This is a genomic window from Serratia sp. B501 (assembly GCF_051172315.1).
Classification (GTDB): Bacteria; Pseudomonadota; Gammaproteobacteria; order Enterobacterales; family Enterobacteriaceae; genus Serratia; species Serratia ureilytica.
In genome coordinates this window covers 1-55,413 of record NZ_JBPIZB010000011.1, presented here as the reverse complement: position 1 = coordinate 55,413, position 55,413 = coordinate 1, and the positions used below count along the sequence as shown (strand labels likewise).

Sequence of the window (55,413 nt, the reverse complement as noted above, 5' to 3'; positions counted from 1 at the left end):
GAAGGCGCTCACCCGCTGATGATCCACCCACGGCACCGAGGCCAGCTGGATCAGCACCTGTTGGTGCAGGTAGCTGGAGTCCTGCGTCAGCTTCCACTTGCAGGAGGAGCCGATCGACGGCATGTCGAGCGTCAGCATGGCGATGCCGTGCGGCGCCAGGTAGTCGCGGAACAGACGGTGATAGTCGGTCTGCAGCGTATCGAGGCTGCCGCACATCAGCACCGTCGGGAACGGCGCTTCGCCCTTCTCGGGCATGTGCAGGAAACCGGTGACGCAGCCGCCGCCTTCGATGCGGAACTCCAGCTCTTTCAGCTGATACGGCAACAGCAGCGCCGCCTCTTCGTAAGCGCGGTTGGCGAGCATCTCCGCCTGTTCAGCCAGCTCGTCGCCCTTCAGGTGCGGGTAACCGGCGATGCTGTACAGGCTCGCGGCCTTCAGCCAGTACTCGCCGCCGACCAGCGGATCCTGCTGCTCCGTCGCCCGCTGCTGCCACTGCATGCCCTGATGGATCCACTCGTAGATCCAGTTGCCGTTGCGGTAGCCCACCACGGTATCCAGCCGCTGCGGGTTGCTGCGCTCGGCGTCCGAGGCGGCGATACGCGCCAACACTTCGTGGATTTCGATCGGGCTGACGCCGCGCCAGGCCCACAGCAGCGGATTCAGCATGCGGTACCAGCTGCCGGTGGTGTCGCCTTCCAATGCGGAATGCATGGCGGCGCTCACTTTGTTGCGCGCGCGCAGCACCAGCGTCGAGGTTTCAGGATGTTTGAATTTGGGCTTGAAAAGAATTTCAGAAAGGTTGGCCTGTGCCATGGTAACAACAGCCTCCGTAAATCTGGCGATAGGCCGCAACAGGCCTACTTAACTGGAGGTAGTGTACCTAACTCTGGCGGGATAAACCAAGATAACGCAAACGCCCGGCATAACCGGGCGTTGGGCTGGAACTGGCTGGACTTAGCGACCGCCGATAGGGGGAACGAAGCTGACGCCCATGTCCCACGGCTGTTCGATCCAGGTGTCCTGCGGGATGTCGACCTCGTAGTCGTCCACCAGCGGACGGCCCGCCGGCTTGGCGAAGATGGTGACGAAATGCGCTTTCGGGTACATGTCGCGGATCGCTTTCGCGGTGCCGCCGGTATCCACCAGATCGTCCACCACGATGAAGCCTTCACCGTCGCCTTCGGCGCGCTTGAGCACTTTCATTTCGCGCTGGTTGTCATGGTCATAGCTGGAAATGCAGACGGTATCCACATAGCGGATGCCCAGTTCACGCGCCAGCAGGCCCGCCGGCACCAGGCCGCCGCGGCTGACGGCAATGATGCCCGTCCATTTGTCGGCAGGCAGCAGGCGGTGCGCCAGCTTGCGTGCGTGTATTTGCAGCATATCCCAGGTAACAACGTATTTTTCGCTCATAGAATCGTGTCCCAGCCGGCTGGTGAAGCGGCTTACTTTATAGTTCAGGGGAAAAAAGGTTGCGCGAGATTATAGAGACTGGCCGCGTTGAATTCCAGCTGTACCGAGGAAAACCTCGCGATTTCCGCCGGGCGGCTTTTCGGTGATTGATGCTGAAAAAACGAGCGTTCCCGCAGCGAAGCCGTGTGATCAAGCGCTTAAACCGCACAATACGGGGCGCGCACCGCCGGAAATAAAGTGATATTCTCTGACGATCGTGCCACGACGCACAGATACCCGCTCACCTTAACCGCGCGGCACGCCCGTCCTGTCGGAGCTTGCCGTCACAGGAGACTTATAGTGTCTGAATTGTCTCAGCTTTCGCCACAGCCGCTGTGGGATATTTTCGCCAAGATCTGTTCTATCCCGCACCCTTCTTATCATGAAGAAGCGCTGGCGCAGCACATCCTCACCTGGGCCAAAGAAAAGAACCTGCACGCCGAGCGCGATCGGGTCGGCAATATCCTGCTGCGCAAACCGGCCACCAAAGGCATGGAAAATCGCAAGCCGGTGGCGCTGCAGGCGCACCTGGACATGGTGCCGCAAAAGAATAACGACACCGTGCACGACTTCGCCAAGGATCCGATCCAGCCTTATATCGCCGGTGAGTGGGTGAAAGCGCGCGGCACCACGCTGGGCGCCGACAACGGCATCGGCATGGCCTCCGCCCTGGCGGTGCTGGCCGACGACAGCGTTGAGCACGGCCCGCTGGAAGTTCTGCTGACCATGACCGAAGAAGCGGGGATGGACGGCGCCTTCGGGCTGCAGCCGAACTGGCTGCAGGCGGACATCCTGATCAATACCGATTCCGAAGAAGAAGGCGAAATCTACATGGGTTGCGCCGGCGGTATCGACTTCATCACGACCCTGCCGCTGCAGCGCGAAGCGGTGCCGGCCGGTTACCAAACCCTGAAGCTGACCCTCAAGGGCCTGAAAGGCGGCCATTCCGGCGCCGAGATCCACGTCGGGCTGGGCAACGCCAACAAACTGCTGGCGCGCTTCCTGTTCGCCCATGCGGAGGCGCTGAACCTGCGCGTGCTGGACCTGAACGGCGGCACCCTGCGCAACGCCATCCCGCGTGAAGCCTCCGCGGTGGTAGCGGTGCCGGCAGAAAAAGCCGACGCGCTGAAAGCGCTGAGCCAAGCGTTCCTGGCCGTGCTGCAGAACGAACTCTCCGCCAAAGAGAAGAACATCACCGTGCTGTTGGAGCCGACCACCAGCGCTTCGCAGGCGCTGAGCGCCGACAGCCAGCAACGCTTCCTGGCGCTACTGAACGGCACGCCGAACGGCGTGATCCGCATGAGCGACGCGGTGAAAGGCGTGGTGGAAACCTCGCTGAACGTCGGCGTAGTCACCACCAGCGAAAACGAAGCGGAAATCATCTGCCTGATCCGCTCCCTGATCGACAGCGGCAAAGATTACGTTGTCGAGATGCTGACCGCGCTGGGCCAGCTGGCCGGCGCCAACGTGGCGCCGAAGGGGGGCTACCCGGGCTGGCAGCCGGACGCCGACTCGCCGGTGATGCACCTGGTGCGCGAGCTGTATCAGGAGCTGTTCAACAAGACGCCGAACATCATGGTGATCCACGCCGGTCTGGAATGCGGTCTGTTCAAAAAGCCGTATCCAAACATGGACATGGTATCGATCGGGCCAACCATCACCGGCCCGCACTCGCCGGATGAGCAAGTGCATATCGAAAGCGTCGGTCTGTACTGGAAGCTGCTGACCTCGCTGCTGAAAGCGATCCCTGAGCGCGCGTAATCTGCGCGCTTAACGCAAAAAGCCGGCGACTCGCCGGCTTTTTTATTCCCAAGGCAGCGCCAGCTGCCGCTCCAACTGCGGATCGAGCAGCGTCACATGCAGCCCCACCAGCCGCACGCCGCGCCCTTCGCGCCGCTCGCGCCACGCCTGCCGCGCCACCTCCAGCAAATCCTGCCGGTTCAGCACCGGGAAGACGTGCTCCTGGGTGGTTTGCTGAAAATCCTGAAACTTCAGCTTCACGCCCTGCCGGGCGATGTGCAGATCCGGCTTTACCTTGCGCAACCGCATCTCCAACTCGGGATAGAGTTTGTCGATAATCAGCGTTTCGCAGTCTTCCCAGTCGTGAATGTCTTCCGCCAGCGTGCGCTCCACCCCCACCGATTTGCGCAGCCGCTCCGCCGAGATTTCGCGCCGATCGATGCCCTGACACCGCTCCCACAGCACCCGGCCGAACTTGCCGAAACGCTTGAGCAACTGCGCCAAATCATATTGCTGCACGTCGGCGCAGGTGATAAGCCCCACTTCCTCCAGCCTTTTGGCGGTCACCTTGCCGACGCCGGGGATCTTGCTGAGCGGCAGCTGCTGCAAAAACGCCGGCACCTGCGCCGGCGTGATCACGTATTGCCCGTTCGGCTTGTTCATCTCGGAGGCGATTTTGGCGAGAAACTTGATCGGCGCGACGCCGGCCGACGCGGTGAGGTTCAGCTCGTCGGCGATCGCCTGACGGATCTCCTGAGCGATCAGCGTCGCCGAACCGTTGCATTGCGGGCTGTCGGTCACGTCGAGATAGGCTTCATCGAGCGACAACGGCTCGATCAATGGGGTATAGCGGGCGAAGATTTCGCGGATGTGCAGCGAAGCCTCTTTATAGGCCGCCATGCGCCCCGGCAGCAGGGTGAGATGCGGGCACAGCTTGAGCGCCATCGCCGTGGACATGGCGCTGTGTACGCCGTAGCGCCGCGCCGGGTAATTGGCGGTGCTGATCACCCCGCGCCGATCGGCGCTGCCGCCAATCGCCAGCGGGATATCGCGCAGGCTGGGATCGTCGCGCATTTCCACCGCCGCGAAGAAGCAGTCCATATCGACATGAATGATTTTACGCATCGCACCCTCCAGTAATACTGTATAAGTATACAGTCAGATACCGAAAGCTCAAGGCCGCGGAGCTCGAGGAAAGCGGCGTTTCCGCCAGATATTTCCGCGTTGTTAAAAAAGCTTAATTTTTCAATAGTATGATTTCCGCCATCCCGTGCGGCTCTCCACAACGATAACGACAAGGTACCCTACATGATCAGATTTTCTCATTGGCTGCTGGCTTCCGCGGTGTCGCTGAGCGCGCTGGCGGCCAGCGCCGCCGCCGGTCATGCGCCGGCGATCGTCGCCCACCGCGGCGGCACCGCCGATGCGCCGGAAAACACCCGCATCGCTATCGAAACGGCGTTGAAAAACGGCGCCGACGCCATTTGGATCACCCTGCAAGAATCCAAAGACGGCGTCATCGTGCTGTATCGCCCCTCGGATCTGAAAGCGTTGACCAACCGGCAGGGCCCGGTCTCTGCCTATACCGCCGCGCAGCTGGCCGAGACCGACGCCGGCTGGGCCTTCGCCAAGGGTGACGCCCACCCGTTCCGCGGCCGGGGCATCGGCATTCCGCGCCTCGACGACGTGCTGAAGGCGTTTCCGCACGTCACCTTTTATCTGGACATCAAATCCCCGGACGCCGATCCGGCGCAGTTTGGCCAGGCGCTGCTGGCGACGTTGCAAAGCACCAACAGCCTGAACCGCACCCGCGTCTACTCTACCGACGCCAAATATCTGCAGGCGCTGCCGCCGGCCATCCCGCGCTTTGAAAGCCGCGACGAGACCCGCACGCTGCTGGCCAACGTCACCATGGCGCACCAGTGCGACGTCAAACCGGACAACCGGCAGCCGCGCTGGTACGGGCTGGAGCTGAAACGCGAGGTGGAGGTGGTAGAGAAATATACCCTCGGCGAAGGGCGTTCGAAGGCATTTCTGACCTGGGATAAAGAGTCGATGGACTGTTTCCGCTCGCAGGGCCCGGCGCACATCATCCTGTTCGGGGTCAACTCGCCGCAGGAATATCAGCAGGCGCTGGCGCTGGGCGCCGACGGCGTGATGGTCAACTCACCGGCCGAGGCGAAAAGCTTCCGCAAGGCGAAATAAAAACCCGGCCAAGGCCGGGTTTTCGCTACAGCTACAGAATGCGGTGCTTTTCCAACTGCTCGCGCCGCTGCGCCGCTTTGGCTTCGCGCTTTTTGCGCGCATCGCACGGCTCCGGGCAGTCGCAGACTTTCTCCATGCCCAGTGCGGTGATGCCGCCGCAGCTGCCCTGCAGGCTTTTGCGTTTGAACACATAGCCCAGCGACATGCCGCCGACGATCAGCAGAAACAACACGAAGGTAGCGGCGAATACCGTCAACATAGCAACCTCACGAACGCTTTTTCAGATAGGGCTTGAACGCGTCTGAATAACGCTCCTCAAAGCCGTCGGCGGTTTTCACGATCATGAACACCGGGATGCCGAGCAGGTTGGCCAGCGCCATGCCGCGCTCCGGCCCCATCACGTTCAGGCCGGTGGACAGGCCGTCGGCGGTCATGCAGGTCGTGCTCAGCACGGTGATCGACACCAGCCGATGATGGATTGGGCGCCCGGTGACCGGATCGATGGTGTGCGAATAGCGCACCCCGTCTTGCTCGAAGTAGTTGCGATAGTCACCCGAGGTGGCGATCGACATCTCTCCGGGTTGGATCACCAGCTGCGCCTGCTGCTGCGTACCGGCGGTCGGGCGCTCGATGGCGATGCGCCACGGCTTTTGTTCGCCGTTATGCCCGCGCGTGCGCACCTCGCCGCCGATATCCACCATGTAGTTCTTCACATGCCGGGACTGCAGATATTCCGCCACCACGTCCACGCCATACCCTTTGGCGATCGACGACAGATCGACGTACAGCTCAGGGATGCTTTTCACCAGCGCGCTGCCCTGCACCGACAGTTTGTCGGCGCCGGTCCAGGCGCGGCGATGCTCCAGCTCCGCCTCGCTCGGCACTTTGTCCGGCCGCCCTTCCGGGCCGAAGCCCCACAGGTTGACCAGCGGCCCGACGGTCACGTCCAGCGCGCCATCGGTGACGCGGTTGATGCGCAGCGCTTCGCGCACCACTTCGGCGGTGGCCGGCGAAACCGGGAACGGCCGGTCAATGTCGCGGCTGGCGTTGAAGCGGCTCAGCTCGGAATCCGGCCGGTAGGTGGACATCTGATCGTTCACCTGCTCCAACCGTTTGTCGATCTCCGCCTGCATCTCGCGCGCTGACGGCGTATCTTCGCCGGTCACGTAACGGATCGAATACGAGGTGCCCATGGTTTTACCCGTCAGGTCCACCTGTTCCGGCCCGCAGCCGGTCAGCAGCAGGGTGGCGCTCAGCGCCACGCCCGTCAGCCAGTTCTTCATCGCCAATGCGCGCATTTAGCCACCAAAGTCATCCAGCATGATGTTTTCGTCTTCGACGCCCAGATCTTTGAGCATCTTGATCACCGCGGCGTTCATCATCGGCGGCCCGCACATGTAAAACTCGCAGTCCTCCGGCGCCGGGTGGTTCTTCAGGTAGTTCTCCAGCAGAACATTATGGATAAAGCCGGTGTAGCCGGTCCAGTTATCTTCCGGCTGCGGATCCGACAGCGCCACGTGCCAAGTGAAGTTTTCGTTCTCCGCCTGCAGCTGGTTGAAGTCGTCTTCATAGAACATCTCGCGCAGCGAACGCGCGCCGTACCAGAAGGTGATCTTGCGTTTCGAGTTCAAACGCTTGAGCTGATCGAAGATGTGTGAACGCATCGGCGCCATGCCCGCGCCGCCGCCGATAAAGATCATTTCGGCGTCGGTGTCCTTGGCGAAGAACTCGCCGAACGGCCCGGAGATGGTCACCTTGTCGCCCGGCTTCAGCGACCAGATATAGGAAGACATGATGCCCGGCGGCACGTCCGGATTGTTCGGCGGCGGCGTGGCGATACGCACGTTGAGCATGATGATGCCCTTCTCTTCCGGGTAGTTGGCCATCGAGTAGGCGCGCACCGTGGTGTCGTTCACCGTCGAACGGTAGCGGAACAGGTTGAACTTGTCCCAGTCGCCGCGATACTCCTGCGGCACGTCGAAGTCGGCGTAACTGATGTCGTGCGCCGGCGCTTCGATCTGGATGAAACCGCCCGCGCGGAACGGCACGTCTTCGCCATCGGGGATCTTCAGCTTCAGCTCTTTGATAAAGGTGGCTTTGTTATCGTTGGAGATAACCTCGCACTCCCATTTCTTCACGCCGAAGATCTCTTCCGGCAGCTCGATCTTCAGGTTCTGCTTCACGTTCACCTGGCACGCCAGGCGGCACCCTTCTTTCGCTTCGCGCTTGTTGATGTGCGAAAGCTCGGTCGGCAGGATATCGCCGCCGCCCTCTTTGATCACCACCCGGCACTGGCCGCAGGAACCGCCGCCGCCGCAGGCCGAGGAGACGAAGATCCCCTGGCTGGAGAGCACGTTGAGCAGCTTGTCACCCGCCGGCGCATGGAAGCTCTTATCCAGATCGCCGTTGATTTCCACCGCGATGTCGCCGGTGTTCACCAGCTTCGATTTGGCGAACAGGATCAGCAACACCAGCACCATCACGATGGCGGTGAACATCGCTACGCCTAAAATAATTTCCATAAATTCTTCCCGCCTTTACAACTGAACACCGGAGAAGGACATGAAGCCCAGCGCCATCAGTCCGGTGGTGATAAAGGTAATGCCCAGACCGCGCAGCCCTGCCGGCACGTTGGCATACTTGAGTTTTTCGCGGATCCCCGCCATGGCGACGATCGCCAGCATCCAGCCGGTGCCGGAACCAAAGCCGTACACCACCGATTCGGCGAAGTTGTAGTCGCGCTGCACCATGAAGGACACGCCGCCGAAGATGGCGCAGTTCACGGTAATGAGCGGCAGGAAGATGCCGAGCGCGTTATACAGCGACGGGAAGAAGCGATCGAGGATCATCTCCAAAATCTGCACCAGCGCCGCAATCACGCCGATGAAGGTGATGAAGTTGAGGAAGCTCAGATCGACGCCCTCCACCAGCGCGCCGTCGCGCAGGATCAGGTTGTAGACCAGGTTATTCACCGGCACCGAAATGCCGAGCACGATGGTCACCGCGATGCCCAGGCCAAAGGCGGTCGACACCTTCTTCGACACCGCCAGGAAAGTACACATCCCGAGGAAGAACGCCAGCGCCATGTTCTCGACGAACACCGCGCGCACAAACAGGCTGATATAGTGTTCCATCGGCCTTTACTCCTTTTCGATCTGCGCCGGCTTCAGGGTGCGCAGCACCCAGATCAGCAGGCCGATGATGAAGAACGCGCTCGGCGCCAGCAGGAACAGGCCGTTCGGCTGATACCAGCCGCCGTTCTGCACCGTTTCCAGCACCGGAACGCCGAACAGCTTGCCGGAGCCGATCAGCTCGCGCAGGAAACCGACCAGCACCAGGATCACCCCGTAACCCAGCCCGTTGCCGATGCCGTCCATAAAGCTCTCGATCGGCGGCGACTTCATGGCGTAGGCCTCAGCCCGCCCCATCACGATGCAGTTGGTGATGATAAGGCCGACGAACACCGACAGCTGCTTGGAGATCTCGAACGCATAGGCGCGCAATAGCTGATCGACCACGATCACCAGCGAGGCGATGATCGCCATCTGCACGATGATGCGCACGCTGTTGGGAATATGATGACGGATCAGCGAGATGAAGAAGCTGGAGAACGCGGTCACCAGCGTCACCGCAATGGTCATCACCACCGCCGTTTCCAGCTTGGTGGTCACCGCCAGCGCCGAACAGACGCCCAGCACCTGCAGGGCGATCGGGTTATTGTCGAACAGCGGCCCCAGCAGGACCCGCTTTATCTCTTTGGAATCAGCCATTTTTCAACGCTCCTTCACGAACTTTTTTCAGGAACGGGCCGAAGCCGTGCTCGCCCAACCAGAAATCAAACGTATGCTGCACGCCGTTGGAGGTCAGCGTGGCGCCGGACAGGCCATCCACCCCGTGTACGTCCCCCTGACGCGCGCCGCCTTTCACCACGCGGATCGCCGGCTGGCCGTTGTCGTCGAACAGCTGCTTGCCGACCCACTGCTGGCGCCAGGACGGGTTCTCGACCTCACCGCCCAGCCCCGGCGTTTCCCCCTGGTCGTAGTAGGTGATGCCCTTGACCGTGTTGCCGTCGTTATCCAATGCCACGAAGGCGTACATCATCGACCACAGACCGGTGCCGTATACCGGCAACACAATCTTGTTCACCTGGCCGCTTTCATCGCGCACCAGGTAGATTTCCGCCTGGTTGCTGCGGCGCTTGATGCCGGCCGGATCGTCGCCCGCGGGCAACGCCACGCTTTTGGCGTCGTCGCGCAGCGCGGCGCCCAGATCGAACGCCGCCGCCTTGCCGGCGACAAATTCGCCGCTGTTCAGATCCACCAGGCGCGGTTCGATGCGCTCGCTGTACAGGCGCTTGACCTGCTCGCTCTCCATTTTCTTCGGCTGCAACAGGCCGGCTACGTCGAGAATATTGCGCTGCTTGTCGAGCAGCTTTTGCTCCTGCTGTTTGGACTTCAGGCCGACGGCGGAGCCCGCCACCACCACTGAACACACCAGACACAGCAGCAGCACTACCAGCAGCGTTTTACCGATGCCGTCGTTTTTCGCTTCATTCGCCACGGGCTTTTCTCCGCTTGATGTTGGCCTGCACCACCAGGTAATCGAACAGCGGCGCGAACAGGTTGGCGAACAGGATCGCCAGCATCATGCCTTCCGGATAGGCGGGGTTGACCACCCGGATCAGCACGCACATCACGCCGATCAGAATGCCGTACCACCATTTCCCCTTATTGGTGAAGGAGGCGGAAACCGGGTCGGTCGCCATAAAGATCATGCCGAAGGCGAAGCCGCCCAGCACCAGATGCCAGTACCACGGCATAGCAAACATCGGGTTGGTGTCCGAACCGATGGCGTTGAACAACAGGGCGGAAGCCACCATGCCGAGCATCACGCCGGCGACGATGCGCCAGGAGGCCACGCGGCCGAACAGGATAATCGCCCCGCCGATCAGGATCATCAGCGTGGAGACTTCACCGATGGAGCCGGGAATGTTGCCGAGGAAGGCGTCCAGCCAACTGATGGACTGGCCGGTGGCCACGTTGCTCAGGCTGTGCGCCCCGCCTGCGCTCCACTGCGCCAGCGGCGTCGCACCGGAGAAACCGTCCGCGGAGGTCCACACCAAGTCGCCGGAGATCTGCGCCGGATAGGCGAAGAACAGGAAGGCGCGGCCGGCCAGCGCCGGGTTGAGGAAGTTGCGCCCGGTGCCGCCGAAGATCTCTTTGGCCACCACCACGCCGAAGGTGATGCCCAGCGCGGCCTGCCACAGCGGCAGGGTCGGCGGCACGATCAGCGCGAACAGAATAGAAGTGACGAAGAAGCCTTCGTTGACCTCATGCTTGCGGATAATGGCGAACAGCACTTCCCAGAAGCCGCCGACGACGAACACCACGGCGTAGATCGGCAGGAAGTAACAGGCGCCCAGCACCATCTTGCTGACCCAGCCGGCGTCGGCCGCCAGCGAGGCGCCGAGCCACTGCGCCAGGCGATAATGCCAGTCGCCCGCCAGCACCTGTTGCAGCGCGTCGCCGCTGTACAGATGGTGCAGCGCCGGGATCGCCTGCTGGCCGACGTTGTACATGCCCCAGAACATCGCCGGGAACACCGCCAGCCACACCAGGATCATCATACGTTTCAAATCGATAGCGTCGCGCACGTGCGAAGCGCCGCGCGTCACCGTGCCGGGGGTATAAAACACCGTGGTGGTCGCTTCATACAGCGGGTACCACTTTTCCAGTTTGCCGCCCGGCGTGAAGTGATGCTCTATCTTCTCAAAATAATTCTTCAGGCCCATTGGTTATCCTTCCTGCTCAATCTTGGTCAGCACCTCGCGCAGCACCGGCGCGTACTCATACTTGCCGGGGCAAACGAAGGTGCACAACGCCAGATCTTCCTCGTCCAGCTCCAGGCAGCCCAGCGCCTGCGCACTGTCGCTGTCGCCCGCCAGCAAATCGCGCAGCAGCAGCGTCGGCAAAATATCCAGCGGCATCACCCGTTCGTAGTTGCCGATCGGCACCATGGCGCGTTCGCCGCCGTTAGTGGTGGTCGAGAAGGCGAACAGTTTGTTTTTCAGGAAGTGGCCCAGCGTGGTGCGGGTAATGGAGAACTTGTTCGGCGACGGCACGATCCAGCCGAACAGCTCTTTGTCGCGCCCTTCTTCCAGCACCGACACCTGCGAGTGGAAACGGCCCAGCCAGGCGTTCGGCCCGGCGGCCTGCATACCGTTCAGCACCGAACCGGAGATCACCCGGTTCTCGCCCTCTTTCAGGCGGCCGGCGGTCAACTCATCGAGGCTGGCTCCCAGGCGGGTGCGCAGCAGCGTCGGCTGCGCCACCTGCGGCCCGGCCAGCGCCACGACCCGGCGGGTATCGAGCTTACCGGTGGTGAACAGGGTGCCGATGGCGATCGCGTCCTGGTAACCGATGTGCCAAACGGTTTTCTTCAGGCTGACCGGTTCAAGGAAGTGAATGTGGGTGCCCGCCAGCCCGGCGGGATGCGGGCCGGCAAATTCGCTGTAGGCGATCTGCGGGCCGCTCTGCTGGCCAACCGAGGCGCCGGCGGCGTGGCATACGTGTACCTTACCCGCCGTCAGACGCGCCAAGACCACCAGCCCGGCGTTGAACGCCGCCTGCTGTTCGGCGATGATCACCTGCGGATCGGCGGCCAACGGTTGGGTATCCATCGCGGTGACGAAAATGGCGCGCGGTTCGCTGCCGGGGCTTGGCGTTTTGCTGAACGGGCGGGTGCGCAGCGCGGTCCACAGGCCGCTGGCGATCAGTTCGCTTTCGACCTGTTCGCGCGGCAGTTGGCTGAGTTCACCCAACGGATAATGCGCAAACTCGAGCTGATCGTCGCCGCCGTTTTCCAGCGCAATCACCACCGATTGCAAGACGCGCCGCTCGCCGCGGTTAATCGCGACGATGCGGCCGCTGGCGGGAGCCGTGAAGAAAACCCCGGGGTTTTTCTTATCTTCGAACAACGCCTGGCCTTTCTTAACGGTATCGCCTTCCTGCACCAGCATGGAGGGACGCATTCCGACATACTCTTCCCCAAGCAGGGCGACATGCTGAATGTTCGGGCCATCTTGGATCGCCTGAACCGGGGCTCCGGCTATCGGCAGATCTAACCCTTTTCTGATCTTAATCATAGGATTTATACGATGTAGTTTGGTTTACACGTCTGACCGGCCCCAGAGGCGGGTGCTGACGATGCCAGGATTGCCGGGCAGTGCGCACAACGGCACGCCCAACATGAACTTTCTCGCAGTGAAAAACTGGGGTAACGCGCATTCCCTTGAATCCCCCTTCCGTTGTTTGCGCGACAGTCGATGTGTTAACGGCATGTAGCCAAATAACCATCAAAACGGCCGGGTTATATGCCATAACTCTTGCCGCTTCAATCGCCACAGCGCGTTAAATTGAAGAGAGAATATTAACATTGTTCGCAACATTGTTCTGCGTTCCGTCGTGACTTGTGTCAAGCAAACGCAATTAAATTTCGCCTGTTTTTCACTACTTATCGTTAAAATCTGCCGGTCATTTCACTTTTATCGAGCCTTGTCGTTTTTTTATACATATCACGTATTGCTAAAAATAAACGCGCTGGTAATCTGGCGGTGTTTTGCAGCAGTAAAAACAATAATCAGTGGCACGCTGGCCAATCTCATTGCGCCGGCAGATAAATATAAGCAGGAATAATAATGAGCAAAATCGCGCTGTTGTTTGCGATGCTTGTTTCTATGCCGATGATCACGGCCTGCAGCGCCAGCGAGCAGGTACCCGAAGCGCCGGTAGTTAAACAGCAATTATTGGGGTCGCCGGTCTATATTCAGATCTTCAAAGAGGAACGCAAGCTGGAATTGTATGCCAAAATGGGCAATGAATTCCGCTTGGTCAATACGTTCCCGATCTGTAATTTCTCCGGCGGGCTGGGTCCTAAACGTCGTGAAGGCGACTTTAAAAGTCCGGAAGGCTTTTATAGCGTTGACGCGCGCCATCTGAAACCCGACAGCAAGTATTATCGGGCGATCAATATCGGTTTCCCTAATGATTACGATAAGTCGCAGGGCTATTCCGGCGCTTATCTGATGATCCACGGCGAATGTAAATCGATCGGCTGTTACGCGATGACCAACACCTATATGGATGAGATCTATCGCTACGTCGAAGCCGCCTTCGCCTATGGCCAAAGCCGCGTCGACATCAGCATCTACCCGTTCCGCATGACCGAACAGAACCTGAAGCGCCATGCATCATCCAGCTATATCGCCTTCTGGCGCCAGCTGAAGCCGGGCTACGATTACTTCGCGAAGAACCACCAGCCGCCGATGATGACCGTGGACAACGGCCAGTATGTGCTGGGTCAACCGTTGATGAGCAGCGGCCAGATGACGCAGTACGCGTCAGCCAGCCCGACGCCCAACACCAATCCCTTCGCTCAGAACAAGCCGCTCACCGAAGTGAAATAACGCGAACTCGCCTGGCTCAATCTTGTGCCAGGTTTCGTTGGCGGTCAGCGGTTGGGTGGCGATCACCGTGACCACATCGTTCGGTGTGGTCTGCTGCTGAAAATCGATCTCCACGTCCTGATCCAGTAGCGTCGCCTTGCCGAACGGCGCGCGGCGCGTGATCCAATACAGGTTGGTGGAGCAATAGGCCATCACGAAGCGCCCGTCCGACAACAGCATGTTGAACACCCCTTTCTTGCGCAGCTGGCTCGCCAACAGGCCGATATAGCGGAACACCGCCGGCCACTGGCTCGGGGTGCGCGGGTATTTCAACGCCAGCTGATGCAGCAGCCAGCAAAACGCGTATTCGCTGTCGGTCTGGCCGACCGGGCGAAACGTACCGGTATCCAGCTGGCGATAGCCTTTCAATTGGCCGTTGTGCGCGTAGGTCCAGTTGCGGCCCCACAGTTCGCGGGTGAACGGATGGGTGTTTTCCAGCGCCACTTCGCCGCGGTTGGCCTGGCGAATATGGGACACCACCGCGCAAGACTTGATCGGATAGTCCTGCACCAGGCGGGCGATCGGCGAGTTGAAGCTCGGCTGCGGATCCTTGAATGTGCGGCAGCCGTTCCCTTCATAGAAGGTAATGCCCCAGCCATCCTTATGCGGCCCGGTGCGGCCGCCGCGCTGTACCAGGCCGGTAAAGCTGAAGCAGATATCGGTCGGTACGTTTGCGCTCATCCCGAGCAGTTCACACATCGCCAGCACTCCTTAACCACACTGACATACGCTGTGCGGGCGCGGCATGCATGCGGCGCCCGCTGTCTTATTCCTGGGGGAGCCGCAGCCCCCCGAAGGCTATCAAGCCTTAACCATCTCTTTTTCGATCAGCTGAATCAAGATGTGAATCGCTTTGATGTGGATTTCCTGAATGCGATCGGCGTAGCCGAAGTGCGGCACACGGATTTCCACATCGGCGGAACCCGCCATTTTGCCGCCGTCCTTGCCGGTCAGGGTGATCACTTTCATCCCCTTGGCGCGCGCCGCGTCGATGGCCTTGATGATGTTGCCGGAGTTGCCGGAGGTGGAAATGCCCAGCAGCACGTCGCCTTCGCGGCCCACCGCTTCCACATAGCGGGAGAACACATACTCATAGCCGAAGTCGTTGCTGACGCAGGACAGATGGCTCACGTCCGAGATGGCAATCGCCGGGTAGCCCGGGCGGTTTTCACGGTAGCGGCCGGTCAGCTCTTCGGCGAAGTGCATCGCGTCGCAATGGGAACCGCCGTTGCCGCAGGAGATCACTTTACCGCCGGCTTTGAAGGAGTCCGCCAGCAGCACCGCCGCGCGTTGGATGGCGTCGATGTTGGCGTCGTCATTGATAAATTTCGCCAGGGTATCAGCCGCTTCGTTCAGTTCACTGCGAATAAGGTCGTGGTACATGAGGAACCTCTTGTTATCGTCAAATCTTCCGCTCCGCAGTGTACCGGATCGCGGAAACAGCGAGAAGCATTCTCAGCCAAACAGCGCGCCGGTTAAGGAAGCGGAGAGGTTTTTGATGATTGGTGCTGTCAGTTTGTGACCTGAGTTGTAATTAAACTGTAAACGCATTGATAAAAATTCTGCCTTGTACTAAAACCTATTACATACACACAACAGGTCAGACCTCTTACTACTTCGGAGCTTCTTATGATGGTTCTTAGTATTGTCGTTTTACTGGCTCTCCTCGGCGTGGTGTTCTACCACCGAGTGAACCTTATCCTCAGCAGCCTGATCCTGGTGGCGTACACCGCCGCCATGGGCACGATCGGCCTGTGGAGCTTCTGGCTGTTGCTGCCGCTGGCGATCGTGCTGCTGCCGCTGAACCTTTCCTCTGTGCGTCGCTCTCTGCTCTCCGCGCCGGCGCTGCGCGCCTTCCGCAAGGTGATGCCGCCGATGTCCACCACCGAGAAGGAAGCGATCGACGCGGGCACCACCTGGTGGGAAGGCGATCTGTTCCGCGGCGCGCCGGACTGGAACAAGCTGCACAGCTACCCGAAACCGCGCCTGACGGAAGAAGAGCAAGCGTTTATCGACGGCCCGGTGGAAGAAGCCTGCCGCATGGCCAACGACTTCCAGATCACCCACGAACTGGCCGATCTGCCGCCTGAACTCTGGGCGTACCTGAAAGAACACCGTTTCTTCGCGATGATCATCAAGAAAGAGTACGGCGGTCTGGAATTCTCACCTTACGCTCAGGCGATGGTGCTGCAAAAACTGGCCGGCGTTTCCGGCATCCTGGCGATCACCGTCGGCGTGCCGAACTCCCTCGGCCCGGGCGAACTGCTGCAGCATTACGGTACCGAAGAACAGAAAAACCACTACCTGCCGGGCCTGGCACGCGGCGACGAGATCCCTTGCTTCGCGCTGACCAGCCCGGAAGCGGGTTCAGATGCCGGCGCGATCCCGGACGTGGGCACCGTGTGCATGGGCGAATGGCAAGGCAAGCAGGTGCTGGGCATGCGCCTGACCTGGAACAAGCGCTACATCACGCTGGCGCCGGTCGCCACCGTACTGGGTTTGGCATTCAAACTGCATGACCCGAACCGCCTGCTGAGCGACAACGAATCCCCGGGCATCACCTGTGCGCTGATCCCGACCAGCACGCCGGGCGTGGAAATCGGCAACCGCCACTTCCCGCTGAACGTGCCGTTCCAGAACGGCCCGACCCGCGGCACCGACGTGTTCGTGCCGATCGATTACATCATCGGCGGCCCGAAAATGGCCGGCCAGGGCTGGCGCATGCTGGTTGAATGCCTGTCGGTCGGTCGCGGCATCACCCTGCCGTCCAACTCCACCGGCAGCCTGAAATCCATCGCCCTGGCGACCGGCGCCTACGCGCACATTCGCCGTCAGTTCAAGATCTCCATCGGTAAAATGGAAGGGATCGAAGAGCCGTTGGCGCGCATCGCCGGCAACACCTATGTGATGGACGCCGCCGCTTCGCTGATCACCTATGCGCTGGTGCAGGGCGAGAAACCGGCCGTGCTGTCGGCCATCGTCAAATACCACTGTACGCACCGCGGCCAGCAGTCGATCGTTGACGCCATGGACATCGCCGGCGGTAAAGGCATTATGCTGGGCGAATCCAACTTCCTGGCTCGCGCTTATCAGGGCGCACCGATCGCCATCACGGTGGAAGGCGCGAACATCCTGACCCGCACCATGATGATCTTCGGTCAGGGCGCGATCCGCTGCCATCCTTATGTGCTGGATGAAATGGCGGCGGCGCAGAACAACGATCTGAACGCCTTCGATAAATCGCTGTTCGGCCACCTGGGCCACGTCGGCAGCAACAAGGTACGCAGCTTCTGGCTGGGCCTGACCAACGGCCGCACCAGCGCCACGCCGACCAAGGACGCGACCCGTCGTTACTATCAGCAGTTGAACCGCCTGAGCGCCAACCTGGCGTTGCTGTCGGACGTTTCCATGGGCGTGCTGGGCGGCAGCCTGAAGCGCCGCGAGCGCATCTCCGCTCGCCTGGGGGATATCCTCAGCCAGATGTACCTGGCTTCCGCCGTGCTGAAACGCTTTGACGACGAAGGCCGTCAGAAAGAAGATCTGCCGCTGGTGCATTGGGGCGTGCAAGACAGCCTGCATAAAGCCGAACAGGCGCTGGATGATCTGCTGCGCAACTTCCCGAACCGCTTTATCGCCGGCGCGCTGCGCTTCGTGGTCTTCCCGTTCGGCCGCGTGCATACCGCACCGTCCGATCGCCTGGATCATCAGCTGGCCAAGATCCTGCAGGTGCCTTCCGCCACCCGCAGCCGTCTGGGGCGCGGCCAGTACCTGACGCCGAGCGAGCATAACCCAATCGGCCTGCTGGAAGCGGCGCTGGCCGACGTGATGGCCGCCGAGCCGATTCACGAACGCCTGTGCAAGGCAGCCGGCAAAAACCTGCCGTTCACCCGTCTGGATCGTTTGGCGGAGCGCGCGCTGGAAGAAGGCAAGATCAGCGCCGACGAAGCGAAGATCCTGGTAAAAGCCGAAGAGAGCCGTCTGCGCTCCATCAACGTGGACGACTTTGCGCCGGATGCGCTGGCGGCCGCCAAGCCGGAAAAGCCGGCGGCGCAGTCTAAGCGCCAACAGCAGACCGAAGCGGCTTAATGCCAATTCCTACTCCACGCATCCAAGGGGCGATCATCATCGCCCCTTTTTCTTTTCTTGCATGACAAACTGCGCACCGCGCCGCAGGTTGGCGCAACGGCGGATTTCACGGGAAGGAAGTTCGGGTAGACTGCGCAGCGGGTGCTCTGGATCTTTCTGTCCGGAGCCTTGGCAAAGGAGAGAAAGAGAAAGGCCCCGAGTCGATATTATCAACCCGAGGCCACTCTGATGCCTAGCAACATCAGGTTAGCCTCTTACCCGCCGCAAGGCAAGGATAGGGAGGTCAAAAATGCAGCAAAAACGGGTCGTGCTTAAGCTGGTGATCGTCTGTATGACGCTGATCGCGTTCATCTGGCTAACCCGCGGCTCGCTGTGCGAACTGCGCATCAGGTTGGGAGACTCGGAGGTTGCGGCCACTTTGGCTTACGAATCCGAACGGTAAGGCAACCCAACGGCGGGGTTCGCCCCGCCCGTTGGCGGATGGTGTCAGGCAGGATCCACGAGCACCCGCCTTTTCAGCCGCTGACCGTCAGCTTGTCATAACCGCGCAGGCGGTAATTCACCACCGACACCAGCCAGCAGAAAATGAACACGGCGATCACCCAATAGCCCATCTCCCCCAGATGATCGTTGAGCCGCGCGACGGCGTCCCACAGCGGGCCGGACAGCGCCAGCTTGTCGGCGATAAGTCCGAGCGCTTCGATGCCGCCGATAAACACCGCGATGATCACCGACGCCGCCGTGATGGTCATGTTGTAGTACAGTTTGCGGATCGGTTTGGAGAACGCCCAGCCGTAAGCGCCAATCATCACGAAGTTGTCGATGGAGTCGATCAGCGCCATGCCGGCGGCGAACAGCGCCGGGAACAGCATGATGCTCCACAGGTTCATGCCGTGGCCGGCGCCGGCAGCCGAAATCCCCAACAACCCGACCTCGGTGGCGGTGTCGAAGCCCAGGCCAAACAAGAAGCCCACCAGGTACATGTGCCAGCTCTGATTCACCAGCCTGAACAGCGGGCGGAAGCAGCGCGCCAGCGCACCGCCGCCGCTCATCAACAGATCCAGCGATTGATGCGCAGGCAGCTCGCCCACCTTCACCTGCCGGAAAGCGCGCCACACGGAGATCAGCACCAGCAGGTTGATAAAGGCCACCGTCAGCAGAAACAGCGCGGACACCAGCGTGCCGATCAAACCGCCGGTTTCGTGAAACCAGCCCATCTGTCGGCTGAACATCATCGCCGTGGCGGCAATGGCGGCCGAGGCCAGCACCACGATGGTCGAGTGGCCGAGCGAGAAGAAGGTGCCGACCGCCACCGGCGTTTTGCCCTGTTGCATCAGCTTGCGGGTCACGTTGTCGATCGCGGCGATGTGATCGGCATCCACCGCATGGCGCAGACCAAAACTGTAGGCCAGCAATGCGGTGCCCATCAGCGCCGCATTGTCTTTGAACACCGCCAGCGCCAGCAGCCAGACAACGACGTTGACCGCCACCAGCCCCAGCAACAGGGATACCGCCCGCCGCCGGGCCGCGCCATGCAATCCTTCGGAAACTCCCGCCATACCCACACTCCTGTTTTATCGTTATGTTCAAATCAATGGATTAGCGCCGCGCCGCGATCACCGCCGGATTGGCGCTCAAAAACAGCCAGGACGCGATCACGAACGGCATGGTCAGCGACGGCATGCCCAGCGGAGCCAGCAGGGTATTGAACGCTCCCTGAACCAGCACCGTGAAAATCACGCCGAGCAGCGTATAGATCAGCACCCGCCGGCCGGGCGGGTTGAAGACGGATCCCAGCGCCACCGCCGTCAGCACTGCGCTGAAGGCGTACAGCCCGGCGAAAACCGCCTGCGGATCGGCGCCGATCGCCAGCGATGTGGCCACCGCCAGCATCGCGCCGAAAAAACCCAGCGCCATCGCGCGCGGCGACGAAACCGCCAGCCCGAGCAACAGCAGCACGCCGCCGCTCACGCTGCTGCACAAAAAGACCTGGGAGACGCCGTGCAACGCGCCGCTCAACACCTCCGCCAGGTCGGGATGCGGGTTGAACACCGCGCCGTCGGCCGGGATGGCCGCCGGCGGCAACCGCACATGCCGCAGATGGCTGAACGGGTAGCTGGCCAGCAGCACCGTCCAGGTGGTCAGCACGAAAGGCGCGGTCAGCGCCGCGATCTTCCAGGTACGCAGCAGCCGATTGAGGCCGACGGTGACGATCACCGAGATCACGCTGCTGAAGATCACGCCGATCCACAGCCAAACAGAGGGCAGCAAAAAGGTCGGCAGCGCGGCGCCGACCAGGCAGCCGTTGTAGCCATAGAGACCGGTGCGCAACGCTGCGCGATCGTCCACCAACCACGCCGCGCTGAGCGTCGCCGCCGCCGTGCCCAGCAGGCAGCCGAAGGCCACCTGCGGCAGCCCCTCTTCCCAGGCGCCCACGAAAATGGCGATAAAAAACAATAATCCGGTCAACGGGTTATTTTGAAACATCACCTGCGAACAGCCGCGCAGCACCGCATCCGTCACCGCCGCTATTCGGCTGCGGGCGCACAACGCCGCCCAACTCCACTTTGTCGTCATGACCGCTTCCCGCTGCAGACTAGCGCCAGATAAAAGGCTCGGGCAGCGTCACGCCCAGGATTTCCTCCCGGGCGACGCGCCAGAAAGCGCGAATCGCCGCCTTCACCTGGCGCGCCTCTTTGCCCAAAGCCTTAAAGATCAGCCCGCACTCATTGGGCAACCGGCTGACTCCGCTGGCGATCCCCTCAGCCTCGTCATAGCGGGGCGCGATGCGATCGAGGATCCGCTGATGATGCTCGGGCGGCGTCAGCAGGATCACATTGCCGAACACATCGAACGGCCCCATCACGCCGACCCCGTTCAGCGGGTGTTTATGCGGTTCCAGCACATAGCGCTCGACAAACAGCGTGTTGCCCTCGGGGCGACAGGCGCTAATGCGCGAAGAGTAAACGTCGAATCTGAAACCGCGATCCGCCTGATGGTGTTTGCGTCCCGACATCAGGATCTCGCCATAGAGCAGCGTCGCCGTGGGGTGCAGCGTAATGCGGGTATCGGTAATGAAGCGCGAGCCGCAGTGAGGGATCACCGGATCGGGCATCATCTCCAGATAGCTGCCCTCTTCGAGCGTCAGCGTCTGCATCTGCGCCGCGTAGTTATTTTCCATGGCGTGGATCTTGGTCGCCGATTGAGTGGTGACATGCCCGCAGGCCCGGGGGGCGACCTGCACCTCGAGCGTCAGGCGATCGCCCTGCAAGATGCAGCCCGAGGTGGAGATGACGAATACGCACGGCATCTGCGGCAGCGCCTCGTCCCAATACAGCGCCCGCTGCACCAGAAACGGCACGCGCCGCTCCATTTGCCGCAGCACGCTGCGATGCCCGTTCAGCGCGAACCCCAGCCGCAGATAGCCGGTTTTGCCCACGCCGCCGCTGGCCATCTGCGGCGGTTCGTCCTGGTAGGCGGCCAACTCCGGCGCGTCGGCGCCGAGTTGCGCCACGCGCCTCGCCGCTTCGCTGACGGCCGTCATAACGCCGCCGACGGCGCGTGGGTGAACAGGAAATCACGCATGATCATGTCCACCAGTTCGTCGATGCCTTCGCCGGTTTTGCAGTTGGTGAGGATATAAGGCCGCTCGCCGCGCACCACGCGCGTATCGTGTTCCATCACCGCCAGGCTGGCGCCGACGTACGGCGCCAAATCGATTTTGTTGATCACCAGGATGTCGGCCTGAACCAGGCCCGGGCCATTTTTGCGCGGGATCTTTTCCCCTTCGGCGACGTCGATAACGTAGATGTAAAAGTCCGCCAGCGCCGGGCTGAAGGTCAACGTCAGGTTATCGCCGCCGCTCTCGATCATCACCACGTCGCTGTCCGGGAAACGGGCCTCCATCTCCTCCACCGCGGCGATATTCATGCTCGGATCCTCGCGCACCGCGGTATGCGGGCAGGCGCCGGTTTCCACGCCCAGAATTTTCTCCTCGTCGAGGATCCCCTTGAGCGTGCGCTTGACCTGTTTGGCGTCTTCGGTAGTGACGATGTCGTTGGTGATGATTAACGGGCTGATGCCCCGTTCGATCAGACGCGGCGTAATGACTTCGATAATCGCGGTCTTGCCCGAGCCTACCGGGCCGCCGATGCCAATGCGGGTAATTTTCTTCACTCTGCTCGTTCCTTTGTCATTAGTTGCTGAACAGTCGGGTAAATGCGCCGACGTGCAGCGCGGCCAGGACGTCGATCACCGGCGCGTAAGAGGCCATTTGTTCAACGCCGCCGCGTTCGGCTTCGTCACAAAAAACGTCGATGTCCCGGTTGAGTTGAAACAGGATGCGTTGGGTGTCGATATGGGTGACGCGCATCAGGCGCATGGCGGCGCTGAGAATGGTCATCGCCACGCCGTACTGGTGCATCACCGCCACCTCGCGCGGCCCCGCGCCCAGCGCCGTCATCACTACCGCCTGCGTCACCGGATAGGTGCCGGCGGCGCGGCCGGTTTTGATCTGCTCAAGCCACCAGACCACCTGGGGCTCATCACAGATGGCCGCCGTCATTTCCGCCAGCTTCTTTCCCATCCTCACCACCATGCTGCGGCCTTCTTCATTTAGCTTGCGGTTGAACAGCGCCCAGTCGTGCCCGATAACCGCCTCGCGATCGCTCCCCTGCAGCGACCGGCAGGCCGCCGCGACCGCCCGGCCGTCGCCGCCCGCCGCCTGTTGCAAAGCGGTGCGGGTGAACGATTTCAGCGTGTCGACATCGCGCACGATGCCGGCCTGGATCGCCGACTCGACGCCGTTGGAAAAGGCAAACGCCCCCACCGGCAGCACCGAATCGGCAAACTGCAGGATGCGAATCAGCTGAACGGCGTTCATTTCAGCGTAATCACATGCTGGCCGAGAAACGAGCTATCGACATGCACATGGGTGGCGGAATCCTCCGCGCCGCCGAACAGCAGGCGCGCTTCGGGCTGGGTCAAATGCGGCAAAATGGTTTCGCCCTTTACGAACGAATAAGGCAGCGCATGAAAGCCGTGGGTTTTCATCACCGAATCCATCACCTTGGTCGCCACCGTCAGCGGAATAAAGATGCGATCGCCCTTGATGACTGACTTCCAGTGCTGATTGCCCAGCGCATGCCCCAATTCGAACGCGGTCTTCAGCACCGTCGCCATATCGGTCGCCAGCAGCGACTCAAGATGGATTACCATCACATCGCGCAGGTTCATCTGCACCACCACCGCGCTGCGGTTCGCTTCGTCCCAGAGCAACACGTCGCCGTCGGCCAGCACCTGGTGACGATCGAGGGAAATGCCGAGATCCTGACCATCGCGGGTGGTTTTGCGACAGCGGCTTTTCTGCGCCTCCCACTGCGAGAGCACCAGCACGTCCAGCGAGGCGTGTTGCAAACGCTCACGCCAGTCGGCATCCCGTTTGATATTGCCGAGTATCTTTTCAATCACGATCATGAGCGGCGGTTCCTAGCTGAAGAAGTAGCGTTGATTAAGCACGGCGGTGGCGATCGGTTTCACCGTGGCGTGTTCGCCGTTGACCTTGACGGCGAAGGTTTCGGGGTCCACCTCGATATGCGGCGTTTCCGCATTGCGCACCATGTCCTGCTTGGAGATCGCGCGGCAGTTATGCACTGCCATCACCTGCCGCTCCAGCCCCAGTTTCTCTTTGATGCCGTCGTGCAACGCCGCGCCGGAGACGAAGGTGACGCAGGTTTCCTGCAGCGATTTGCCCATGGCGCCGAACATCGGTCGGTAGAACGTGGGCTGCGGCGTCGGCAACGACGCGTTGGGATCGCCCATCACCGCCCAGTTAATCATCCCGCCCTTGATCACCAGCTTCGGCTTGGCGCCGAAGAAGCGCGGCTCCCACAGCACCAGATCGGCCATCTTGCCGACCTCGACCGAACCCAGCACGTGGCTGATGCCCTGCGCGATCGCCGGGTTGATGGTGATCTTCGCCACGTAGCGCAGCACGCGGAAGTTATCGTGTTCCGCCGCATCTTCCGGCAGCTTGCCGCGTGCGGCTTTCATCGCGTGCGCCGTCTGCATCACCCGCAGCCAGTTTTCGCCAACCCGCCCCATCGCCTGGGAGTCGCTGGAAAACATCGACAGCACGCCCATGTCGTGCAGCACGTTTTCCGCGGCGATGGTTTCCGGCCGCACCCGGCTTTCAGAAAACGCCACGTCGGCCGGCACATTGGGGTTGAGGTTGTGGCACACCATGATCATGTCGAACAGTTCGGCCTGACTGTTGATGCCGAACGGCAGCGTGGGGTTGGTGGAGCTCGGCAAGACGTTCATCTGCGCGGCGACCTTGATGATATCCGGCGAGTGCCCGCCGCCGGCGCCTTCGGTGTGGAAGGTGTGGATAGTGCGCCCTTCGAAGGCGTCGATGGTGTCCTCGACGTAGCCGCCCTCGTTCAGGCTGTCGGTATGCACCGCCACCTGAATATCCATGTCGTCGGCCACCCGCAGCGCGTGGCGCAGCGCGGAGTTGGTGGCGCCCCAGTCCTCATGCACCTTCAGCCCGGCCACGCCGGCGGCGATTTGTTCGACCAGCGGCGCAGCGTGCGAAGCGTGCCCCTTGCCGAGCATTCCCACGTTGACCGGCATGTTCTCGAAGGCGCGCAGCATGCGGTGGATATGCCAGGGCCCGGCGGTCACCGTGGTGCCGTTGGAACCGTCGGTCGGCCCGACGCCGCCGCCGAAGAAGGTCGTCACGCCGTTGGAGAGCGCATGTGCGGCCTGCTGCGGCGAAATGAAATGAATGTGCGTATCGATGCCGGCGGCGGTCAGGATCAGGTGTTCGCCCGAGATGGCGTCGGTGCTGACCCCCACCACCATGCCGGGCGTGACGCCGTTCATCATCGCCGGGTTGCCGCTTTTGCCAATGCCGGCGATCAGGCCGTTTTTAATGCCGACGTCCGCCTTGATCACCCCTTGCCGGGCGTCCAGAATGGTCACATTGGTAATGACCAGATCCAACACATTGTCGCTGGTTAATCGGTTATCGGCGCCCATGCCGTCGCGCAGCGACTTACCGCCGCCGTAGACCGATTCCTCACCGTAACCGCGCAGATCTTTTTCTATTTCAATAAACAGTTGCGTATCGCCCAAGCGAATTTTATCGCCGGTGGTCGGGCCGAACAGCCCGGCATATTCCTGCCTGGAGATCGTTGGCATGCTTTATTCCTCGTCCGTCTTAATGGGCGCCTGATCGCGGTTTTTATAACCCAGCTCAATAGCTCGCTTTACATCTATAGTTTTCTTTACTCTTTCACCGGCGGCTACCGGGCTGTCGCCCGCCCAACCGTCCACCAGATTATTAAAACCATAAACCGTTTGCTTGCCGCCGATGGCAATAAGCGCCACCTCGATTTCATCGCCGGGTTCAAAACGGATCGCCGTCGTGGCGGTGATATTTAACCGTTTGCCAAAGGCGGCGGCGCGATCGAACTGCAGCGCTTTGTTGGCTTCGAAGAAATGAAAGTGTGAGCCGACCTGAATAGGCCTGTCGCCGGTATTGCGCACCGTTAAAATAACCGTCTCGCGATCTTCATTGAAGGTGATGGGACTTTCGGACAGGATATAGCCGCCTGGCGGCACGTGCTTTTCTTTGTCATGCTTTTTCATCGGAATACCTGTGCTGATAAGATTCGTCCATGGGATTCAGGAAGGCCATCGGCGCTTATTGAATAGGATCGTGCACCGTCACCAGGCGGCTGCCGTCGCTGAATATCGCCTCGACCTGCACATGCGGGATCAAGTCCGCCACGCCGTCCATGACGTCATCGCGGCTCAAAACCTGCCGCGTGTCGTTCATGACTTCTTCCAGCGTTTTTCCCTCGCGGGCGCCCTCCAGCGCCGCGGTGGTAATAATGGCCACCGCCTCGGGATAATTAAGCTTTATCCCTCTGGATTTTCGTTTTAATGCGACGTCAGCCAGGGTATAGACCATCAGCTTTTCGATTTCTCTTGGCGTTAATTGCATGGAGCACTCCGATCTCGATAGAAATAATCAGACAAAGTGAGGCCAAAGGTTACTTATAGTTAATAACCTTGCGTTATTTATTTACGGTTGTCCGACACTCGAATAATCTAGGGGGTAATATTGAGATAATCAACCCACTGCTTTATTCAAACCCGAGCATGAGCTATCCCATTTCCTAAAAAAGTAACGGCGACGTGATAGTTTTTATCGATAAAAAATCTTTTTTCATCTTCCCACTTCCACAATAAAACGATCAAAAAAAGAACGGATGGCATTTTTTTATTTTAATTACCGTCATGAAAGCCAGATAAATAAGCACTATCCTTATGGATGGCATTAATATTGAAGACATGTAACCAACGGTCATAAAATATAATTAAATTTACAAATAAGACGCGAGTGAAAATACCTTTTTAGTTAAAAACAATTTATCTATTCTGTTACTGATGCCAATAAGTTATTAAAAAAAACCCGGCCGCAGCCGGGTTTGCCTCATTACTGTCGGGCTCTTCAGCCTTGCTGACGAATGCGCGCCAACAGCGCGTCGATATGCTCGATCTGCGGCGCATTGACGATCAGCGTGCGCCCCAAACCCAGCGCATGACGCTGACAGTCGAGGCGCATGTCGGCGTCGGCGATGCTGTCCAGATCGGCGACGTGCGCCAGGCCGATAGTGCGCCGAATCAGCTCGGTGCCGCAGTACCCTACCGCATCAATCCAGACCTGCTGCAGGAACTGCTCGGCGTAACCCGGCGTCGCCAGCGCCGCATCGCGGCTTTGCTGATGGCACAGCGCCAGGAAACGATCGGCAAAGATCAGCCACAGCTCGCGCACATCCTGCAGACGCTGCTCGCGCCCGGCGGCGGCGTCGCGCGGCCCGAACAGCCCAGGCTGGCCGCAATAGTTGAGCAGCAGATTGCCTAACGCAGTGCCGACATCGAAACCGATCGGGCCGTAGAAACCGAATTCAGCGTCGATCGCTTTCAATCGCCCTTCCGCCACGAAAATTGAACCGCTGTGGATATCCCCGTGCAACAACGCCTCCGCCTTGCTGAGAAAGCGGTGTTTCAGGCCGGCGACCGCCAGCTTCAGCGGCGCATCCTCACGCAGCGCCTGCACCTGCGGCAACAGCGCCGCCTCGAACTGATTGCGCTCATGGTCGATATAGGGATCGGTAAAGAACAGATCTTCGGTGATCTGGCACAGCTCGGGGTTGGTGAAGCGGCTGACTTCCGCTTTTTTCTGCTGCGCCGACTGATAAAAATCGGAGGTGTGGAACAGCGTCTGCGCCAGGTATTCCGCCAGCTGACCGGCCGCCAGCGGATGATAGTTCCCCTGCACCAGTTCGCTGCGCCAGATGCGATGGTCGGAGAGATCTTCTTGCACCATCACCGCCAACTCGGGATCGTGGTGCAGGACTTTTACCGTATGTCGCGGGCAGAAACCGCCGTGGATCAACAGCGTTTCCGCTTCGATGCGCGCCCGATCCAGCGTCAGCGGCCAGGATTCGCCCACGCAGCGCACGTACGGCAACGCCTGTTTGACGATCACCCGGCTCACGCCTTCGCGATCGCGGATCTTGAACACCAGGTTCAGGTTGCCGTCGCCGATCTCGTCGGCGCTGACCAGCGCCTGCGGCTCGGCCACCTGCCCGTATTGGCGGGCGTATTCAACGGCATCGGCAGCCGTAAACGTACGATAAAGCGACATTCCCCAACCCCTCTGTTCTCTCTCGCTGCCCCCAGCGATTCTGTTTATTTAGACGTAAAAGCATTTGGACGTCTATACATCTGGAAGTCATGTTGGCAGAATAGCGTTTCAGATGCAATAACCTCGCAACAAGGAATTAACCGCCGATGCAAGCGCTTAACACCACCAGTTTGTCCCTGCGGGACAACCGTCTTTGGATCCTCGATCAGCAAGCCCTGCCGCAGGAAAAGCGGTGGCGCGCCTGCGACAGCGTGGAGGAGTTGGTCGGGCACATTCACAGCCTGCGGGTGCGCGGCGCGCCGCTGATCGGGCTGTCCGCCAGCCTGCTGTTGGCGCTGCTGGCGGAACGCGGTGTGCCGCGCGCCGAGCTGGAACAAGCGCTGCACACGCTGCGCGCCGCCCGTCCGACGGCGGTTAACCTGATGAACAATCTGGATCGCATGAAGCTGGCGCTGGCGGAGCCTGACTGGGCGCCGGCGATGGTGAACGAAGCGCTGCGGCTGGTGGAGGAAGATCGCCGGCTGTGCGATCGCATCGCCGATCACGGCGCTGGGCTGGTCAAGCCCGGCAGCCGCCTGCTGACCCACTGCAATACCGGCGGGTTGGCCACCGCTGGCGTCGGCACCGCCATCGGCGTGCTGCTGCGCGCCCACCAGCAGGGAAAAGTGCGACAGGTATGGGTCGATGAAACCCGGCCGCTGCTGCAGGGCGGCCGTCTGACCGCCTGGGAACTGGGCGAGCTGGGCATTCCCTATCGTCTGATCTGCGATTCGATGGCCGCCAGCCTGATGGCGCAGGGCCAGGTCGATGCGGTGTGGGTCGGCGCGGATCGCATCGCCGCCAACGGCGACGTCGCCAACAAGATTGGCACCTACAGCCTGGCGGTGCTGGCGCACTACCATGGCATTCCATTCTATGTGGCTGCCCCGCATACCACCCACGATCCGCACTGTCCGGACGGCGCCGCCATCCCGATCGAGCAACGCGCGGCGGCCGAAGTCACCGGCGTTTCAGGCAGTTTCGGCGCCTGCCAGTGGGCGCCGGCCGATGCGCCGGTCTGCAATCCGGCGTTCGACGTCACGCCGGCCAAGCTTATCAGCGGGTGGGTGTTCGATAGCGGCGTGATCACGCCGCAGCAGGTTGAAGCGGGGATTTTCCAGCGGGCGCTGGGTTAACGCCCGCCGGTTGACGATCAGTCCAGACGCGGATAGGCATCGGCGATCTTGTCGCCGGTGAAATGCGCCACCCAGCCTTCCGGGTTGTCAAATACCCGGATCGCGGTAAAGTGCGGCGCCGAGCCCATATCGAACCAGTGACGGGTGTTGGCCGGCACCGAGATCAGATCGTTCTTTTCGCACAGGATCTGGAAGATCTTGCCGTCCAGATGCAGGCAAAACAGCCCCGCCCCTTCAACGAAAAAGCGCACTTCATCCTCGCCGTGCGTGTGTTCGGACAGGAATTTTTCGCGCAGCGCCTGACGCTGCTCGTGGTCCGGCCGCATGCTGATCACGTCCCAACTCTGGTAGCCCTTTTCCGCCACCAGCCGGTCGATCTCATGCTGGTAGGCGGCGATCACCGCCTCCGGCTGCGGGTTGTCGCCCAACTCGCGATCCGCCTGCCAACGCTCAAAGCGCACGCCGATCTGCGCCAGCTGGCGCTGGATTTCCTGCGCGTCGCGGCTCTGCCACAGCGGCTGCTGCGGTGCTGTATCACTGAAAATGGTCAATCCACTCATGAGACAAACTCCCCTAAATCGATGTGATCAAAACGGCTGACCTGCGGATGCCGGCTCTGTGCGTCCGCCTCATCGCGGATCAGCTGGCAGGTATGCCAGCCGGCGGCCTGCGCGGCGTCCAGCTCCTGGTGAATATCGGACAGGAACAGCAGTTCGTCGGGCGCGATGCCAATAGCCTGCGCGATGTTGCGGTACGACGCGGTTTCACGCTTGGCGCCGACGCGGGTGTCGAAATAGCCGCTGAACAGCGGCTGCAGATCGCCGGCGTCGCTGTGGCCGAACAGCAGCTTCTGCGCCTCCACCGAACCGGAGGAATAAACGTAAAGCTTCACCCCCTGGCGCTGCCAGGCAGCCAACTGCCCGGCGACCTCCGGATAAAGATGTCCGCGGAAGTCGCCCTCGCGATAGCCGCTGCGCCAGATGATGCCCTGCAGCGCCTTGAGCGCGGTGGATTTGCGATCTTCATCCATAAAGCGATACAGCGCGGCGATCAGCGCATCGAGATCCGCCTGCGGCTGGTCAATTTCAGCGCGCAGCGCCGCCAACGGCGCGGCGACTTCGCTCTCCGTGGCGTGACGGCGAACAAAATCCGCCAGCCGCTCGCGGGCATAGGGAAACAGCACCTGATGCACGAAGCGAATATCGCTGGTGGTGCCTTCAATATCGGTCACGATAGCGCGGATCATTTCGCCTCCAGCAAGCGACGTTGCAGTTCACACTGGAACAGGAATTCCAGCCCTTCGAGATGGCGGCGGGCTTCCGCCACCTGGCTTCCCCAGCAATAGAGACCGTGGCCGCGCACCAGAAAACCGTACTGCAGCGGCGTGACCTCGGCATAGGCCGCCACGCGCGACGCCAGCCGGGGAATGTCCTGATCGTTATCGAAAATGGGGATCGCCACGCTGTCCAAGTGGCTGCGCTGACCGGCGAGCGACTTTTGCATTTCGTACCCCTGCAGCACCAACGCATCGCCGCGTTCCACCCGCGACAACACGGTGGCGTTGACGGAATGGGTATGCAACACCGCGCCAAGGTGCGGGTACAAGCGATAGAGCAGCGTATGCAGCCCGGTTTCCGCCGACGGCGTACGGCCGCTCGGCACGTGATTGTCAGCGATATCCACCCGCAGAAAATCGGCGGCGCTCAGGCTGCCTTTGTCTTTGCCGGACTCGGTGACCAGGCACTGGCGTTCGTCGAGGCGCAGCGACATGTTGCCGCCGGTCGCCGGACACCAGCCTTTGTCACCAATCCAGTGGCAGGCCGCCAGTAATGCGTTAAGTTGCGGATTCTCCGTCATTGTTATCGTTTCCCGTTCGGTATAGCGGTCAGCAGGTGAGGCTTAGCCGGCTGCGCGACAGGCTAAGCACTTTTTCGCATTTAGCCATCTAAGCGTCTTGATTGCCAAATACTAGCATCGTGTTATATTGACGGCAATATAAGCGCCTGGAGTATTCACCTGCTATGAGCACTTCCGCATTGATTCCCGACAGTAAACTGCCTGCCCTGGGCACCACCATCTTCACCCAAATGAGCGCGCTGGCGCAGCAGCATCAGGCGATCAACCTGTCGCAGGGCTTCCCTGATTTTGACGGGCCGGACTACCTGAAAGCACGCCTGGCCTGGCACGTCGCCCAGGGCGCCAACCAATATGCGCCAATGACCGGCGTGGCGGCGCTGCGCGAAGCCATCGCCGACAAAACCGCCGAGCTGTATGGCTGGCAGCCGGATGCCGGCAGCGAAGTGACCGTCACCGCCGGCGCTACCGAAGCGCTGTTCGCCGCCATCACCGCGCTGGTGCGCCCCGGCGATGAGGTGGTCTGTTTCGATCCAAGCTACGACAGCTACGCGCCGGCGGTGACGCTGGCCGGCGGCGTACTCAAACGCCTCACCCTGCAGCCGCCCGCATTTGCCGTGGATTGGCAACGGTTCGCCGCCGCGCTGTCGCCGCGCACCCGCCTGGTGATCGTCAATACGCCGCACAACCCGTCCGCCACCGCCTGGCAGGCGGAAGACATGCAGCAGCTGTGGCACGCCATCGCCGAGCGCGAGATCTACGTGCTCAGCGACGAGGTCTACGAACACATCTGCTTCGCCAAAGGCGGGCACGCCAGCGTATTGGCCCACCCGCAATTGCGCCAACGGGCGATCGCGGTGTCCTCCTTCGGTAAAACCTTCCACATGACCGGCTGGAAAGTGGGTTACTGCGTGGCGCCCGCCGCGCTGAGCGCCGAGGTGCGCAAAGTGCATCAATACCTGACCTTCTCGGTCAACACCCCGGCGCAGCTGGCGCTGGCGGATAGCCTGCGCGCCGAGCCGGAGCACTGGCGACAGCTGCCGGCATTCTACCGCGCCAAGCGCGACCGCTTCGTGCAAGCGCTGGCGAGCAGCCGACTGGAAATTTTACCCTGCGCCGGTACATACTTCTTGCTGGCGGACTACAGCGCCATCTCCGATCTGGACGATGTGGCGTTCTGCCATTGGTTAACCGAGCACGTGGGCGTGGCGGCCATTCCGCTGTCGGTCTTCTGTGCCGATCCTTTCCCCCATAAATTGATCCGGCTGTGCTTCGCTAAACAGGACGCCACGCTGGATGCAGCTGCGGAGCGGTTATGTCGACTTTAAAAATTACCCTGTTGCAGCAACCTCTGGTCTGGCGCGACGGCCTCGCTAACCTGGCCGCCTTCGACGCGTTGCTGGCGCCGATCGTCGGGCGCGATCTCATCGTCTTGCCGGAAATGTTCACCACCGGTTTTGCCATGGATGCCGGCGAGAGCGCCCTGCCCGAACAGCAGGTGATCGACTGGCTGCACGGTTGGGCGGTGAAAAGCCACGCGTTGATCGGCGGCAGCGTGGCGCTGAAAACCGCCGAAGGCGCGGTCAATCGCTTCCTGCTGGTGGAGCCGGGCGGCCAGGTGCATGCCTATGATAAACGCCATCTGTTCCGCATGGCCGGCGAACACCTGCACTACCAGGCCGGCAACCGGCGCGAAATCGTCGAGTGGCGCGGCTGGCGCATCCTGCCGCAGATCTGCTACGACCTGCGTTTCCCGGTCTGGGCGCGCTATCAGCAGGATTACGATCTTGCGCTGTACGTCGCCAACTGGCCGGCGCCGCGCAGCCGCCATTGGCAAACGCTGCTGGCGGCGCGGGCGATTGAAAATCAGGTGTATGTGGCGGGCTGCAACCGGGTGGGCGACGATCCGAACGGCCTGAACTACAGCGGAGACAGCCTGATCATCAGCCCGCAGGGCGAGATCCTGGCGGATGCCGAGCCCGGCGCAGCCGCGCGGCTGGACGCCGAGCTGTCGCTGGAAACCCTACAGAGTTACCGCAGCGCCTTCCCGGCCTGGCGCGATGCCGACAGCTTTCTGCGTCTTGACTGATTAAACGCGATCCCAGCCGGCGATCGTCAGGCAATAGGCCTGGATCGCCAGCGCTACGTCCGCCTGCCGCACCGCTTCAGCCGGATGATGGCTGACGCCGCCGGCGCAACGCACGAACAGCATGCCGACCGGCCATTGCGCCGCCACGGCAATGGCGTCATGACCGGCGCCGCTCGGCAGCGCCAGACTCTGCCCCTGTACCTGCTCGACGGCCGCCTGCCAGCGGCGCTGCAGATCGCTATCGCAGGCGGTGGCGTCAATGCGGTAAAACTCCTCGCTGGCGAAGCGCGCTCCGCGGCGTGCGCAGATCGTCTGCGCCTGCGCCAGCAACGTCGCCAACAGCGCCGCCAGCGGCGCATCCTGCGGGCCGCGCACGTCGAGCGTCAATCGCACTTCGCCCGGGATCACGTTGGCCGCGCCCGGCAGGCTCTCGATGCAGCCGACGGTGGCCACCAGATGCGGATCGGCGGCGCGGGTCAACGTTTCAACCGCCGTTATCCATTCCGCCGCGGCCGCCAGCGCGTCTTTGCGCTGCCCCATCGGCACCGTACCTGCATGGCCCGCCTCCCCGCTAAAGACGCAGTTAAGCCGACGCGCGCCGTTGATCGCCGTCACCACCCCCAGCGCCAGGTCGGCCGCCTCCAGACATGGGCCTTGTTCGATATGCAATTCCAGATAAGCGCGGATTTCCTGCGGCGCGCGGCGCGCCTGCGCGATCGCCGTCGGCTCCAGCCCGAAGTCGCGCATGGCCTGCGCGATGCTCACCCCGTCCGCGTCAGTCTGCGCCAGCCATTCCTGCGGCCATTGGCCGGTCAAGCCGCGGCTGCCCAGCAACGTCACGCCAAAGCGAGCGCCCTCTTCGTCGGCAAAGCCGATCACCTCCAGCGCCAGCGGCAAACGGCGCCCCTGGCGGTGGTATTGCGCCACCGTTTCCAGCGCCGTGAGCACGCCGAGCATGCCGTCATAACGCCCGGCGTTGCGCACCGTGTCCAGATGCGAACCGAGCAGCAGCGCGGGGGCGCCGGGCGTTAGCCCTTCATAACGGCCACAGATATTGCCGACGCTGTCTTGCCACACCCGCATGCCGCTCTCGCGCATCCATTCGCCCACCAGAACGTTGGCGCGCCGATGTTCCGCAGACAGATAAAGACGCGTCAGTTTACCGGGCTCCGCGCTGATCGCCGCCAGCTCGTCACAGCGCGCCATCACCCGCGCGGCGGCCTGCTGCGCCTCCTGCGGCGTCATTCTGGCCGTCCTGCATCGTACAGGTTCCAGGCCGCCTGGAGGGCCTCCCCCTGTTGCGTGGCGAAGCCCAACCGGTTCAACACCGCCTCCAGCGCCGCCAGCGTTTGCAGCACGCAATCTTTGCGCGCGTTGTAGCCCATGGTGCCGATGCGCCAGATCTTGCCCTGCAGCGGGCCGAACGAGGTGCCGATTTCGATGGCGAAATCGTTCAGCATCATCTGCCGCACCTGCTCGCCGTGCACCTGCGGCGGGATCATCACGCCGAGCACGTTATTCATGCGGTGCTCGAGGTCGCCGAACACCGCCAGCCCCATGCCTTGGATGCCCGCCAGCATCGCCGCGCCGTGCAGCCGGTGGCGGGCAATGGCCTGATCCAGCCCTTCCTCGAGGATCACCCGCGCGCATTCTCGCGCCGCGAACAACATGCTGGTGGCTTCGGTATGGTGATTCAGGCGTTCCGGCCCCCAATAATCCATGATCATGCCGAGGTCGAAATAGTTGGAGTAGATCATCTCGTCGTCGCCGTCGGCATGTTCGGCGGTGCGGATCCCCTCCTCCACGCATTTGCGACGGCGCACGATCTCTTCAAACTGCGGGCTGAGGGTGACCGGCGAACTGCCGGAAGGGCCGCCCAGGCACTTCTGCAGCCCGGCGGAGACCGCATCCAGCCCCCAGGCGTCGGTCTCCAGCGGGTTGCCGCCAAAAGACGCCGTCGCATCGGTATAGAACAGCACGCCGTGGCGGCGACAGATATCGCCCAGCTCATGCAGCGGCTGCAGCATGGTGGTGGACGTATCGCCCTGCACCGTCAGCAGCAGGCGCGGGCGCACCCGCTTAATCGCGTCTTCGATGCGATCGGCGCTGAACACCTCGCCCCACGGCGCGTCGATCGTGTGTACCTCGGCGCGACAACGGCGGGCAATTTCGCACAGCAGATGTCCGAAGCGGCCGAATACCGGCACCAGCACCTTATCGCCCGGACGAATGGCGGAAACCAGCAGCGCCTCGATGCCGGCGCGAGAGGTGCCGTCCACCAGCATCGTCCAGCGGTTTTCGGTGCGGAACAGCGCGCGATACAGCGCCATGACCTGATTCATGTAACCGGTCATTGCCGGATCGTACTGGCCGATCAGTTGGCTCGACATGGCGCGCAGCACGCGCGGATCGGCGTTGATCGGCCCCGGCCCCATCAACAGGCGCGCCGGCGGGTTAATCTGTTCGAACTGCGGAGTAGTTAGCATGTTATTTCCTTACCAGCTTAATAACTTGTCATTTTATTTGCCGAAATCAGGCTTCTGACAACCCGCGCACAGAAGCGATAAACTGTTTCAATTCCTGGGTTTGCGGATTGGCGAACAGCGTGCGGCTATTTCCCTGCTCCCACACCTTGCCCTGGTGCATGAATACCACCCGGTCGCCCACCTCGCGGGCGAAGCTCATTTCATGAGTGACCAGAATCAGCGTCATGCCCTCTCGCGCCAACTGTTCCAGCACCTTCAGGACTTCACCCACCAGCTCGGGATCCAGCGCCGAGGTGATCTCATCGCACAGCAACACCTTCGGTTTCATCGCCAGCGCCCGGGCGATCGCCACCCGCTGCTGTTGCCCGCCGGAAAGGTTGGCCGGCGCGTAATGCATGCGCTCACCCAACCCCACCTTGTTCAGCATCTGTTCGGCCAACTCGCGGCACTCGGCAGCGCTTTTTTTCAGCACCCGGCGCGGCGCCAGCATCACGTTTTCCAGCGCCGTCATATGCGGGAACAGGTTGAAATTCTGAAACACCATGCCAATCGAGCGGCTGATTTCACGCGCCTGCGAATCGCGATCGGTGATGGTCATGCCGCCCAGTTTGATGCTCCCTTCCTGATACCCTTCCAGCCCGTTGATGCAGCGCAATAGCGTGCTTTTACCAGACCCGCTGCGGCCGATGATCGACACCACCTGCCCCATGTCGATATCCAGATCCACGCCCTTCAACACATGATTCTGACCGTAATATTTTTGAACCTGATTAATGGTGATGATCGGCATGGCATTTCTTCTCCAGATAATGGCTGTAACGCGACAAGGGATAGCACATCAGGAAATAGCCCAACGCGACCAGACCAAACACCTTGAAGGGCTGATAAGTCACATTGTTCAGCATGGTGCCGGCCTTGGTCAGCTCGACGAAGCCAATGATCGACGCCAAGGCGGTGCCCTTGATCACTTGAACCGAGAAACCGACGGTCGGCGCAATGGCGATACGCACCGCCTGCGGCGTGATGACGCGCATCAGCGTCTGCGTGAAACTCAGCCCGAGACAACGGGCTGCCTCCCACTGACCTTTCGGCAAGGCGGCGATGCTGCCGGACCAGATATCCACCAGAAAAGCGCTGGTGAATAGCGTCAGCGCCAGCGCGGCCGCGGTCCATGGGCTGACGTCGACGCCGAACAGCGCCAGACCGAAAAACGCCAAAAACAGCTGCATCAGCAGCGGCGTGCCCTGAAACAGTTCAGCGTAAACGCGGACAAAACGCATTGCCCAGCGGCGCTTGCTCAGGCGCATCAACACCAGCGGCAGCGCCACCAGCGTACCGCCGAAAAATGCCGTCAACGACAGCAGCAGCGTCCAGCGAGCCGCCAACAGCAGATTGCGCACGATGTCCCAATCGGTAAACGTCAGCATCAGTTCCGGCTCCCTAAAAAACGCCGCCCGGCGGCCAGCAACAGTTGACGCATCAACAGCGACAACAACAGATAAAGCAGCGCCGTCACCAGATAGACTTCAAAGCTGAGGAAGGTGCGCGACTGGATCAGGTTGGCGGCGAAGGTCAGCTCTTCGAACGAGACCTGCGACACCACCGAGGATCCCAGCATCACGATGATGCACTGGCTCACCAACGCCGGATAAATACGCTGCAGCGACGGCGGCAGTACGATGCGTAAAAAGGTCTGGCTGCGGCTGAGCCCCAACACGCGTCCCGCTTCCCACTGCCCCTTCGGCGTGACCTGAATGCCGGCGCGAATAATTTCGGTGCTGTAGGCGCCAAGGTTGATCACCATCGCCAGCAGCGCCGCCTGCCCGGCCGTCAGTTTCCAGCCCAGGCTCGGCAGACCGAACACGATGAAGAACAACTGCACGACGAACGGCGTGTTGCGCACCACTTCGACGTAAACGCCCCAAAGGCGGCTCAGCGCGCCGGCCCGGCCGCTGCGGATCGCCGCGCCGCAAATGCCCAGCGCAACCCCCATCAACGTCGCCAGCGCCGTCAGCGCCATCGTCGTCAGTAACCCCGCCAACAGCTCAGGCATGTAGGGCCAGAGCGCGGAGAAATTCAGCTGATAGGTCATCCGCCGCTCCCGTTATGCGCCAAAACCATCGGGCAGCGGCGCCTTCAACCATTTCTCCGACAGGCCATTCAGCGTCTTGTCCGCCAGCGCCTGTCCAATCAGCGCATCCACCGCGGCTTTCAAGGCCGGTTCTCCCTGGCGCAACCCCACGAAGCACGGCGAATCTTTCAACATGAACTTGGCGGCCGGCGCCTTGCCCGGATTCTGGCGCGCCAGGGCGCTCACCACCATGTTACCGGTGGCGATGTACTGCACCTGCCCGGAGAGATAGGCCGACAGCGTCGTGTTGTTATCCTCATAACGCTTGATCTGCGCCCCTTTAGGCGCGCCGTCGCTCAGCACCATATCCTCCACCGCGCCGCGCGTGACGCCGACGGTCTTGCCATCGAGCTGCGCCATGTCCGCCAACGCGCCGTCTTTAGGACCAAAGACCCCCAGGAAGAACGGCGCATAGGCGCGGCTGAAAGCGATGGTCTTTTCACGCTCCGGATTTTTGCCCAGGCTGGAGATCACCAGATCCACTTTATTGGTCTGCAGATAAGGCACCCGGTTGGCGCTGGTGACCGGCACCAACTGCAACTTAAGTTTCATCTTATCGGCCAGATAACGCGCCATATCGATGTCATAACCCTGGGGCTGCAGATCGGTGCCCACCGAGCCGAATGGCGGGAAATCCTGCGGCACCGCCACGCGCAGGACGCCGCGCTGCCGGATCTCTTGCAATTGATCCGCCATGGTCGGCGCGGCCTGCGCCAGCAAGGCGATCCCAGTGAAAACCGTCCACAGCGTTTTTTTGATGTTCATAGCGTATCCCCGATGGTGAAAAGATGAAACAAAAGATTCTTACACCACAAACTCTGCAACTAATGTGCCAATCGAAAATACGTCGAACCCATGCCTTAACTGGCGCTGATTAACGAGAAAAAACCTACCGGCCTCAGCGGGCCGGCGACGGAGAAAGGGAAAGCAGGCAGGCCAAATACGCACCAAAAATGTGCATCAGCACCAAAAAAGCGCCGGTTAGCGCGGTTCCAGTTCGTCCAAATCCTGATACAGACCGGCAATGTGATGAATACGCGATCGCCCCTGCTCCAACATCTCATGCAGCAGGGCGTTGCTGAGCAGGTTACATAAGCTCATGGCGGCTGAATAGCTGTCGAAGGCGGAGACGCTGTCCAGCGAAGCGGCCAAATGCCAGTCCGCCAGCGGGATCAGCGACTGCGCCTGCGGTTCGCAGATCAACAGCGTCGGCACCAGGCGAGTTTGCAGCTGCGTCAGTATCGCCTTGAGCTGACGCGGCCGGCGCCGAAACGCCACCACCACCGCCATATCCTGCGGCGCGAGATCGACCAGCTCCTCCGCCAGCGTCTGGCCGGGCTGCGGCATCAGCATCACCCGCTCCCGCACCTGCATCAGCTGCTGACGCAGATGCATGGCTATCGGATAGCTGTTGCGAAATCCCAGCAGCGCGACCCGCCGCGCCCGCGCCAACGCGGCGATCACCGCGCCGAATTGCTCCACATCGAGATGGCTCACCCAGTGCGAGAGGTTAGCCATTTCCTGCTTGTAATGCCGCGCCAACAGCGTATTACCCTGCACCACATGCCTCTCGTCGGTCACCGGCATGCCGCTCTGGCGCAGGGTGCGCAGCTCAGCGCGCATGTCCTTGTAGCTGCGATACCCCAACCGCTTGAACAGCCTGCTGACCGTGGCTTTAGAAACCCCGCTCAAGCGGGCCAACTCGGCGCTGTTGTAACTGATCAGGTCATCGAAATGATCGAGGATAAAGTCGGCGACGCGCTGTTCCTGCGGCGCCAATTGCGGATATTCGTTGCGCAGGCGTTCATCGAAGGGCTGCATCATCACTCTCGCTGTAACTTTTGTTTCACCGGAACATAGCACGCCCCGCCCCCTCTCTGACAAGCAATTAATCGTCCTGATTAAAAGTGGAACGCCTCTTGCTTCTGTTACCCGAACGCTCACCTCAGACAAGGGCAGAAACATGATTAACAGCAATACCGCGCCACAGGGCATGGCGGTCGCGCCACACCATCTCGCCAGCGAAAGCGCGCTGGCGGTGCTGCGCGAAGGCGGCAACGCCATTGAGGCGATGGTGGCCGCCGCCGCGACCATCGCCGTGGTCTATCCGCACATGAACGGCATCGGCGGGGACGGTTTCTGGCTGATCGTGCCGCCGCAGGGCGAGCCGCTGACCATCGACGCCAGCGGCGCCGCCGGCTCGCTGGCGACGCCGGCGCTGTACGCCGGAGAAAGCCGCATCCCGCAGCGCGGCCCAAAAGCGGCGTTGACCGTGGCCGGCACCGTCGGCGGCTGGCAGGAAGCGTTGGCCTATTCGGCCGAACTGGGCGAAACGCCGCTGCCGCTGTCGCGGTTGCTCGCCGACGCCATACGCTACGCCGCCGACGGCATTCCGGTCACCGCCTCCCAAGAGGCGGCGACGCGCAGCAAACGCCACGAGCTGGAGGAGTTCGCCCCCTTCGCCCGCATTTACCTGCCGCAGGGAAAGATCCCGCTTGCCGGCCAACGATTCTGCCAACCGCAGCTGGCCGATACGCTGATCGCACTGAGTGAGGACGGGCTCGACAGTTTTTATCGCGGCCCGCTGGCTGAAAGCATGGCGGCGGACATGGCGATGTTGGGCATGCCGCTTACCGCTCAGGATCTGGCGAGTTATCGGCCATGCCGCCGTCCTCCGCTGCGCCTGGAACACCAAAAAGGTGAAATATTCAATCTGGCTCCCCCGACCCAAGGGCTGGTGTCGCTTGCCATCCTCGGGCTAACCGACCGTCTGCCGCTGGTCGGACAGAGCGAAGGCGCCGTGGTACACGCCGTGGTCGAGGCCACCAAGCTGGCGTTCGATCTGCGCGACCGTTTCATCACCGATCCGCGCTACATGACGCAGGATCCGCAGGCGCTGCTGGCGACCGAACATTTGGATAGGCTGGCCGAGCGCATCGACGGCCAAAAAGCGGCCGACTGGGGCCAGGGCAAAGGACCCGGCGATACGGTCTGGATGGGGGTGATGGACAGCAGCGGGCTGGCGGTCTCCTTCATTCAGAGCATCTACCACGAATTCGGCAGCGGCGTGGTACTGCCGAACAGCGGCGTCCTGTGGCAAAACCGCGGCGCCTCTTTCAGCCTGGACGCCGATCATCTGCTGGCGCTGGCGCCGGGCAAGCAGCCGTTCCATACGCTGAACCCGGCCGCCGCCCGGCTGTATGACGGACGCACGCTGATCTACGGCTCGATGGGCGGTGACGGCCAGCCGCAGACTCAAGCGGCGTTATTCGTGCGGCATGTGGTGCAAGGGCTGCCGCTGCAGCAGGCGATCAGCGCGCCGCGCTGGCTGCTGGGGCGAACCTGGGGCGAAAGTTCGGACTCGTTGAAGCTTGAGGGGCGCTTTAACGCGGCGACCCTCGACTATCTGCGACAGCGCGGCCACGCCGTTGAACTGCTGCCGGCGTTCAGCGAAACGGTCGGCCATGCCGGCGCCGTCGTACGCCACACCAACGGCATGTTCGAAGGCGCTTTCGATCCACGAAGCAACGGCAGCGCCGCCGGCTTCTGACTCTCTTATTTCTCGGGATCGCTTATGAACAATCAACACGCCGCCGATTGGGCGGCCTATATCCACCAGATGGAAACCGTGCTGGCCGTGGAACTGGACGATGTCCGCCGCCGGGAACTGTTGAAACAGATCGAACGCATCGCCGCGCTGGCCGAACCGCTGATGGCCTTCCCGCTGGATCCGCGCCAGGAAATCGCGGGGGTATATCGCCCATGAATCCCTTAAGCGCCCTGTCACTCGCCGAGATCCGTACGGCCCTTGAACGCGGCGCGCTCTCGGCGCGCGAGATCGTCCGGCATACGCTCGATCACATCGACCGTCAGAATCCCGCGCTGAACGCCTTTACGCACATCACCCGGGAACGCATGCAAAAAGAAGCCGATCGCCTCGACCGTTCGCGCGCGCTTGGGCAAACGCTGCCCGCTTTGGCCGGCATTCCCTATGCGGTAAAAAACCTGTTCGACGTCGCCGGTGAAACCACGCTGGCCGGCGCCCGCTTGTACAGCGATCGGCCACCGGCCGGCCGCGACGCCTGGGGCGTCTCCCGGCTGGCGGATCAAGGCGCGTTGCTTTGCGGCATGTTGAACATGGACGCCTACGCCTACGGTTTCACCACCGAGAACAGCCATTACGGCGCCACCCGAAACCCGCATGACCTCGGGCGCATCGCCGGCGGCTCTTCGGGCGGCTCGGCCGCAGCGGTGGCGGCCGGCCTGGTGACCTTTTCGCTCGGCAGCGACACCAATGGCTCAATACGCGTGCCCGCCTCGCTGTGCGGCATTTATGGTCTGAAACCGACCTTCGGCCGTCTTTCGCGCAGCGGCAGCCAGCCGTTTGTCGACAGCCTGGATCACATCGGCCCGTTCGCCCGCCGGGTGCACGATCTCGCGACGGTGTATGATGCGATGCAGGGCATCGACGCCGAGGATCCGTTCCAGAGCGATCGGCCGATTTCCCGCACCGAAGCGTTGCTGGCACAGGGTAGCCAGAACCTGCGCTGCGCCGTGTTAGGCGGCTATTTCCTGCAATGGTGCAATGATGACGCCAAAGCCGCAGTCAACCAGGTGGCGCAAGCGCTGGCAGCCAGCGCCGAAGTCGAGCTGCCGCAGGCCGAGCTGGCCCGATCGGCGGCCTTTATCCTCAGCGCCTCAGAGGGCGGCCATCGCTATCTGCCGCAGTTGCGCAGCCAACCCGAACGCTTCGAGCCACTGTCGCGAGAACGACTGCTGGCCGGCGCCATGCTCCCCGCCACCTGGTATTTGCAGGCACAGCGCTTTCGTCACGCGTTTCGCCGGCAAGCCGCGCCGCTGTTCAAGCACTGGGACATTTTGATCGCCCCGGCGACGCCATGCAGCGCCACGCCGATCGGCCAGGAAACGATGCGCATCAACGGCGTCGATCTGCCGATCCGCGCCAGTATGGGCATGCTGACGCAGCCGATTTCCTTCCTTGGCCTGCCGGTCGTGACGGTTCCTTTGAAAAGCGCATCCGGTCTGCCGATCGGCCTGCAACTGATCGCCCCGCCGTGGCGCGAAGATTTGGCGCTGCGCGCCGCCTATGCGCTGGAATGCGCCGGCATCGCCACTTGCGTCTGCAAACAGGAGTAATCAATGAACAGTGAACATATCGATCGGCCGGCGGTGCTGGCGGAGGTCAACGCCGCCTTTTACCGCTATGAGCAGGCGTTAATCAGCAATGACATCGATGTGCTGGACGAGTTGTTCTGGCACGACGCGCGCACGGTGCGCTATGGCGCCACCGAAAGCCTCTACGGTATCGACGAGATCCGCGATTTTCGTCAACGGCGCCCGGCCAACGGACTGGAGCGGCTGTTGGAAAACACCCAAATCACGACTTTTGGTGAAGATATGGCGGTAGCCAGCACGGAATTTCATCGGCCGGGCAGCAACCGCAGGGGGCGGCAAATGCAAACCTGGGTCAAGCTGCCCTGTGGCTGGCGCATCGTAGCGGCGCACGTCAGCCTGCTCGACGCGCCTTAGGCCTCCAGGCGGTAGAGCCCATGATGAAGGCGCACGGCGGCGGCCGACTCAGCACCAATAGGCCATGAAGTTGACGGTAGCGCGATCCAGATCGCGTTCGCCAATCAGGTAACGCCGCAGCGTTTTCACCGCGGAAGACTCGGCCGCCACCCAGGCATAGAAAGCGTTGCTGCCGGCCGCCCGCTCCCACAACACCTCATCGCTCAGGCTGCTTTCCGCCAGGGACTGCGCTTGCGCACAGGCCGATGCGGGGATATCCACCCGCTGGCGCACCGCTTCCACCAGCAGCGTGCCGTGCGCCAGCTGGCAGCCGACGTCGCGCGGCAGCCAATAAACGTCGGCGAACGGGAAATGCGCCAAATCCAGGCAATCCGCCGCCACCGGCACCTCGAAAAACGCCTGCACCCGCGGCGGATTGGCCTGCTGCGCCAGCTGTTCCAGAATCGCCATCGCCGCCGGCACCGCCGTCTCATCGGCGATCAGCAACGCCTGTTGCAACTGCGCCGGCGGCGCCCATTCGTAACCGCCGCTGTCGCCGTCGAAGTCACCGTTGGGGGCGACCGTTTGAATCGTGTCTCCGGGTTCGGCATGGGTCGCCCAGGCTGAAGCCGGGCCGTTCACGCCATGTAGCACGAACTCGACGTCCATCTGATTCTGCTCGCGGCGCAGCGCACGCAGCGTATAGGTGCGCATTACCGGACGCTGTTCTTTGGGGAGCGCCATGTAATCGCCGTACCAGTCCGGGCCGTTGGCCAACGGCGTGATCTTGCCGTCCGCCGCCGGGAACAGCAGTTTGATGCGCTGGTCAGGCGCTTCCAGCTTCATGCGATGAACATCCGCACCTTCAAACACGCAGCGCAGCAGCGAGGGCGAAATCAGCGTTTTGCTTTTCAGGGTGATATCAAAAATTCTGTAGCTGGCGGACATGTTCTCGACTCTCCGGCAACGGCTGTCGCTTTTACGTGTGACCGATCGGCTGCCGTGTTGGCGGCGTGGCCGCGCGATCGCGCAGCGGATAAATGTTAATAAAACTAATTAATTACGTTAATGCATCGCAAAAAATCATATCATGATTTTATTGATAACAAGAAACGTTATTGATAAAAGAAGCATTCTCAAAAAACAACGTAACGACAATATCACCTGGGAAATAACGATGAAACGCAAACCTCTTTGGGTATTAAACCCATGTCTGCTGGCGTTGCTTGCGCCGGCGGCCTGGGCAGAAGATCAGAAAAACGGCAGCGAAGAGCAGGTGGTCGTCTCCGCCAGCCGTTCACACCGCAGCGCGGCGGAAATGGCGCAGACGACATGGGTGATCGAAAGTCAGGAGATCGAACAGCAGGTCCAGGGCGGCAAAGAGATCAAGGACATGTTGGCTCAGCTGATCCCCGGCATGGACGTCAGCGGCCAGGGCCGCACCAACTATGGCATGAATATGCGCGGCCGTTCGATGATGGTGATGATCGACGGCGTACGCCTGAACTCGTCGCGCAGCGACAGCCGCCAGTTGGATTCGATCGACCCGTTCAATATCGACCATATTGAGGTGATTTCCGGCGCGACCGCACTGTACGGCGGCGGCAGCACCGGCGGCCTGATCAATATCGTGACCAAGAAAGGACAGAAAGAGCAGCAGGTCGAATTGCAGGTCGGCGGCAAAACCGGTTTCGGCGGCCATAACGATCACGACGAGAACGTAGCGGCGGCGGTCAGCGGCGGCAACGACAACGCCTCGGGGCGGCTGTCCGTTTCTTACCAGCGTTACGGCGGCTGGTACGACGGCAAAGGCAACGAGGTGCTGATCGACAATACTCAAACCGGCCTGCAGTATTCCAATCGCCTCGATGTGATGGGCACCGGCACCCTCAACATCGACGATCATCAACAGCTGCAACTGACCACCCAATACTACAAAAGCCAGTCCGACGGCGATCACGGCCTGTTTCTGGGGGAAAACTTCGCGGCGGTGACCGGCAACGCCAAGGCGTACAACAGCGGTAACTTAAACTCCGATCGCATCCCCGGCACCGAGCGCCACCTGATCAACCTGCAATATTCCAACACCGATTTCCTCGGCCAGGATCTGGTGGCGCAGGTCTACTACCGCGACGAAACGTTGACCTTCTACCCCTTCCCAACGCTGGCGGGCAAAGCGCCGAACTATTACGTCAGCAGCATTGGCGCTTCGCAGCAAAAAACCGATTTTTACGGCGGCAAACTGACGTTAAACAGCAAACCTGTCGACGCGCTGACGCTGACTTACGGCATCGACGCCGAGCATGAAAGCTTCAACGCCAACCAGCAGTTCTTCAACCTGGCGAAGGCCCAACAGTCCGGCGGCATGACGCTGGAGAACGCTTACGGCACCGGCCGCTACCCGAGCTATACCACCAGCAACCTGGCGTCGTTCCTGCAGGCCAGTTACGACATCAATCCCATCTTCACCCTGAGCGGCGGCGTGCGTTACCAGTACACCGAAAACAAGATCGACGACTTCGTCGGCTATAACCAGCAGCAGGCGATCGCCACCGGCGCCGCCGCCTCCGCCGACGCCATCCCGGGAGGGAAAACCGACTACAACAATGCGCTGTTCAACGCCGGTCTGTTGGCGCACTTGACCGAGCGTCAGCAAACCTGGTTCAACTTCTCTCAGGGCTTCGAGATCCCGGATCCGGGCAAGTATTACGGCAACGGCACCTACGCGTTGAACGGCGGCCATTACCAGTTGCTGAAGAGCGTCAACGTCGGCGATTCCAAGCTGGAAGGCATCAAGGTCAACGCCTACGAGCTGGGCTGGCGCTATACCGGCGATAACCTGCACACGCAAATCGCCGCCTACTACTCGTTGTCCGACAAGAGCATCGCCATCAACAAAACCGACATGACCATTAACGTCAATGCGGACAAGCGGCGCATCTATGGGCTGGAAGGTGCGGTGGACTACTTCTTCGAAGACAGCGACTGGAGCGCCGGCACCAACTTCAACTTCATCCGTTCTGAAACCAAGGTCAACGGCGAATGGAAGAAGCTGGTGGTCGATACCGCCAGCCCATCGAAAGTCACCGCTTACGTCGGCTGGGCGCCGGGCGACTGGAATCTGCGCTTGCAGTCGCAGCAAACCTTCGACGTGTCGGACGACGGCGATTACACCAAGGCCAACTCCACCCAAGGCCGCAAAATAGATGGCTACAACACCCTCGATTTCCTCGGCAGCTATGCCCTGCCGGTGGGGAAAGTCAGCTTCAGCGTGGAAAACCTGTTGGACAAGGAGTACACCACCGTTTGGGGCCAACGCGCGCCGATCCTGTACAGCCCGACTTACGGCTCGCCTGAGCTGTACAGCTATAAAGGCCGCGGACGCACCTTCGGTTTGAATTACTCGGTGTTGTTCTGAGGATAAGGGGCCGGTCTGCCGGCCCCGTTCCCTGGGCCGCACCGTTTTGCCGAGAGCGGAAACGACGAAGCCCTGAGTTATCGCTAACTCAGGGCTTCTGAATAGTGGCGGAACGGACGGGGCTCGAACCCGCGACCCCCTGCGTGACAGGCAGGTATTCTAACCAACTGAACTACCGCTCCGCGCCATTCCCTCTTGCGGGGGAACGAGGCGCATATTACGGACGCCTCTCGGTTCCGTCAACGCCTTTTTCTCCGCAAATGAACCGTTTGCACAGTTTTTCAACGAAGGGTCGCCCGGTGCGTTTTTTTCGTGCAAAAACGCCGTTATTCCGCCGGCGCCCCGCGCCACAGGCAGCTGCCGCCCTTCTTCGCCACCAGATCCAGACGCGCCTCGTGCGCCTTTATTTCTTCGTCGCTGGCGTAGACCACTTTCATCGCCGTAGCCGGGCGGACGATACGCTGTATTTCTTGCGCGGCATCGTTTTGCTGGGTGTCGCCTTCCATTTGGAACGCTATCGACGTCTGACCGCCGGTCATCGCCAGATAGACTTCCGCCAGGATCTCGGCATCGAGCAATGCGCCGTGCAGCGTACGCTTGCTGTTGTCTATCTCATAGCGGCTGCACAAGGCATCGAGGTTGTTGCGCTTGCCCGGGAACAGGCGGCGCGCCATCATCAGGCTGTCGGTGATGGTGCAGAAGGTCTCGGTCTTCGGGATCCCCTGCTGCAGCATGCGGAATTCGTGATCCATAAAGCCGATATCGAACGCCGCGTTATGGATCACCAGCTCGCCGCCGCGGATAAAGTCGAGGAATTCGTCGGCAACCTGATCGAAGGTCGGTTTGTCGGCCAGGAAGTCGTCGCTGATGCCGTGTACGCCGTACGCTTCCGGATCCACCAGCCGATCCGGCTTGATGTAAACGTGGAAATTGCGCCCGGTCAGGCGGCGGTTAATCACCTCCACCGCACCGATTTCGATGATGCGGTGCCCTTCGTAGTGCACCCCAAGCTTGTTCATACCGGTGGTTTCGGTATCGAGGACAATCTGTCTGGTGGTTGTAGAGATCATATTGCAGTGCTCACAGCGCTCGTTTATGTCAGACTTGGCTTTTATAAAACTGATAGGAAGAGTCTACCAGAGATGCTCAAACAGGTAGAAATTTTCACCGACGGCTCCTGCCTTGGCAACCCCGGCCCCGGTGGCTACGGCGCGATACTACGCTATAAGCAGACGGAAAAAACCTTCAGCGAAGGATTTCGTCTGACCACCAATAACCGCATGGAAATGATGGCGGCGATCGTAGCGCTGGAAGCGCTGACGGTGCCTTGCGCCGTGACGCTCAGCACCGACAGCCAGTACGTGCGCCAGGGCATTACCAGTTGGATCCATAACTGGAAGAAACGCGGTTGGAAAACAGCCGACAAAAAACCGGTCAAGAATGTCGATCTGTGGCAGCGGCTGGATCAGGCCATTCAGCGCCACACCGTTAAATGGGAGTGGGTCAAGGGCCACGCCGGCCATCCGGAGAACGAACGCTGCGACGAGCTGGCGCGCGAGGCGGCGGGTAAACCGACGCAGGATGACGTCGGCTACCAACCGGAAGCCTAAGGCAGCTTGCGATAACTCTTGGTCGCGCCCACCGCGCGGCTGAGAGACGGCTTTCTCGCCCCCAGTTTCATCGGCGTGGGCGTCAGCGGCAAGGTGCGCTTGCGCGCCACAATCACGCTCATGCAGCCCAGCGCCGGCAAGTGGGTGCATAAAAACTTGCCGCCCTTGCGGTGCCACGGCAGCACGTGAAAACGCGCCTGGTGCAACACCTCGTAATTCAGCAGGCTGAGCCAATCCAACAACCGCATCTGGGTAAACATGCGGCTGACATAAGGCTGGCGATGACGTAATCCGGGCACCAGCTTGCCCAATCCCAGCAGGCTGAACGGATTGAAGCTGCTGACAACCAGCCAGCCGTCGTCGATCAACACCCTATCCACCTCACGCAGCATGCGATGCGGATCGTCCGCGTAGGACAGCGTATGCGCCAACAGGCAGGCATCCACCGACTTGGCGGCGAACGGCAGTTGATAAGCGTCGGCGATCACCTGCAGCCCTTCCCCCTCCAGTCCTACGTTGACCTGGTGGGAGATTGCGCATTTATCCGTGGCCAGCTCGGCGCTGAGCATGCCCATCTTCAGCAGATGGAAACCGAACAGCTTGGGCCACCAGGGTTGCAACTGCCGCTCGAGCGCTTCACGATAGTACTCCCCCCACGGCAGCTCCGCCCAGGACTGCGGGCCGTTGAGCTTTTGTAGAGTATGGGCTGGTTTCATGATTTATTATCTTCTTTCAAGCCGTTGCCAACGAGAGGTACACCATGAATCTTATCAGCATTCCCGCCTTCCAGGACAATTACATTTGGTTATTGGATAACCGGCAGGGGCGCTGCATTATCGTCGATCCGGGTGAAGCGCGGCCGGTGCTCGAGGCGCTGCAGCGCCTGCAGCTGGCGCCGGCGGCGATCCTGCTGACCCACCATCATCACGACCATGTCGGCGGCGTGGCGCAAATCGTAGCGAAGTATCCCGGTCTGGCCGTCTATGGGCCGCAAGAAACCGCGGACAAAGGCGCCAGCCACATCGTCCGCGACGGCGACACCGTTGAGATCGATGGCCGCCAGTACAGGACTCTCGCCGTTCCCGGCCATACGTTGGGGCATGTGGCTTTCTATAGTGCCCCTTATCTGTTCTGCGGCGATACCATTTTCTCCGCCGGCTGCGGCAGGCTGTTTGAAGGCACCGCAAAACAAATGTACGACTCATTTCAACAACTCGCGCAACTTCCCGATAACACCTTAATTTGCTGCGCGCATGAATATACTCTTTCAAATCTTAAGTTTGCGCGGGCTATTTTGCCGGAAGATCGAGAGATTGAAACATATCAACAACATGTTGAAGCGTTAAGGGCAAAAGGCCAAGCCAGCGTGCCGACCACGTTGCAATTAGAGCGCAAAATTAACCTGTTTTTACGTTGCCATGACACTGATTTACAAAAGAAATTAGGCTTTAATTCACCACCGGAGAGCCTTCATTCAGTTTTTTCCGAATTACGCCTGCGGAAAGATAACTTCTAAGCTTTTAGTTGTGTTATTTGGCGAAGCAAAGTATTATTGCTCGTCTTTTAAGCAACTACATTGACACACACATGAAGGCTAAAGCGATATTTCTCGCCTCGGTCTTGCTAGTGGGTTGCCAGTCGTCCAGGCAGGACGCACCGGCGCCAGAACAGCATGCACAGAGTTTGTCTTCGGCTGGTCAAGATGGTGAAGCAGGAGAGTACACAGGAAATGGCCGAGCGAGCTCGGCGCGGTGGTTGGATAACAACAGTCCCGCCGCGCAACAGGACCTGTGGAACTTCATTAGCGACGAGCTGAAGATGGAGGTTCCGGAAAATTCCCGGATCCGTGATCAGAAAAGAAAGTACTTAAAAAGTAAGAGCTATCTCCACGATGTAACATTACGGGCAGAGCCGTACATGTACTGGATAGTCGGGCAGATTAAGAAACGTAATATGCCGATGGAACTGGTACTGCTACCCATAGTGGAGAGCGCTTTTGACCCACACGCCACGTCAAGTGCCAACGCCGCAGGGCTATGGCAAATCGTGCCGCAAACGGGTCGCAATTATGGTTTGAAAAACAATCAGTGGTATGACGGTCGACGCGATGTCGTCGCCTCGACAACCGCTGCGCTTAACATGATGCAGCGCTTGAACCGCATGTTTAACGGCGACTGGTTACTGACCGTAGCCGCCTATAACAGTGGTGAAGGCCGCGTGATGCAAGCGGTGAAGGCAAACAAACGCCAGGGTAAGCCAACCAATTTCTGGGCATTGTCGCTTCCGCGTGAAACGTCAATCTATGTCCCGAAAATGCTGGCGCTGAGCGACATCATCAAGAACAGCAAGAAGTACGGCGTGAAACTCCCGAAAACGGATGAAACCCGTGCGCTGGCGCGTATCGATGTCGGGCAGCAGATCCAGCTGACTCAGGCGGCTGAGATGGCTGGGCTTTCAGTCACCAAGATGAAAGCGTATAACCCAGGCTACAAAAAAGGCGTTACGGCACCCAACGGGCCCCATTACATCATGGTTCCCAAAGGGCATGCCGATCAGCTGAAAGACTCGCTGGCCGATGGCCAGATCGCCGTGACTCAGCCAACGACGCAGTTGGCGAAGAACAGCGGTTTGTCCGGTGGCAGTTCGTATAAAGTGCGCTCCGGCGACACCTTATCGGCCATAGCCAAGCGGCTGAACGTTAAGACCAGCGATTTGCAGAGTTGGAACAACTTACGCGCCAAGAGCGCCTTAAAAGTTGGGCAAACCCTGCAAGTGGCCAGCAATACTGGCAGTAACAGCAGTATCACCTACCAGGTTCGTAAAGGTGATTCGCTCGCCAGTATCGCACGTCGTCACGGCGTCGATATTAACGACGTGATGCGTTGGAATTCAACGCTCGCCAAAGGCAACCTGCAGCCAGGTCTGAAGCTGACCCTGTTTGTCGGCAACAAGATGACGCCGGATACTTAAATGTTCGGCACAAAAAAAGCACCCTTCGGGGTGCTTTTTTATTAGCTGCGATTCACCATACCGGCGAGTCTTTCTCCGGATGAAACTCCACCAACAGCGGGTTGTGATCCGATGCGCTGGTCACCAGCACCGACGCCTCCACCACTCCCAGATTGCGGTAAAATACGAAATCCAGTGGACGACCGAAGGCCTTGCGGCGATGGTCGTCGGTGAAACTCACCTCGCGCAGCGCCATCTCTCCGGCAAAGTCATACAGTGCATTGATGCGCTTGCGGCTCCAGGCGTTGAAATCCCCCGCCATAATCACCGGCCCCCGGTGACTGGCGATCTGTTCGCCTATCGGCCCCAACTGCTTGCTGTAGACGTCGACACCCAGGCTAAAGTTCACCGCATGGATGTTCACCACCATCAACAGTTCGCCGTTGTACAGCGGATAAACGGTGATCAGGGCCGACTTGGAAAGCCGCAGCAGCGGCTCTCGCTCGCGCAGCGGGCAACAGTAAACAGGATGCGCGGCAGCCAGCGTCATCACGCCGGAAGGGTGCTGCGGCAGCACAAAGGCCGGCACCTGATCGGCCGCCAGATAGTTGGCGGTAGCGTAGCTCACCAACTCTGGCGTGGTTTGCGCCTCTTGCAACAATACCAGCTGCGCGTCTTTGCCATGGTTTTTCAGCACCGAAAGCCAGTCGGCTCGCTGCTGTTTGAAAATATTCCATACCATGACGCGCAGGGCGCCGGTCGTCGGCAGCGCCGCCCCTGGCGGCAACGGCTGGTTAACGGCACCAGGAAAGATTCGCTCAACTGGCTGACCTGCAACATACCTCATTGCATAAGTTCGTTTCGGCACGCGATTCGCCTATTACCCATTAACATGAAAACTGGCGATGAACACTCGCCAACGATGAATTGATTATACGCCTACCCTGCATAGAGGGCATGGCTTTTGCGGGCATCACCTTTTCAGTTATAGGGGCCGCCTGCAGCGATTTCAATCTTCTGACGGTATAGCTGTGTAAAGGTGAGGGGTAATAGGTGAAAAATGCGAAAAGGCCCGCAAAATGCGGGCCAGGCAGCAAGGGTTTTACGTATTAAGCCGTTTGCAGTTGAGACTTTTTATCCAGGCGACCGCTGAAGCTAACCAGTAACAATGCAACCACCACGATCAACGCGCCAATCCAGGGAGTCTGCGCCAGCCCCAGTGAGGCAACGGTCTGGCCGCCAATCACCGAGCCGAGCGCAATGCCGATGTTGAACGCCGCGATGTTGAGACCGGACGCCACATCCACCGCATTTGGCGTGTATTGCGCGGCTTTCTGCACCACATACACCTGCAGCCCCGGCACGTTGCCGAAAGCGAACACGCCCATCACAATCACCGTCAGCAACGCGGCAATACTGTGGCTGGCGGTAAACTGGAACACCAGCAACAAAACGGCTAGCGCGGCAAAGATAAAGCTCAGCGCACGCACGGCCCCATGACGATCGGCCAGCTTGCCTCCCCAGATGTTACCCACCGCCACCGCGACGCCATAAGCCAACAGTATCCAACTCACGGTCGGAGCAGAGAAGCCGGCCAGTTCCTGCATCATCGGCGCAAGGAAGGTAAATGTCGTGAAGACCCCGCCGTATCCCAATGCGGTAATCGCGTAAATCAGCAGCAGACGAGGATGAGTCAGCACTTTCAGCTGTTCCCGCACGCCGGCGCTGCCCTGGTTCTTGATATTGCTCGGTACCAGAATAACGCTGGCCAGCGTGGCGACAGCGCCAATCAGACAAACGGCCAGGAAGGTCTCACGCCAGCCAAACTGCTGGCCGATGAACGTCCCCAGCGGTACGCCGGTCACCAACGCCACCGTCAGGCCACCAAACATGATGGCGATGGCGGAGGCCGCCTTCTCTTTCGCCACCAGGCTAGTAGCGATAGTGGAGCCGATAGAGAAGAACACGCCGTGCGCCAGGCCGGTCAACAACCGAGCCACTACCAGCGATTCATAGCTGGGTGACTGCCAGGCCAGCAGGTTGCCGAGAGTGAACAGCACCATCAGGCCAACCAGCAGCAGTTTGCGCGGTATGCGGCTGGTCAGGGCCGTCAGCACCGGCGCGCCAATCGCCACGCCGAGGGCATAGATAGTCACCAGCAATCCAGCGGACGGTACGGTCACCCCAAGCTGCTCCGCGATAGTCGGGATCAACCCGACAATCACGAACTCGGTCGTGCCGATAGCAAAAGCGCTGATGGTTAAGGCAAGTAATGCGAGTGGCATTTTTTACTCCGAAATAGCATTCAAGTTGATGACGGCTATTATCGGCCTATGCTTAAATGATAAAAATGCTCAAAATTTCAAATTAACTTTGCTATCGGAGCAAAAATGAAAGCAAACTCTGACGAGTTGATCACCTTTGTCACCGTCGTAGAAAGCGGCAGCTTCAGCCGGGCGGCCGAACGCCTGGAACAAGCGAACTCCGTAGTCAGCCGAACGGTGAAAAAACTGGAAAGCAAACTGGGCGTAACGTTGCTCAACCGCACCACGCGCCAAATCAGCTTGACTCAGGAAGGAGAGAATTACTTTCGCCAGGTGCAGAAGGTACTGAACGACATGGCCGCGGCGGAAAATGCGCTGATGGAAAGCCGCCAGCGCCCGCAAGGCCTGCTGCGCGTCGATGCGGCAACGCCGGTGGTGCTGCATATGCTGACGCCTTTAGTGGCCGAGTTCCGCGAACGTTATCCAGAAATGTCGTTATCGCTGGTGTCTTCGGAAAACTTTATCAATCTGATCGAGCGAAAAGTGGATATCGCGATCCGCGTAGGCGAGCTGACCGATTCTACGCTGAAAGCACGCAAACTGATGAGCAGCTACCGACATGTGCTCGCCTCCCCCGCTTATCTGGCTCAGCACGGCACGCCGCTAACGGTAGAAGATCTTGCACATCACTGCTGTATCGGTTTTAACGACCTGCCCAGCTTGAACCGCTGGCCACTGGCTTGTTCAGATGGCAGCCAGTTGGAAATCACCCCCGGTTTGACCACCAATAGTGGAGAAACCCAGCGCCATCTCTGTCTGCATGGCAACGGTATCGCCTGCCTGTCGGACTTTATGAGCGACGAAGATATCAAACGTGGAGATTTGGTCCCGATTCTGGTGGAAGCGACACTGCCGGTCGCCATGCCGATCAACGCGGTTTACTACAGCGACAGCGCCGTCAGCAACCGTCTGCGCAGCTTTATTGATTTTGTGAGTGAATACCTGAAACGATAAAAAAGGCGCCCCGATGGACGCCTTATGCTGACTACGGCGAGGAATGATTAATCCCAGTTTGGCGCCAGGCCTTCCGGACTAACCAGACGGCCGTTGCACTCCAGTGCGGCGATCTGCGCCATATCTTCGTCGGTCAGCGTCAGCTGCTGCGCCAATAGGTTGCTCGCCAGGTTTTCACGCTTGGTCGAGGAAGGGATCACCGCATAACCCAGCTTCAATGCCCAAGCCAGGACCACCTGTGCTGGGGTTGCATTGTGACGAGCAGCGATGCTTTTGATCGTTTCATCCTGCAGCGCTTTGCCGTAGGCCAACGTCATGTAAGAGGTGATGGCGATGCCATGCTGCTGTGCAAATTCGACCACCTTGCGGTTCTGCAAGAACGGTGACAACTCGATTTGGTTGGTGGCGATTTCATCGGCGCCAATCGCGTCAATCGCTTGCTGCATCAAATCGATGGTGAAGTTAGATACGCCAATTTGACGGGTCAGCCCCAGCTTTTTCGCTTCCAGCAGCTCAGCCATAAATTCGGCAACCGGCACTTCGTCGTGGGGTGACGGCCAGTGGATCAGCGTCAGATCAACGTAGGACGTTTGCAGTTTTTTCAGGCTTTCTTGCAGGCTTGGGATCAGCGCGCCTTTCGCCAGGTTCGCGATCCAAATCTTGGTGGTGATGAACAGATCTTCACGTTTCACGCCGCTGGTAGCGATAGCCTGGCCAACAGCCGCTTCGTTTTCATAGATCTGTGCGGTATCGATAGTACGGTAGCCCAGCTCAAGTGCGGTGCTGACAGAATCGATAACAACCTGATCCTGAAGGCGGAAAGTACCTAAACCAAATGCAGGGATGCTCATAATGTTTTCTCTCATTAACGGGTAAATGTGGTATGAGGAAGATTATGGCAACTTTTTTATTGATCAAAAACGCCTGGTTCGGCATAAGACTTTTGATCTAAAGGCAACAATATCGGAAGATAAGGCTGTAAGGAAGGACAATTCCGGCCTTGAAAGCGCAAAATATAGATATGAAAAAGCCCTGAGTCAGAGACTCAGGGCTTATCAATTAAGTGGCGGAACGGACGGGGCTCGAACCCGCGACCCCCTGCGTGACAGGCAGGTATTCTAACCAACTGAACTACCGCTCCACCGATTCTTTTACGTTGTATCTTTCGATACCGGCAATATCGCGCT

Annotated in this window: 56 protein-coding genes and 2 tRNA genes (1 of these 58 only partly in view); 17 read left to right on the top strand and 41 right to left on the bottom strand. The window is 60.5% G+C overall.

Annotated features, from left to right (window positions below):
* Positions 1-813: the 5' portion of an esterase FrsA gene (gene frsA / locus ACSBQV_RS23205; RefSeq protein ID WP_099818080.1), read on the bottom strand. 435 nt of this gene lie to the left of the window's left edge; only the first 813 of its 1,248 coding nucleotides appear in the window; its start codon is at positions 811-813; its stop codon lies off the left edge, out of view.
* A 141-nt stretch (positions 814-954) separates the two neighbouring features.
* Positions 955-1,413 carry a xanthine phosphoribosyltransferase gene (gpt, locus tag ACSBQV_RS23200; protein WP_033651025.1) on the bottom strand — a complete coding sequence of 153 codons (459 nt, stop codon included), beginning with the start codon at positions 1,411-1,413 and terminating at the stop codon, positions 955-957.
* A 339-nt stretch (positions 1,414-1,752) separates the two neighbouring features.
* On the opposite strand from gpt, the gene pepD reads away from it, so the two are divergent.
* Positions 1,753-3,213: a beta-Ala-His dipeptidase gene (pepD, locus tag ACSBQV_RS23195; RefSeq protein ID WP_099785059.1), complete on the top strand. Its 1,461-nt coding sequence runs from the start codon at positions 1,753-1,755 to the stop codon at positions 3,211-3,213.
* Between the two features lie 42 nt (positions 3,214-3,255).
* Here the strand turns inward: pepD and dinB are convergent, their stop codons facing one another.
* Positions 3,256-4,317: a DNA polymerase IV gene (gene dinB, locus ACSBQV_RS23190; protein ID WP_033641978.1), complete on the bottom strand. Its 1,062-nt coding sequence runs from the start codon at positions 4,315-4,317 to the stop codon at positions 3,256-3,258.
* Positions 4,318-4,500: 183 nt separating this feature from the next.
* On the opposite strand from dinB, the gene ACSBQV_RS23185 reads away from it, so the two are divergent.
* Positions 4,501-5,397, top strand: a complete 897-nt coding sequence (locus ACSBQV_RS23185) for a glycerophosphodiester phosphodiesterase family protein (protein WP_099785061.1) — start codon at positions 4,501-4,503, stop codon at positions 5,395-5,397.
* A gap of 31 nt (positions 5,398-5,428) precedes the next feature.
* Here the strand turns inward: ACSBQV_RS23185 and nqrM are convergent, their stop codons facing one another.
* From nqrM to ACSBQV_RS23145, 8 genes are read right to left on the bottom strand one after another with little or no spacing between them, the layout of a single operon-like run.
* Positions 5,429-5,656 carry a (Na+)-NQR maturation NqrM gene (nqrM, locus tag ACSBQV_RS23180; protein ID WP_016928987.1) on the bottom strand — a complete coding sequence of 76 codons (228 nt, stop codon included), beginning with the start codon at positions 5,654-5,656 and terminating at the stop codon, positions 5,429-5,431.
* Between the two features lie 7 nt (positions 5,657-5,663).
* Entirely contained in the window at positions 5,664-6,695 is a 1,032-nt protein-coding gene (locus tag ACSBQV_RS23175) for an FAD:protein FMN transferase (protein ID WP_099785063.1), read from the bottom strand.
* Positions 6,696-7,919, bottom strand: coding sequence for an NADH:ubiquinone reductase (Na(+)-transporting) subunit F (nqrF, locus tag ACSBQV_RS23170; protein ID WP_033634097.1), 1,224 nt, complete (start codon positions 7,917-7,919; stop codon positions 6,696-6,698).
* 15 nt (positions 7,920-7,934) lie between these two features.
* Positions 7,935-8,531 carry an NADH:ubiquinone reductase (Na(+)-transporting) subunit E gene (gene nqrE / locus ACSBQV_RS23165; RefSeq protein ID WP_004930235.1) on the bottom strand — a complete coding sequence of 199 codons (597 nt, stop codon included), beginning with the start codon at positions 8,529-8,531 and terminating at the stop codon, positions 7,935-7,937.
* 6 nt (positions 8,532-8,537) lie between these two features.
* Positions 8,538-9,167 carry an NADH:ubiquinone reductase (Na(+)-transporting) subunit D gene (locus ACSBQV_RS23160; protein WP_004930232.1) on the bottom strand — a complete coding sequence of 210 codons (630 nt, stop codon included), beginning with the start codon at positions 9,165-9,167 and terminating at the stop codon, positions 8,538-8,540.
* On the bottom strand, positions 9,160-9,957 hold the full coding sequence (locus tag ACSBQV_RS23155) for a Na(+)-translocating NADH-quinone reductase subunit C (RefSeq protein WP_099785065.1): 798 nt from the start codon (positions 9,955-9,957) through the stop codon (positions 9,160-9,162). The genes ACSBQV_RS23160 and ACSBQV_RS23155 overlap by 8 nt, the downstream gene beginning before the upstream one ends.
* Entirely contained in the window at positions 9,947-11,188 is a 1,242-nt protein-coding gene (locus ACSBQV_RS23150) for an NADH:ubiquinone reductase (Na(+)-transporting) subunit B (RefSeq protein WP_016928991.1), read from the bottom strand. The genes ACSBQV_RS23155 and ACSBQV_RS23150 overlap by 11 nt, the downstream gene beginning before the upstream one ends.
* Before the next feature lie 3 nt (positions 11,189-11,191).
* On the bottom strand, positions 11,192-12,541 hold the full coding sequence (locus tag ACSBQV_RS23145; protein WP_033641974.1) for a Na(+)-translocating NADH-quinone reductase subunit A: 1,350 nt from the start codon (positions 12,539-12,541) through the stop codon (positions 11,192-11,194).
* Positions 12,542-13,093: 552 nt separating this feature from the next.
* Between ACSBQV_RS23145 and dpaA the strand changes: the two genes are divergently transcribed.
* Complete coding sequence (gene dpaA, locus ACSBQV_RS23140) at positions 13,094-13,861, top strand: peptidoglycan meso-diaminopimelic acid protein amidase (RefSeq protein WP_025301666.1); 768 nt, start codon at positions 13,094-13,096, stop codon at positions 13,859-13,861.
* Here dpaA and ACSBQV_RS23135 read toward each other — a convergent pair.
* Together ACSBQV_RS23135 and lpcA are read right to left on the bottom strand one after the other, a co-directional pair.
* Entirely contained in the window at positions 13,796-14,599 is an 804-nt protein-coding gene (locus ACSBQV_RS23135) for a class II glutamine amidotransferase (protein ID WP_019454310.1), read from the bottom strand. The genes dpaA and ACSBQV_RS23135 overlap by 66 nt on opposite strands.
* A gap of 102 nt (positions 14,600-14,701) precedes the next feature.
* Positions 14,702-15,283 carry a D-sedoheptulose 7-phosphate isomerase gene (gene lpcA, locus ACSBQV_RS23130; RefSeq protein ID WP_004930220.1) on the bottom strand — a complete coding sequence of 194 codons (582 nt, stop codon included), beginning with the start codon at positions 15,281-15,283 and terminating at the stop codon, positions 14,702-14,704.
* 246 nt (positions 15,284-15,529) lie between these two features.
* Between lpcA and fadE the strand changes: the two genes are divergently transcribed.
* Positions 15,530-17,986, top strand: a complete 2,457-nt coding sequence (fadE, locus tag ACSBQV_RS23125) for an acyl-CoA dehydrogenase FadE (protein ID WP_099785067.1) — start codon at positions 15,530-15,532, stop codon at positions 17,984-17,986.
* Between the two features lie 289 nt (positions 17,987-18,275).
* Positions 18,276-18,428 carry a Hok/Gef family protein gene (locus ACSBQV_RS23120; RefSeq protein ID WP_004930217.1) on the top strand — a complete coding sequence of 51 codons (153 nt, stop codon included), beginning with the start codon at positions 18,276-18,278 and terminating at the stop codon, positions 18,426-18,428.
* 73 nt (positions 18,429-18,501) lie between these two features.
* Here ACSBQV_RS23120 and ACSBQV_RS23115 read toward each other — a convergent pair whose 3' ends face one another.
* From ACSBQV_RS23115 to mtnK, 10 genes are all read right to left on the bottom strand, one after another.
* Entirely contained in the window at positions 18,502-19,545 is a 1,044-nt protein-coding gene (locus ACSBQV_RS23115; RefSeq protein ID WP_099785070.1) for a HoxN/HupN/NixA family nickel/cobalt transporter, read from the bottom strand.
* Positions 19,546-19,585: 40 nt separating this feature from the next.
* Positions 19,586-20,563, bottom strand: a complete 978-nt coding sequence (yut, locus tag ACSBQV_RS23110) for an urea transporter (RefSeq protein ID WP_099785072.1) — start codon at positions 20,561-20,563, stop codon at positions 19,586-19,588.
* Positions 20,564-20,582: 19 nt separating this feature from the next.
* Complete coding sequence (locus tag ACSBQV_RS23105) at positions 20,583-21,530, bottom strand: urease accessory protein UreD (protein ID WP_033651014.1); 948 nt, start codon at positions 21,528-21,530, stop codon at positions 20,583-20,585.
* Complete coding sequence (gene ureG, locus ACSBQV_RS23100; protein ID WP_033651013.1) at positions 21,527-22,162, bottom strand: urease accessory protein UreG; 636 nt, start codon at positions 22,160-22,162, stop codon at positions 21,527-21,529. Before ureG ends, ACSBQV_RS23105 begins: the two co-directional genes overlap by 4 nt.
* A 19-nt stretch (positions 22,163-22,181) precedes the next feature.
* A complete protein-coding gene (locus ACSBQV_RS23095; protein WP_099785074.1) occupies positions 22,182-22,868 on the bottom strand; it encodes an urease accessory protein UreF in 687 nt (228 codons plus the stop codon).
* Positions 22,865-23,461: an urease accessory protein UreE gene (gene ureE, locus ACSBQV_RS23090; protein WP_099785076.1), complete on the bottom strand. Its 597-nt coding sequence runs from the start codon at positions 23,459-23,461 to the stop codon at positions 22,865-22,867. The genes ACSBQV_RS23095 and ureE overlap by 4 nt, the downstream gene beginning before the upstream one ends.
* A 12-nt stretch (positions 23,462-23,473) precedes the next feature.
* Complete coding sequence (locus ACSBQV_RS23085) at positions 23,474-25,189, bottom strand: urease subunit alpha (RefSeq protein ID WP_042783732.1); 1,716 nt, start codon at positions 25,187-25,189, stop codon at positions 23,474-23,476.
* Between the two features lie 3 nt (positions 25,190-25,192).
* A complete protein-coding gene (locus ACSBQV_RS23080; protein ID WP_033641965.1) occupies positions 25,193-25,639 on the bottom strand; it encodes an urease subunit beta in 447 nt (148 codons plus the stop codon).
* A 55-nt stretch (positions 25,640-25,694) separates the two neighbouring features.
* Positions 25,695-25,997 (bottom strand): urease subunit gamma, encoded by a 303-nt coding sequence (locus ACSBQV_RS23075; RefSeq protein WP_025160087.1) that lies wholly within the window; start codon positions 25,995-25,997, stop codon positions 25,695-25,697.
* A 510-nt stretch (positions 25,998-26,507) separates the two neighbouring features.
* Positions 26,508-27,707: an S-methyl-5-thioribose kinase gene (gene mtnK, locus ACSBQV_RS23070; RefSeq protein ID WP_099785078.1), complete on the bottom strand. Its 1,200-nt coding sequence runs from the start codon at positions 27,705-27,707 to the stop codon at positions 26,508-26,510.
* A 146-nt stretch (positions 27,708-27,853) separates the two neighbouring features.
* Here mtnK and mtnA point away from each other — a divergent pair, with 146 nt between their 5' ends.
* Entirely contained in the window at positions 27,854-28,882 is a 1,029-nt protein-coding gene (mtnA, locus tag ACSBQV_RS23065; protein ID WP_099785080.1) for an S-methyl-5-thioribose-1-phosphate isomerase, read from the top strand.
* 17 nt (positions 28,883-28,899) lie between these two features.
* On the opposite strand, the gene ACSBQV_RS23060 is transcribed toward mtnA, so the two are convergent.
* Genes ACSBQV_RS23060 through ACSBQV_RS23050 form a run of 3 tightly spaced genes read right to left on the bottom strand, consistent with a single transcriptional unit; the run spans position 28,900 to position 30,739 of the window.
* Positions 28,900-29,442: a 1,2-dihydroxy-3-keto-5-methylthiopentene dioxygenase gene (locus ACSBQV_RS23060; protein WP_015376726.1), complete on the bottom strand. Its 543-nt coding sequence runs from the start codon at positions 29,440-29,442 to the stop codon at positions 28,900-28,902.
* A complete protein-coding gene (mtnC, locus tag ACSBQV_RS23055; protein WP_099785082.1) occupies positions 29,439-30,128 on the bottom strand; it encodes an acireductone synthase in 690 nt (229 codons plus the stop codon). The genes ACSBQV_RS23060 and mtnC overlap by 4 nt, the downstream gene beginning before the upstream one ends.
* Positions 30,125-30,739: a methylthioribulose 1-phosphate dehydratase gene (locus ACSBQV_RS23050; protein ID WP_033651006.1), complete on the bottom strand. Its 615-nt coding sequence runs from the start codon at positions 30,737-30,739 to the stop codon at positions 30,125-30,127. The genes mtnC and ACSBQV_RS23050 overlap by 4 nt, the downstream gene beginning before the upstream one ends.
* Before the next feature lie 164 nt (positions 30,740-30,903).
* Here ACSBQV_RS23050 and ACSBQV_RS23045 point away from each other — a divergent pair, with 164 nt between their 5' ends.
* Together ACSBQV_RS23045 and ACSBQV_RS23040 are read left to right on the top strand one after the other, a co-directional pair.
* Positions 30,904-32,064 (top strand): pyridoxal phosphate-dependent aminotransferase, encoded by a 1,161-nt coding sequence (locus ACSBQV_RS23045; protein ID WP_099785085.1) that lies wholly within the window; start codon positions 30,904-30,906, stop codon positions 32,062-32,064.
* A complete protein-coding gene (locus ACSBQV_RS23040) occupies positions 32,052-32,825 on the top strand; it encodes an amidohydrolase (RefSeq protein ID WP_033641957.1) in 774 nt (257 codons plus the stop codon). Before ACSBQV_RS23045 ends, ACSBQV_RS23040 begins: the two co-directional genes overlap by 13 nt.
* On the opposite strand, the gene hpxK is transcribed toward ACSBQV_RS23040, so the two are convergent.
* From hpxK to ACSBQV_RS23005, 7 genes are all read right to left on the bottom strand, one after another.
* Positions 32,826-34,070: an allantoate amidohydrolase gene (gene hpxK / locus ACSBQV_RS23035; RefSeq protein ID WP_099785087.1), complete on the bottom strand. Its 1,245-nt coding sequence runs from the start codon at positions 34,068-34,070 to the stop codon at positions 32,826-32,828. It lies immediately after the preceding gene.
* Positions 34,067-35,311, bottom strand: a complete 1,245-nt coding sequence (locus ACSBQV_RS23030; protein WP_033641955.1) for a pyridoxal-phosphate-dependent aminotransferase family protein — start codon at positions 35,309-35,311, stop codon at positions 34,067-34,069. The genes hpxK and ACSBQV_RS23030 overlap by 4 nt, the downstream gene beginning before the upstream one ends.
* A 46-nt stretch (positions 35,312-35,357) precedes the next feature.
* Positions 35,358-36,101: an amino acid ABC transporter ATP-binding protein gene (locus tag ACSBQV_RS23025; protein ID WP_033641954.1), complete on the bottom strand. Its 744-nt coding sequence runs from the start codon at positions 36,099-36,101 to the stop codon at positions 35,358-35,360.
* Entirely contained in the window at positions 36,082-36,738 is a 657-nt protein-coding gene (locus tag ACSBQV_RS23020; protein ID WP_033641953.1) for an amino acid ABC transporter permease, read from the bottom strand. Before ACSBQV_RS23020 ends, ACSBQV_RS23025 begins: the two co-directional genes overlap by 20 nt.
* Positions 36,738-37,403, bottom strand: coding sequence for an amino acid ABC transporter permease (locus ACSBQV_RS23015; protein WP_033634112.1), 666 nt, complete (start codon positions 37,401-37,403; stop codon positions 36,738-36,740). Before ACSBQV_RS23015 ends, ACSBQV_RS23020 begins: the two co-directional genes overlap by 1 nt.
* A gap of 12 nt (positions 37,404-37,415) precedes the next feature.
* Positions 37,416-38,207, bottom strand: a complete 792-nt coding sequence (locus ACSBQV_RS23010; protein ID WP_033641952.1) for a transporter substrate-binding domain-containing protein — start codon at positions 38,205-38,207, stop codon at positions 37,416-37,418.
* Between the two features lie 216 nt (positions 38,208-38,423).
* Complete coding sequence (locus ACSBQV_RS23005) at positions 38,424-39,263, bottom strand: MurR/RpiR family transcriptional regulator (protein WP_099785108.1); 840 nt, start codon at positions 39,261-39,263, stop codon at positions 38,424-38,426.
* A gap of 142 nt (positions 39,264-39,405) precedes the next feature.
* Between ACSBQV_RS23005 and ACSBQV_RS23000 the strand changes: the two genes are divergently transcribed.
* Genes ACSBQV_RS23000 through hpxZ form a run of 4 tightly spaced genes read left to right on the top strand, consistent with a single transcriptional unit; the run spans position 39,406 to position 42,992 of the window.
* Complete coding sequence (locus ACSBQV_RS23000; RefSeq protein WP_099785089.1) at positions 39,406-40,992, top strand: gamma-glutamyltransferase family protein; 1,587 nt, start codon at positions 39,406-39,408, stop codon at positions 40,990-40,992.
* A gap of 24 nt (positions 40,993-41,016) precedes the next feature.
* Positions 41,017-41,208 carry an oxalurate catabolism protein HpxX gene (hpxX, locus tag ACSBQV_RS22995; RefSeq protein WP_033651000.1) on the top strand — a complete coding sequence of 64 codons (192 nt, stop codon included), beginning with the start codon at positions 41,017-41,019 and terminating at the stop codon, positions 41,206-41,208.
* Positions 41,205-42,599: an AtzE family amidohydrolase gene (locus ACSBQV_RS22990; protein ID WP_099785091.1), complete on the top strand. Its 1,395-nt coding sequence runs from the start codon at positions 41,205-41,207 to the stop codon at positions 42,597-42,599. Before hpxX ends, ACSBQV_RS22990 begins: the two co-directional genes overlap by 4 nt.
* Before the next feature lie 3 nt (positions 42,600-42,602).
* On the top strand, positions 42,603-42,992 hold the full coding sequence (hpxZ, locus tag ACSBQV_RS22985; protein ID WP_033641948.1) for an oxalurate catabolism protein HpxZ: 390 nt from the start codon (positions 42,603-42,605) through the stop codon (positions 42,990-42,992).
* A 48-nt stretch (positions 42,993-43,040) separates the two neighbouring features.
* Here the strand turns inward: hpxZ and ACSBQV_RS22980 are convergent, their stop codons facing one another.
* Positions 43,041-43,919 (bottom strand): siderophore-interacting protein, encoded by an 879-nt coding sequence (locus ACSBQV_RS22980; RefSeq protein ID WP_099818082.1) that lies wholly within the window; start codon positions 43,917-43,919, stop codon positions 43,041-43,043.
* Positions 43,920-44,148: 229 nt separating this feature from the next.
* On the opposite strand from ACSBQV_RS22980, the gene ACSBQV_RS22975 reads away from it, so the two are divergent.
* The gene (locus ACSBQV_RS22975; RefSeq protein ID WP_099785095.1) at positions 44,149-46,389 is read left to right on the top strand and encodes a TonB-dependent siderophore receptor; all 2,241 of its coding nucleotides are present in this window, start codon (positions 44,149-44,151) and stop codon (positions 46,387-46,389) included.
* 105 nt (positions 46,390-46,494) lie between these two features.
* Here the strand turns inward: ACSBQV_RS22975 and ACSBQV_RS22970 are convergent.
* Positions 46,495-46,571, bottom strand: a tRNA-Asp gene (locus ACSBQV_RS22970).
* A 144-nt stretch (positions 46,572-46,715) separates the two neighbouring features.
* Positions 46,716-47,459, bottom strand: coding sequence for a DNA polymerase III subunit epsilon (gene dnaQ, locus ACSBQV_RS22965; RefSeq protein ID WP_033641945.1), 744 nt, complete (start codon positions 47,457-47,459; stop codon positions 46,716-46,718).
* A gap of 72 nt (positions 47,460-47,531) precedes the next feature.
* On the opposite strand from dnaQ, the gene rnhA reads away from it, so the two are divergent.
* Positions 47,532-47,999 carry a ribonuclease HI gene (gene rnhA / locus ACSBQV_RS22960; protein WP_033641944.1) on the top strand — a complete coding sequence of 156 codons (468 nt, stop codon included), beginning with the start codon at positions 47,532-47,534 and terminating at the stop codon, positions 47,997-47,999.
* On the opposite strand, the gene ACSBQV_RS22955 is transcribed toward rnhA, so the two are convergent.
* Entirely contained in the window at positions 47,996-48,715 is a 720-nt protein-coding gene (locus ACSBQV_RS22955) for a class I SAM-dependent methyltransferase (protein ID WP_099785098.1), read from the bottom strand. The genes rnhA and ACSBQV_RS22955 overlap by 4 nt on opposite strands.
* 44 nt (positions 48,716-48,759) lie before the next feature.
* Between ACSBQV_RS22955 and gloB the strand changes: the two genes are divergently transcribed.
* Both gloB and mltD read left to right on the top strand, forming a co-directional pair.
* A complete protein-coding gene (gene gloB / locus ACSBQV_RS22950) occupies positions 48,760-49,515 on the top strand; it encodes a hydroxyacylglutathione hydrolase (RefSeq protein ID WP_099785100.1) in 756 nt (251 codons plus the stop codon).
* Positions 49,516-49,586: 71 nt separating this feature from the next.
* The gene (gene mltD / locus ACSBQV_RS22945; RefSeq protein WP_033650995.1) at positions 49,587-50,969 is read left to right on the top strand and encodes a murein transglycosylase D; all 1,383 of its coding nucleotides are present in this window, start codon (positions 49,587-49,589) and stop codon (positions 50,967-50,969) included.
* Between the two features lie 52 nt (positions 50,970-51,021).
* Here the strand turns inward: mltD and ACSBQV_RS22940 are convergent, their stop codons facing one another.
* Positions 51,022-51,816, bottom strand: a complete 795-nt coding sequence (locus ACSBQV_RS22940; protein ID WP_025160092.1) for an endonuclease/exonuclease/phosphatase family protein — start codon at positions 51,814-51,816, stop codon at positions 51,022-51,024.
* A gap of 241 nt (positions 51,817-52,057) precedes the next feature.
* Entirely contained in the window at positions 52,058-53,233 is a 1,176-nt protein-coding gene (locus ACSBQV_RS22935) for an MFS transporter (protein WP_099785102.1), read from the bottom strand.
* 105 nt (positions 53,234-53,338) lie between these two features.
* On the opposite strand from ACSBQV_RS22935, the gene yafC reads away from it, so the two are divergent.
* Complete coding sequence (gene yafC / locus ACSBQV_RS22930) at positions 53,339-54,226, top strand: DNA-binding transcriptional regulator YafC (RefSeq protein ID WP_099785104.1); 888 nt, start codon at positions 53,339-53,341, stop codon at positions 54,224-54,226.
* Between the two features lie 47 nt (positions 54,227-54,273).
* Here the strand turns inward: yafC and dkgB are convergent, their stop codons facing one another.
* Positions 54,274-55,077, bottom strand: a complete 804-nt coding sequence (gene dkgB, locus ACSBQV_RS22925) for a 2,5-didehydrogluconate reductase DkgB (RefSeq protein ID WP_099785106.1) — start codon at positions 55,075-55,077, stop codon at positions 54,274-54,276.
* A 213-nt stretch (positions 55,078-55,290) separates the two neighbouring features.
* Positions 55,291-55,367 (bottom strand) — tRNA-Asp (locus ACSBQV_RS22920).
* Between the last annotated feature and the right edge of the window lie 46 nt (positions 55,368-55,413).

Coding starts and splice junctions, on each gene's coding strand:
- gpt (WP_033651025.1), bottom strand. CDS start 1,413: ATGAGCGAAAAATACGTTGTTACCTGGGATATGCTGCAAATACACGCA.
- dinB (WP_033641978.1), bottom strand. CDS start 4,317: ATGCGTAAAATCATTCATGTCGATATGGACTGCTTCTTCGCGGCGGTG.
- ACSBQV_RS23185 (WP_099785061.1), top strand. CDS start 4,501: ATGATCAGATTTTCTCATTGGCTGCTGGCTTCCGCGGTGTCGCTGAGC.
- nqrM (WP_016928987.1), bottom strand. CDS start 5,656: ATGTTGACGGTATTCGCCGCTACCTTCGTGTTGTTTCTGCTGATCGTC.
- ACSBQV_RS23175 (WP_099785063.1), bottom strand. CDS start 6,695: ATGCGCGCATTGGCGATGAAGAACTGGCTGACGGGCGTGGCGCTGAGC.
- nqrF (WP_033634097.1), bottom strand. CDS start 7,919: ATGGAAATTATTTTAGGCGTAGCGATGTTCACCGCCATCGTGATGGTG.
- nqrE (WP_004930235.1), bottom strand. CDS start 8,531: ATGGAACACTATATCAGCCTGTTTGTGCGCGCGGTGTTCGTCGAGAAC.
- ACSBQV_RS23160 (WP_004930232.1), bottom strand. CDS start 9,167: ATGGCTGATTCCAAAGAGATAAAGCGGGTCCTGCTGGGGCCGCTGTTC.
- ACSBQV_RS23150 (WP_016928991.1), bottom strand. CDS start 11,188: ATGGGCCTGAAGAATTATTTTGAGAAGATAGAGCATCACTTCACGCCG.
- ACSBQV_RS23145 (WP_033641974.1), bottom strand. CDS start 12,541: ATGATTAAGATCAGAAAAGGGTTAGATCTGCCGATAGCCGGAGCCCCG.
- dpaA (WP_025301666.1), top strand. CDS start 13,094: ATGAGCAAAATCGCGCTGTTGTTTGCGATGCTTGTTTCTATGCCGATG.
- ACSBQV_RS23135 (WP_019454310.1), bottom strand. CDS start 14,599: ATGTGTGAACTGCTCGGGATGAGCGCAAACGTACCGACCGATATCTGC.
- lpcA (WP_004930220.1), bottom strand. CDS start 15,283: ATGTACCACGACCTTATTCGCAGTGAACTGAACGAAGCGGCTGATACC.
- fadE (WP_099785067.1), top strand. CDS start 15,530: ATGATGGTTCTTAGTATTGTCGTTTTACTGGCTCTCCTCGGCGTGGTG.
- ACSBQV_RS23120 (WP_004930217.1), top strand. CDS start 18,276: ATGCAGCAAAAACGGGTCGTGCTTAAGCTGGTGATCGTCTGTATGACG.
- ACSBQV_RS23115 (WP_099785070.1), bottom strand. CDS start 19,545: ATGGCGGGAGTTTCCGAAGGATTGCATGGCGCGGCCCGGCGGCGGGCG.
- yut (WP_099785072.1), bottom strand. CDS start 20,563: ATGACGACAAAGTGGAGTTGGGCGGCGTTGTGCGCCCGCAGCCGAATA.
- ACSBQV_RS23105 (WP_033651014.1), bottom strand. CDS start 21,530: ATGACGGCCGTCAGCGAAGCGGCGAGGCGCGTGGCGCAACTCGGCGCC.
- ACSBQV_RS23095 (WP_099785074.1), bottom strand. CDS start 22,868: ATGAACGCCGTTCAGCTGATTCGCATCCTGCAGTTTGCCGATTCGGTG.
- ureE (WP_099785076.1), bottom strand. CDS start 23,461: ATGATCGTGATTGAAAAGATACTCGGCAATATCAAACGGGATGCCGAC.
- ACSBQV_RS23085 (WP_042783732.1), bottom strand. CDS start 25,189: ATGCCAACGATCTCCAGGCAGGAATATGCCGGGCTGTTCGGCCCGACC.
- ACSBQV_RS23080 (WP_033641965.1), bottom strand. CDS start 25,639: ATGAAAAAGCATGACAAAGAAAAGCACGTGCCGCCAGGCGGCTATATC.
- ACSBQV_RS23075 (WP_025160087.1), bottom strand. CDS start 25,997: ATGCAATTAACGCCAAGAGAAATCGAAAAGCTGATGGTCTATACCCTG.
- mtnK (WP_099785078.1), bottom strand. CDS start 27,707: ATGTCGCTTTATCGTACGTTTACGGCTGCCGATGCCGTTGAATACGCC.
- mtnA (WP_099785080.1), top strand. CDS start 27,854: ATGCAAGCGCTTAACACCACCAGTTTGTCCCTGCGGGACAACCGTCTT.
- ACSBQV_RS23060 (WP_015376726.1), bottom strand. CDS start 29,442: ATGAGTGGATTGACCATTTTCAGTGATACAGCACCGCAGCAGCCGCTG.
- mtnC (WP_099785082.1), bottom strand. CDS start 30,128: ATGATCCGCGCTATCGTGACCGATATTGAAGGCACCACCAGCGATATT.
- ACSBQV_RS23050 (WP_033651006.1), bottom strand. CDS start 30,739: ATGACGGAGAATCCGCAACTTAACGCATTACTGGCGGCCTGCCACTGG.
- ACSBQV_RS23045 (WP_099785085.1), top strand. CDS start 30,904: ATGAGCACTTCCGCATTGATTCCCGACAGTAAACTGCCTGCCCTGGGC.
- ACSBQV_RS23040 (WP_033641957.1), top strand. CDS start 32,052: ATGTCGACTTTAAAAATTACCCTGTTGCAGCAACCTCTGGTCTGGCGC.
- hpxK (WP_099785087.1), bottom strand. CDS start 34,070: ATGACGCCGCAGGAGGCGCAGCAGGCCGCCGCGCGGGTGATGGCGCGC.
- ACSBQV_RS23030 (WP_033641955.1), bottom strand. CDS start 35,311: ATGCTAACTACTCCGCAGTTCGAACAGATTAACCCGCCGGCGCGCCTG.
- ACSBQV_RS23025 (WP_033641954.1), bottom strand. CDS start 36,101: ATGCCGATCATCACCATTAATCAGGTTCAAAAATATTACGGTCAGAAT.
- ACSBQV_RS23020 (WP_033641953.1), bottom strand. CDS start 36,738: ATGCTGACGTTTACCGATTGGGACATCGTGCGCAATCTGCTGTTGGCG.
- ACSBQV_RS23015 (WP_033634112.1), bottom strand. CDS start 37,403: ATGACCTATCAGCTGAATTTCTCCGCGCTCTGGCCCTACATGCCTGAG.
- ACSBQV_RS23010 (WP_033641952.1), bottom strand. CDS start 38,207: ATGAACATCAAAAAAACGCTGTGGACGGTTTTCACTGGGATCGCCTTG.
- ACSBQV_RS23005 (WP_099785108.1), bottom strand. CDS start 39,263: ATGCAGCCCTTCGATGAACGCCTGCGCAACGAATATCCGCAATTGGCG.
- ACSBQV_RS23000 (WP_099785089.1), top strand. CDS start 39,406: ATGATTAACAGCAATACCGCGCCACAGGGCATGGCGGTCGCGCCACAC.
- hpxX (WP_033651000.1), top strand. CDS start 41,017: ATGAACAATCAACACGCCGCCGATTGGGCGGCCTATATCCACCAGATG.
- ACSBQV_RS22990 (WP_099785091.1), top strand. CDS start 41,205: ATGAATCCCTTAAGCGCCCTGTCACTCGCCGAGATCCGTACGGCCCTT.
- hpxZ (WP_033641948.1), top strand. CDS start 42,603: ATGAACAGTGAACATATCGATCGGCCGGCGGTGCTGGCGGAGGTCAAC.
- ACSBQV_RS22980 (WP_099818082.1), bottom strand. CDS start 43,919: ATGTCCGCCAGCTACAGAATTTTTGATATCACCCTGAAAAGCAAAACG.
- ACSBQV_RS22975 (WP_099785095.1), top strand. CDS start 44,149: ATGAAACGCAAACCTCTTTGGGTATTAAACCCATGTCTGCTGGCGTTG.
- dnaQ (WP_033641945.1), bottom strand. CDS start 47,459: ATGATCTCTACAACCACCAGACAGATTGTCCTCGATACCGAAACCACC.
- rnhA (WP_033641944.1), top strand. CDS start 47,532: ATGCTCAAACAGGTAGAAATTTTCACCGACGGCTCCTGCCTTGGCAAC.
- ACSBQV_RS22955 (WP_099785098.1), bottom strand. CDS start 48,715: ATGAAACCAGCCCATACTCTACAAAAGCTCAACGGCCCGCAGTCCTGG.
- gloB (WP_099785100.1), top strand. CDS start 48,760: ATGAATCTTATCAGCATTCCCGCCTTCCAGGACAATTACATTTGGTTA.
- mltD (WP_033650995.1), top strand. CDS start 49,587: ATGAAGGCTAAAGCGATATTTCTCGCCTCGGTCTTGCTAGTGGGTTGC.
- ACSBQV_RS22935 (WP_099785102.1), bottom strand. CDS start 53,233: ATGCCACTCGCATTACTTGCCTTAACCATCAGCGCTTTTGCTATCGGC.
- yafC (WP_099785104.1), top strand. CDS start 53,339: ATGAAAGCAAACTCTGACGAGTTGATCACCTTTGTCACCGTCGTAGAA.
- dkgB (WP_099785106.1), bottom strand. CDS start 55,077: ATGAGCATCCCTGCATTTGGTTTAGGTACTTTCCGCCTTCAGGATCAG.